The 55,777-nt window shown below is 49.4% G+C and carries 66 protein-coding genes, 2 tRNA genes and 2 pseudogenes; 45 read left to right on the top strand and 25 right to left on the bottom strand.

What is annotated here, in order from left to right:
* Positions 1 to 114: 114 nt before the first annotated feature.
* The 14 genes and pseudogenes from EL645_RS16035 (at position 115) to tatC (ending at position 9,381) form a co-directional block, all read left to right on the top strand.
* Positions 115 to 492 (top strand): hypothetical protein, encoded by a 378-nt coding sequence (locus EL645_RS16035; RefSeq protein WP_126551455.1) that lies wholly within the window; start codon positions 115 to 117, stop codon positions 490 to 492.
* A gap of 238 nt (positions 493 to 730) precedes the next feature.
* Positions 731 to 1,249, top strand: a complete 519-nt coding sequence (gene coaD, locus EL645_RS16030; RefSeq protein ID WP_126551454.1) for a pantetheine-phosphate adenylyltransferase — start codon at positions 731 to 733, stop codon at positions 1,247 to 1,249.
* Between the two features lie 192 nt (positions 1,250 to 1,441).
* Positions 1,442 to 2,083: an ATP synthase subunit B family protein gene (locus EL645_RS16025; protein WP_126551453.1), complete on the top strand. Its 642-nt coding sequence runs from the start codon at positions 1,442 to 1,444 to the stop codon at positions 2,081 to 2,083.
* 263 nt (positions 2,084 to 2,346) lie between these two features.
* On the top strand, positions 2,347 to 2,886 hold the full coding sequence (locus tag EL645_RS16020; protein WP_126551452.1) for a YceD family protein: 540 nt from the start codon (positions 2,347 to 2,349) through the stop codon (positions 2,884 to 2,886).
* A gap of 82 nt (positions 2,887 to 2,968) precedes the next feature.
* Entirely contained in the window at positions 2,969 to 3,157 is a 189-nt protein-coding gene (gene rpmF, locus EL645_RS16015; protein WP_126551451.1) for a 50S ribosomal protein L32, read from the top strand.
* A 273-nt stretch (positions 3,158 to 3,430) separates the two neighbouring features.
* Positions 3,431 to 4,459: an ACP S-malonyltransferase gene (fabD, locus tag EL645_RS16010; RefSeq protein WP_126551450.1), complete on the top strand. Its 1,029-nt coding sequence runs from the start codon at positions 3,431 to 3,433 to the stop codon at positions 4,457 to 4,459.
* Positions 4,460 to 4,582: 123 nt separating this feature from the next.
* Positions 4,583 to 5,320: pseudogene (fabG, locus tag EL645_RS16005) on the top strand (3-oxoacyl-[acyl-carrier-protein] reductase); the annotation flags it as partial.
* An 18-nt stretch (positions 5,321 to 5,338) separates the two neighbouring features.
* Complete coding sequence (locus EL645_RS16000; protein ID WP_126551448.1) at positions 5,339 to 5,677, top strand: Asp23/Gls24 family envelope stress response protein; 339 nt, start codon at positions 5,339 to 5,341, stop codon at positions 5,675 to 5,677.
* A gap of 102 nt (positions 5,678 to 5,779) precedes the next feature.
* Positions 5,780 to 6,223: a transcription antitermination factor NusB gene (gene nusB, locus EL645_RS15995; protein WP_126551447.1), complete on the top strand. Its 444-nt coding sequence runs from the start codon at positions 5,780 to 5,782 to the stop codon at positions 6,221 to 6,223.
* Positions 6,223 to 6,459 (top strand): acyl carrier protein, encoded by a 237-nt coding sequence (acpP, locus tag EL645_RS15990; RefSeq protein ID WP_126551446.1) that lies wholly within the window; start codon positions 6,223 to 6,225, stop codon positions 6,457 to 6,459. Before nusB ends, acpP begins: the two co-directional genes overlap by 1 nt.
* A 578-nt stretch (positions 6,460 to 7,037) precedes the next feature.
* Positions 7,038 to 7,790, top strand: coding sequence for an RNA polymerase sigma factor (locus tag EL645_RS15985; RefSeq protein ID WP_246035548.1), 753 nt, complete (start codon positions 7,038 to 7,040; stop codon positions 7,788 to 7,790).
* On the top strand, positions 7,783 to 8,070 hold the full coding sequence (locus tag EL645_RS15980; protein ID WP_126551444.1) for a hypothetical protein: 288 nt from the start codon (positions 7,783 to 7,785) through the stop codon (positions 8,068 to 8,070). The genes EL645_RS15985 and EL645_RS15980 overlap by 8 nt, the downstream gene beginning before the upstream one ends.
* A gap of 138 nt (positions 8,071 to 8,208) precedes the next feature.
* On the top strand, positions 8,209 to 8,517 hold the full coding sequence (locus EL645_RS44210) for a twin-arginine translocase TatA/TatE family subunit (protein ID WP_126551443.1): 309 nt from the start codon (positions 8,209 to 8,211) through the stop codon (positions 8,515 to 8,517).
* 33 nt (positions 8,518 to 8,550) lie between these two features.
* Positions 8,551 to 9,381, top strand: coding sequence for a twin-arginine translocase subunit TatC (tatC, locus tag EL645_RS15970; protein ID WP_126551442.1), 831 nt, complete (start codon positions 8,551 to 8,553; stop codon positions 9,379 to 9,381).
* A gap of 322 nt (positions 9,382 to 9,703) precedes the next feature.
* Here the strand turns inward: tatC and EL645_RS15965 are convergent, their stop codons facing one another.
* The 3 genes from EL645_RS15965 to EL645_RS15955 form a co-directional block, all read right to left on the bottom strand.
* The gene (locus EL645_RS15965; RefSeq protein WP_161977396.1) at positions 9,704 to 10,888 is read right to left on the bottom strand and encodes an MFS transporter; all 1,185 of its coding nucleotides are present in this window, start codon (positions 10,886 to 10,888) and stop codon (positions 9,704 to 9,706) included.
* A 195-nt stretch (positions 10,889 to 11,083) separates the two neighbouring features.
* Complete coding sequence (locus tag EL645_RS15960) at positions 11,084 to 11,653, bottom strand: hypothetical protein (protein ID WP_126551440.1); 570 nt, start codon at positions 11,651 to 11,653, stop codon at positions 11,084 to 11,086.
* On the bottom strand, positions 11,653 to 12,150 hold the full coding sequence (locus tag EL645_RS15955; protein WP_126551439.1) for a hypothetical protein: 498 nt from the start codon (positions 12,148 to 12,150) through the stop codon (positions 11,653 to 11,655). Before EL645_RS15955 ends, EL645_RS15960 begins: the two co-directional genes overlap by 1 nt.
* A 496-nt stretch (positions 12,151 to 12,646) precedes the next feature.
* Between EL645_RS15955 and EL645_RS15950 the strand changes: the two genes are divergently transcribed.
* The 5 genes from EL645_RS15950 to EL645_RS15930 all read left to right on the top strand — a co-directional run bounded on the left by EL645_RS15950 (position 12,647) and on the right by EL645_RS15930 (position 17,096).
* Positions 12,647 to 13,021, top strand: a complete 375-nt coding sequence (locus EL645_RS15950; RefSeq protein ID WP_126551438.1) for a hypothetical protein — start codon at positions 12,647 to 12,649, stop codon at positions 13,019 to 13,021.
* Between the two features lie 186 nt (positions 13,022 to 13,207).
* On the top strand, positions 13,208 to 13,855 hold the full coding sequence (locus EL645_RS15945) for a MarC family protein (protein WP_126551437.1): 648 nt from the start codon (positions 13,208 to 13,210) through the stop codon (positions 13,853 to 13,855).
* Positions 13,856 to 14,064: 209 nt separating this feature from the next.
* Positions 14,065 to 14,934 (top strand): rhomboid family intramembrane serine protease, encoded by an 870-nt coding sequence (locus EL645_RS15940; RefSeq protein ID WP_136625225.1) that lies wholly within the window; start codon positions 14,065 to 14,067, stop codon positions 14,932 to 14,934.
* A 55-nt stretch (positions 14,935 to 14,989) separates the two neighbouring features.
* The gene (locus EL645_RS15935) at positions 14,990 to 16,192 is read left to right on the top strand and encodes a rhomboid family protein (protein WP_126551435.1); all 1,203 of its coding nucleotides are present in this window, start codon (positions 14,990 to 14,992) and stop codon (positions 16,190 to 16,192) included.
* A gap of 325 nt (positions 16,193 to 16,517) precedes the next feature.
* The gene (locus tag EL645_RS15930) at positions 16,518 to 17,096 is read left to right on the top strand and encodes a P-loop nucleotide/nucleoside kinase family protein (protein ID WP_126551434.1); all 579 of its coding nucleotides are present in this window, start codon (positions 16,518 to 16,520) and stop codon (positions 17,094 to 17,096) included.
* Between the two features lie 74 nt (positions 17,097 to 17,170).
* Here EL645_RS15930 and EL645_RS15925 read toward each other — a convergent pair whose 3' ends face one another.
* Both EL645_RS15925 and EL645_RS15920 read right to left on the bottom strand, forming a co-directional pair.
* On the bottom strand, positions 17,171 to 17,614 hold the full coding sequence (locus tag EL645_RS15925) for a DUF4288 domain-containing protein (RefSeq protein ID WP_126551433.1): 444 nt from the start codon (positions 17,612 to 17,614) through the stop codon (positions 17,171 to 17,173).
* A 195-nt stretch (positions 17,615 to 17,809) separates the two neighbouring features.
* A complete protein-coding gene (locus EL645_RS15920) occupies positions 17,810 to 19,351 on the bottom strand; it encodes a phytoene desaturase family protein (RefSeq protein WP_218031867.1) in 1,542 nt (513 codons plus the stop codon).
* A 108-nt stretch (positions 19,352 to 19,459) separates the two neighbouring features.
* On the opposite strand from EL645_RS15920, the gene EL645_RS15915 reads away from it, so the two are divergent.
* From EL645_RS15915 to EL645_RS15900, 4 genes are all read left to right on the top strand, one after another.
* Entirely contained in the window at positions 19,460 to 19,873 is a 414-nt protein-coding gene (locus EL645_RS15915; protein ID WP_126551432.1) for a lysophospholipid acyltransferase family protein, read from the top strand.
* 113 nt (positions 19,874 to 19,986) lie between these two features.
* The gene (locus EL645_RS15910) at positions 19,987 to 20,211 is read left to right on the top strand and encodes a hypothetical protein (protein WP_126551431.1); all 225 of its coding nucleotides are present in this window, start codon (positions 19,987 to 19,989) and stop codon (positions 20,209 to 20,211) included.
* 8 nt (positions 20,212 to 20,219) lie between these two features.
* Positions 20,220 to 20,678 carry a glycosyltransferase family 2 protein gene (locus EL645_RS44205; protein ID WP_126551430.1) on the top strand — a complete coding sequence of 153 codons (459 nt, stop codon included), beginning with the start codon at positions 20,220 to 20,222 and terminating at the stop codon, positions 20,676 to 20,678.
* Entirely contained in the window at positions 20,581 to 21,432 is an 852-nt protein-coding gene (locus tag EL645_RS15900) for a glycosyltransferase family 2 protein (protein ID WP_126551429.1), read from the top strand. Before EL645_RS44205 ends, EL645_RS15900 begins: the two co-directional genes overlap by 98 nt.
* A 220-nt stretch (positions 21,433 to 21,652) precedes the next feature.
* Here EL645_RS15900 and EL645_RS15895 read toward each other — a convergent pair whose 3' ends face one another.
* From EL645_RS15895 to EL645_RS15885, 3 genes are read right to left on the bottom strand one after another with little or no spacing between them, the layout of a single operon-like run.
* Positions 21,653 to 22,411, bottom strand: coding sequence for a carotenoid biosynthesis protein (locus tag EL645_RS15895; protein ID WP_126551428.1), 759 nt, complete (start codon positions 22,409 to 22,411; stop codon positions 21,653 to 21,655).
* A gap of 9 nt (positions 22,412 to 22,420) precedes the next feature.
* Positions 22,421 to 23,848 carry a hypothetical protein gene (locus tag EL645_RS15890; RefSeq protein WP_126551427.1) on the bottom strand — a complete coding sequence of 476 codons (1,428 nt, stop codon included), beginning with the start codon at positions 23,846 to 23,848 and terminating at the stop codon, positions 22,421 to 22,423.
* Positions 23,799 to 24,554 carry an alpha/beta hydrolase gene (locus tag EL645_RS15885; protein ID WP_161977395.1) on the bottom strand — a complete coding sequence of 252 codons (756 nt, stop codon included), beginning with the start codon at positions 24,552 to 24,554 and terminating at the stop codon, positions 23,799 to 23,801. Before EL645_RS15885 ends, EL645_RS15890 begins: the two co-directional genes overlap by 50 nt.
* 397 nt (positions 24,555 to 24,951) lie before the next feature.
* On the opposite strand from EL645_RS15885, the gene EL645_RS15880 reads away from it, so the two are divergent.
* The 6 genes from EL645_RS15880 (at position 24,952) to EL645_RS38900 (ending at position 28,310) form a co-directional block, all read left to right on the top strand.
* Positions 24,952 to 26,088, top strand: a complete 1,137-nt coding sequence (locus tag EL645_RS15880) for a cystathionine gamma-synthase (RefSeq protein ID WP_126551425.1) — start codon at positions 24,952 to 24,954, stop codon at positions 26,086 to 26,088.
* 325 nt (positions 26,089 to 26,413) lie between these two features.
* Positions 26,414 to 26,683, top strand: a complete 270-nt coding sequence (gene rpsT / locus EL645_RS15875) for a 30S ribosomal protein S20 (RefSeq protein WP_126551424.1) — start codon at positions 26,414 to 26,416, stop codon at positions 26,681 to 26,683.
* 68 nt (positions 26,684 to 26,751) lie between these two features.
* Complete coding sequence (gene rplS, locus EL645_RS15870) at positions 26,752 to 27,186, top strand: 50S ribosomal protein L19 (protein ID WP_126551423.1); 435 nt, start codon at positions 26,752 to 26,754, stop codon at positions 27,184 to 27,186.
* The gene (gene rnhB, locus EL645_RS15865) at positions 27,173 to 27,832 is read left to right on the top strand and encodes a ribonuclease HII (protein WP_126551422.1); all 660 of its coding nucleotides are present in this window, start codon (positions 27,173 to 27,175) and stop codon (positions 27,830 to 27,832) included. Before rplS ends, rnhB begins: the two co-directional genes overlap by 14 nt.
* A 56-nt stretch (positions 27,833 to 27,888) precedes the next feature.
* A complete protein-coding gene (locus EL645_RS15860; protein WP_126551421.1) occupies positions 27,889 to 28,110 on the top strand; it encodes a hypothetical protein in 222 nt (73 codons plus the stop codon).
* 53 nt (positions 28,111 to 28,163) lie between these two features.
* Positions 28,164 to 28,310: a hydrogenase formation protein HypD gene (locus EL645_RS38900; RefSeq protein WP_136625224.1), complete on the top strand. Its 147-nt coding sequence runs from the start codon at positions 28,164 to 28,166 to the stop codon at positions 28,308 to 28,310.
* Positions 28,311 to 28,372: 62 nt separating this feature from the next.
* Here EL645_RS38900 and EL645_RS15855 read toward each other — a convergent pair whose 3' ends face one another.
* The 3 genes from EL645_RS15855 to EL645_RS15845 all read right to left on the bottom strand — a co-directional run bounded on the left by EL645_RS15855 (position 28,373) and on the right by EL645_RS15845 (position 30,056).
* Positions 28,373 to 29,092 carry a phytanoyl-CoA dioxygenase family protein gene (locus EL645_RS15855; protein ID WP_126551420.1) on the bottom strand — a complete coding sequence of 240 codons (720 nt, stop codon included), beginning with the start codon at positions 29,090 to 29,092 and terminating at the stop codon, positions 28,373 to 28,375.
* A 122-nt stretch (positions 29,093 to 29,214) separates the two neighbouring features.
* On the bottom strand, positions 29,215 to 29,799 hold the full coding sequence (locus tag EL645_RS15850) for a helix-turn-helix domain-containing protein (RefSeq protein WP_161977394.1): 585 nt from the start codon (positions 29,797 to 29,799) through the stop codon (positions 29,215 to 29,217).
* 8 nt (positions 29,800 to 29,807) lie between these two features.
* Complete coding sequence (locus EL645_RS15845; RefSeq protein ID WP_126551418.1) at positions 29,808 to 30,056, bottom strand: hypothetical protein; 249 nt, start codon at positions 30,054 to 30,056, stop codon at positions 29,808 to 29,810.
* Between the two features lie 170 nt (positions 30,057 to 30,226).
* Here EL645_RS15845 and EL645_RS15840 point away from each other — a divergent pair.
* Positions 30,227 to 30,312, top strand: a tRNA-Ser gene (locus EL645_RS15840).
* 8 nt (positions 30,313 to 30,320) lie between these two features.
* A tRNA-Ser gene (locus EL645_RS15835) sits at positions 30,321 to 30,405 on the top strand.
* 282 nt (positions 30,406 to 30,687) lie between these two features.
* On the opposite strand, the gene EL645_RS15830 is transcribed toward EL645_RS15835, so the two are convergent.
* The 9 genes from EL645_RS15830 to EL645_RS15790 all read right to left on the bottom strand — a co-directional run bounded on the left by EL645_RS15830 (position 30,688) and on the right by EL645_RS15790 (position 39,648).
* The gene (locus EL645_RS15830) at positions 30,688 to 31,221 is read right to left on the bottom strand and encodes a hypothetical protein (RefSeq protein WP_126551417.1); all 534 of its coding nucleotides are present in this window, start codon (positions 31,219 to 31,221) and stop codon (positions 30,688 to 30,690) included.
* A gap of 233 nt (positions 31,222 to 31,454) precedes the next feature.
* Entirely contained in the window at positions 31,455 to 31,772 is a 318-nt protein-coding gene (locus tag EL645_RS15825) for a hypothetical protein (protein ID WP_126551416.1), read from the bottom strand.
* Between the two features lie 2 nt (positions 31,773 to 31,774).
* Positions 31,775 to 32,134 (bottom strand): hypothetical protein, encoded by a 360-nt coding sequence (locus EL645_RS15820; protein ID WP_161977393.1) that lies wholly within the window; start codon positions 32,132 to 32,134, stop codon positions 31,775 to 31,777.
* A gap of 322 nt (positions 32,135 to 32,456) precedes the next feature.
* The gene (locus EL645_RS15815) at positions 32,457 to 33,494 is read right to left on the bottom strand and encodes a hypothetical protein (protein WP_136625223.1); all 1,038 of its coding nucleotides are present in this window, start codon (positions 33,492 to 33,494) and stop codon (positions 32,457 to 32,459) included.
* Positions 33,495 to 33,575: 81 nt separating this feature from the next.
* Positions 33,576 to 34,277: a hypothetical protein gene (locus tag EL645_RS15810; protein WP_136625222.1), complete on the bottom strand. Its 702-nt coding sequence runs from the start codon at positions 34,275 to 34,277 to the stop codon at positions 33,576 to 33,578.
* Between the two features lie 147 nt (positions 34,278 to 34,424).
* Positions 34,425 to 35,513, bottom strand: a complete 1,089-nt coding sequence (locus EL645_RS15805; RefSeq protein WP_126551412.1) for a hypothetical protein — start codon at positions 35,511 to 35,513, stop codon at positions 34,425 to 34,427.
* A 179-nt stretch (positions 35,514 to 35,692) separates the two neighbouring features.
* Positions 35,693 to 38,125 (bottom strand): DUF4129 domain-containing transglutaminase family protein, encoded by a 2,433-nt coding sequence (locus EL645_RS15800; RefSeq protein WP_126551411.1) that lies wholly within the window; start codon positions 38,123 to 38,125, stop codon positions 35,693 to 35,695.
* A gap of 192 nt (positions 38,126 to 38,317) precedes the next feature.
* Positions 38,318 to 38,971 carry a histidine phosphatase family protein gene (locus EL645_RS15795; protein WP_126551410.1) on the bottom strand — a complete coding sequence of 218 codons (654 nt, stop codon included), beginning with the start codon at positions 38,969 to 38,971 and terminating at the stop codon, positions 38,318 to 38,320.
* Between the two features lie 233 nt (positions 38,972 to 39,204).
* Complete coding sequence (locus EL645_RS15790; protein WP_126551409.1) at positions 39,205 to 39,648, bottom strand: MFS transporter; 444 nt, start codon at positions 39,646 to 39,648, stop codon at positions 39,205 to 39,207.
* Between the two features lie 366 nt (positions 39,649 to 40,014).
* On the opposite strand from EL645_RS15790, the gene EL645_RS15785 reads away from it, so the two are divergent.
* Entirely contained in the window at positions 40,015 to 40,626 is a 612-nt protein-coding gene (locus tag EL645_RS15785; protein WP_126551408.1) for a relaxase/mobilization nuclease domain-containing protein, read from the top strand.
* Positions 40,627 to 41,064: 438 nt separating this feature from the next.
* On the opposite strand, the gene istB is transcribed toward EL645_RS15785, so the two are convergent.
* Positions 41,065 to 41,859: an IS21-like element helper ATPase IstB gene (istB, locus tag EL645_RS15780; RefSeq protein WP_126548762.1), complete on the bottom strand. Its 795-nt coding sequence runs from the start codon at positions 41,857 to 41,859 to the stop codon at positions 41,065 to 41,067.
* Positions 41,856 to 43,106 (bottom strand): IS21 family transposase, encoded by a 1,251-nt coding sequence (gene istA / locus EL645_RS15775; protein WP_126548761.1) that lies wholly within the window; start codon positions 43,104 to 43,106, stop codon positions 41,856 to 41,858. The genes istB and istA overlap by 4 nt, the downstream gene beginning before the upstream one ends.
* 160 nt (positions 43,107 to 43,266) lie before the next feature.
* Between istA and EL645_RS44200 the strand changes: the two genes are divergently transcribed.
* The 6 genes from EL645_RS44200 to EL645_RS15750 all read left to right on the top strand — a co-directional run bounded on the left by EL645_RS44200 (position 43,267) and on the right by EL645_RS15750 (position 47,892).
* Positions 43,267 to 43,722, top strand: a complete 456-nt coding sequence (locus EL645_RS44200) for a type IV secretory system conjugative DNA transfer family protein (protein ID WP_126551407.1) — start codon at positions 43,267 to 43,269, stop codon at positions 43,720 to 43,722.
* A complete protein-coding gene (locus tag EL645_RS15765) occupies positions 43,719 to 44,717 on the top strand; it encodes a type IV secretory system conjugative DNA transfer family protein (RefSeq protein ID WP_126551406.1) in 999 nt (332 codons plus the stop codon). Before EL645_RS44200 ends, EL645_RS15765 begins: the two co-directional genes overlap by 4 nt.
* Positions 44,718 to 44,872: 155 nt before the next feature.
* Complete coding sequence (locus EL645_RS39315) at positions 44,873 to 45,037, top strand: hypothetical protein (protein WP_161977392.1); 165 nt, start codon at positions 44,873 to 44,875, stop codon at positions 45,035 to 45,037.
* A gap of 442 nt (positions 45,038 to 45,479) precedes the next feature.
* Complete coding sequence (locus EL645_RS15760) at positions 45,480 to 46,355, top strand: alpha/beta fold hydrolase (protein WP_126554218.1); 876 nt, start codon at positions 45,480 to 45,482, stop codon at positions 46,353 to 46,355.
* 177 nt (positions 46,356 to 46,532) lie between these two features.
* Positions 46,533 to 46,967, top strand: coding sequence for a PPC domain-containing DNA-binding protein (locus tag EL645_RS15755; RefSeq protein WP_126551405.1), 435 nt, complete (start codon positions 46,533 to 46,535; stop codon positions 46,965 to 46,967).
* A 169-nt stretch (positions 46,968 to 47,136) separates the two neighbouring features.
* Positions 47,137 to 47,892, top strand: coding sequence for a glucose 1-dehydrogenase (locus EL645_RS15750; RefSeq protein WP_126551404.1), 756 nt, complete (start codon positions 47,137 to 47,139; stop codon positions 47,890 to 47,892).
* Here the strand turns inward: EL645_RS15750 and EL645_RS15745 are convergent.
* Positions 47,889 to 48,335, bottom strand: coding sequence for a transposase (locus EL645_RS15745; protein WP_161977391.1), 447 nt, complete (start codon positions 48,333 to 48,335; stop codon positions 47,889 to 47,891). The two genes, EL645_RS15750 and EL645_RS15745, sit on opposite strands and share 4 nt — an antisense overlap.
* A gap of 621 nt (positions 48,336 to 48,956) precedes the next feature.
* Between EL645_RS15745 and EL645_RS15740 the strand changes: the two genes are divergently transcribed.
* Positions 48,957 to 49,430: a hypothetical protein gene (locus tag EL645_RS15740; protein ID WP_126551402.1), complete on the top strand. Its 474-nt coding sequence runs from the start codon at positions 48,957 to 48,959 to the stop codon at positions 49,428 to 49,430.
* Complete coding sequence (locus EL645_RS15735) at positions 49,423 to 49,722, top strand: hypothetical protein (protein ID WP_126551401.1); 300 nt, start codon at positions 49,423 to 49,425, stop codon at positions 49,720 to 49,722. Before EL645_RS15740 ends, EL645_RS15735 begins: the two co-directional genes overlap by 8 nt.
* A 258-nt stretch (positions 49,723 to 49,980) precedes the next feature.
* Here EL645_RS15735 and EL645_RS15730 read toward each other — a convergent pair whose 3' ends face one another.
* Positions 49,981 to 50,166, bottom strand: a complete 186-nt coding sequence (locus tag EL645_RS15730; protein ID WP_218031865.1) for a helix-turn-helix domain-containing protein — start codon at positions 50,164 to 50,166, stop codon at positions 49,981 to 49,983.
* Between the two features lie 314 nt (positions 50,167 to 50,480).
* Between EL645_RS15730 and EL645_RS15725 the strand changes: the two genes are divergently transcribed.
* The 5 genes and pseudogenes from EL645_RS15725 to EL645_RS45075 form a co-directional block, all read left to right on the top strand.
* On the top strand, positions 50,481 to 50,693 hold the full coding sequence (locus EL645_RS15725; protein WP_126551400.1) for a hypothetical protein: 213 nt from the start codon (positions 50,481 to 50,483) through the stop codon (positions 50,691 to 50,693).
* Between the two features lie 15 nt (positions 50,694 to 50,708).
* The gene (locus EL645_RS15720) at positions 50,709 to 51,443 is read left to right on the top strand and encodes a hypothetical protein (RefSeq protein ID WP_126551399.1); all 735 of its coding nucleotides are present in this window, start codon (positions 50,709 to 50,711) and stop codon (positions 51,441 to 51,443) included.
* Between the two features lie 14 nt (positions 51,444 to 51,457).
* Positions 51,458 to 51,712, top strand: a complete 255-nt coding sequence (locus tag EL645_RS15715) for a hypothetical protein (RefSeq protein ID WP_126551398.1) — start codon at positions 51,458 to 51,460, stop codon at positions 51,710 to 51,712.
* A gap of 69 nt (positions 51,713 to 51,781) precedes the next feature.
* Complete coding sequence (locus EL645_RS15710; protein ID WP_126551397.1) at positions 51,782 to 52,192, top strand: hypothetical protein; 411 nt, start codon at positions 51,782 to 51,784, stop codon at positions 52,190 to 52,192.
* A gap of 487 nt (positions 52,193 to 52,679) precedes the next feature.
* Positions 52,680 to 53,681 (top strand): annotated as a pseudogene (locus EL645_RS45075) (recombinase family protein); the annotation flags it as partial.
* An 877-nt stretch (positions 53,682 to 54,558) separates the two neighbouring features.
* Here the strand turns inward: EL645_RS45075 and EL645_RS42685 are convergent.
* Complete coding sequence (locus tag EL645_RS42685; protein ID WP_126551395.1) at positions 54,559 to 55,608, bottom strand: MFS transporter; 1,050 nt, start codon at positions 55,606 to 55,608, stop codon at positions 54,559 to 54,561.
* Positions 55,609 to 55,777: the final 169 nt, after the last annotated feature.

Here is a 55,777-nt window from a genome sequence, read left to right as displayed (position 1 = left end):
CTGGCTGAGGAGCTACCGCTCTGGTAGCCACTAGCTCCTCATATCTACCTGGAGAAGTTCTCCAGGCAACTGAAGCGCTCATTTTTAAGCGTATTTTTAAGGAGTTTTATTGTTATGGTACGCATCGGTATTATGGCACTACGTATCTGTGTCTTATTAGCACTTATTTTAGGCATCTTATTGTGGGCAGATCTTGTGCCTGGCGGCATTGTAATGGTCCATATGCTGCTGGGACTGCTGGCCATGATCTCGCTCTGGCTGCTAGCCTTTGGTATTGGTACCGCCCCTAAAGGTCGCAACCTGGGACTGGCTATTGGAGCTTTTGTGCTGGGTCTGCTTTTGCCAATCGTAGGACTGGGACAGCTTAACTGGCTCCAACTGGGTTCAGCCCATATCGTTATCCAGATCATTCACCTGCTCCTCGGCCTGGGTGCCATCGGCATCGGTGAGGCGATCGCAGCACGCTACAAACGCGCCAACAAACTGGCTTAACGCCAGCTTTTCTAAAAGCCCTGTATGGTCACTTCAAGTGGTCATACAGGGCCTGCTTTTTTATTCCAGGGTGCAAAATGTGGTGCTGGACCCTGGAATAAAAAAGCTCGGGCGCGCCAGCGCCCGTACACGCAGGATTCGACTATTGCCGAACAGCGTCGAATATGTTTTAATGTCTGTAATCTATTTGCAAAGCCTTCATTGATATTTGAACACAGACGTTAGCAAAGGAGCTTATGTGAGTCAGCAGGAATCGCGTCACCGCCTCGCTATTTATCCAGGCAGTTTTGATCCCGTAACTAATGGACATCTTGATATCGCGCGCCGAGCCGCACGACTATTTGATGAATTAATTGTTGCGGTCTACGCTTTCCCGGACAAAAATCTACTTTTCACGGTAGATGAGCGGGTGGTACTCTGGCAAGAAGTTCTGACCAAAGAGGGTCTGAACAACGTGCGTGTTGAAAAATATACAGGTCTGACAAGCGAGTATGCACGTACAGTAGGTGGGCAAGCCATCATCAAAGGTTTACGCTCGCCCAATGATTTTGATGCGGAATTCCGGCAGGGGCTGATGAATCGCAAGTTAGCTCCCGAAATCGAGACCGTGTGTTTACTGACCAACCTGGAACAACTCTTTGTAAGTTCCTCCTTATTAAAGGAGGTAGCCAGACTTGGCGGTGACGTCACTGATATGCTACCAGGCTCCGTGGCACAGGCACTGCAACATAAGCTGGGCCAGACCAATCCGGTATAAGCTGGTCTTGAGCAGCCAGTAGCAGCGGTACATATGACGGGCGAGCTCGAGTATTGGACATGCAACTCTGCAACAGACACGGCTATCTGATCGTAGAATACATGTACTTATAGCACATACTCTTCCAAAAAAGAGGTATCTCGCCACGTCCGGGGGGACACGACGGCATGGGAAGGAGGCAAGGCTTACTATATGGACATTCTCTATCTTGTAGATCGCTTGGAGAACCTTGTCGCCAATAGCAAACGGATGCCATTAGTCAACCAGATTATTCTTAAAGAGGCCGATCTTTTAACAATCATTGAACAAATGCGCACATCGGTGCCCGGCGAAATCAAACAAGCGCGACGGATTATGCAGGAAAAAGAGCGCATCTTAGCACAGGCCCAGGCCGATGCATCCAATATGCTGGCCCGGGCCAGGGAAGAAACCGAGCGCGCCATGACACGTGAGGGTCTCTTGCGCGTCGCCGAAGAGCGCTCTCAGGAGATCCTCCGAAGGGCAAATGATCAAGCACAATCTATTGTCCGGCGTGCAGAGACCCATACCGAACAAATGCAGGTCGAAGCCGACACCTATGCCTCTGAGACGCTACGCAATCTGCGGGAACATCTCCTCAACGTTGAAATGGAAATCGAACGTACAGTTATGAGTATTGAAAGAGGCCTGGATAGCCTGGAAGGACGCCCCGAGAATGAGGAAGATGCAGAAAATGCGCCACCACCTGACCCAATAGAGCCCGATGATGACGACGATGCGCTCCAACCGCGCTCTCTACCACGGCGCGCCTCACTGGCCGCTGACACCATGGGCGGCCCCAATTATCCAGTGTAATGTAAGCACAATAGTATAATCGTAAGGTAAGCAAGAGAGGCTCCTCTCTCATTTTTTCGGGGCCAGAAGCGCCACAGTAGCGGCGTTTCCGGTGGCTCGTGCCAGCAACAAAGAATCGCAAACGGGACTTGACACCCTCTCATGCCTTGTCTATAATGATCAGGCGCCAGAGAAGAGTAGGGGACAATTCGCCTTGCGCCAAAACGTATTTACTGGCAAGAGTTCTATACTTTTTTAGATCTTAATGGGAAGGATACAATTCCATGATCTTTAATGTGGCGCAACTGATGAAGTCTCCATTCGGCTCGGGGGCCGCATCTGAAGGAGATATTCACGAAGAGCAGGTTCAGCTCGACAAAGATTTTAAGGTTATTGGACCCATCGATGGACATGCACGCATGCGTCGTGTCAACCAGGGACTACTGGTTGACGGCTGGGTCGATCTCACCCTTGAACTCGAATGTGCTCGCTGCTTAAAACATTTTGAGCAGCCGATGCACGTAAAATTTGAAGAGCGCTTTTACCCAACGGTGGATGTGGTGACGGGTACACCACTCCCTCCAATCGATGAGGACGATGTCTTCCCCATCGATGAACACCATCAGGTTGATCTCACCGAAGCAATCCGTCAAGCCGTATTGCTGGCTATCCCGATGGTTCCTTTGTGCAAGGAAGATTGCGCAGGACTATGTGCACAGTGCGGTCATGATCTCAACCTTGGTCCCTGTGACTGCGACGAACCTGAGGTTGATACCCGTCTGAATGTGCTCAAACAATTATTGCAAAACGAAAAACAATCATAACACACTAGCATACACGAGTAGGTAGACCTGAGCACGATCACTCACTCAGGACACAATACTGGTGGAAGAGGAGAAGACAGTAATGGGAGCGTTACCTAAACAACGTATATCGCACGCTCGTCAGGGAGAGCGACGAGCACATCATCATCTGGATTTACCACAGTTAGTTGCCTGCCCACAGTGCAAGCGTCCACGCCTTTCGCATCACGCCTGCCCCAACTGTGGCACATATCGTGGTCGCCAGGTATTCCTGCCCAAGACCCAGAAGTAAGTAAGAAGTAGCAGCAGCTACCATAAACGCACGTCTAACCGCGTGGTGATATCATGGTCGGTCCTTATCCTCGCTTGAGTCCCATCATAAGATGTATGGTAAAAGACGTTGGGATGGTAGCGACCAATCATGATCAGACATTTTAGACCCGCCAGGGCATCCCTTTCGGTTAACGTGCGCTGCGACGGTATTAATAGGGATTCTTTAATCTACCTATCATTACCTGGTTAATTGGTAGCGCTGCGTATTCTTTCTGTAGACGAAGTGGACAAAATGACGACACAAGTTGCCTTTTTATTTCCAGGGCAGGGAAGTCAAAACGTTGGAATGGGAGCGGATGTCTTTGCAGCTTCAGCAGCCGCAAAACACGTTTTCGATACCTTCGATGAAACATTAGGCTTCTCGCTCAGTAATCTTTGCTTTCAGGGACCGGAAGATACCCTACGTTCAACTATTAATGCCCAACCAGCTATTGTCGCTGTAAGTCTGGCATATCTGGCAGCCTTCCAAGAAGCCCTCTCCCCTCAGAATTCATCCTGGACCACACCACTCACCCCTGGCTATACCGCCGGCCATAGTGTTGGCGAATGCACAGCTCTCGTACCCGCAGGGGCGCTTGACGTAAAAAACGTTGCCCGCCTGGTACGCGAACGGGGTCGCTTGATGCATGAAGAGGAAGAAATCTGTCCCGGGGGCATGGCAGCCATCATTGGTATGGATGTTGAGACTTTACAACAGATCTGCCAGGAAGCCACGCAACAGTGCCAGCAGCAATTAGAGCCGGGCGCCCAACAGCATCCCGGTATGGGTAAGGTAGTACTGGCAAACTACAATGCTCCAGGGCAAATAGTCATCTCGGGTGAGCGACAGGCTTTAGAAACCGCCTGTGCAATGGCCAGAGAACGAGGGGCCAAGCGCGCTATAATGCTCTCTGTCAGCGGAGCCTTCCATTCACCTGTTATGCAACCGGCCGCAAGCAGATTAGCTGAATCCGTAGTGGCCACCCAGATTCAAAACGCCTCTTATCCAATTATCAGCAACACCAGCGCCTTACCAATGACCAACGCCTCAGATATCCGCAGCGAACTGGCACAACAGATCGCTGAGTCCGTTCAATGGATCCGCACAATCGAATATTTAGCGGCCCAGGGCGTGACAACCTTCTTTGAGATTGGTCCGGGACAGGCGCTGGCTGGTATGATTAAGCGCATCATTAAAGGTGCGACCATTATCAATATCGGTAGTGTAGGCGAGATCGAAAAAGCCGTTGTCAAAGTACGAGAGCTTGGTTTGCTTTCATAAAACTTAACTTAAGGGACCATACAGAATATACCATTGTCTTCCTGGGAGGAAATAACGCAAACGATCCTGTGATGGAAAAAAGAAGAGTGACATGAGCCGTGAGGTTACCCACAGCAGCCACCACTTACAGGACAGACAGCGCTCGTTACAGGAGCATCTCGGGGTATTGGTAAAGCCATTGCATTGGAACTGGCCCGCCAGGGTGCCAATGTCTGTGTCAACTACCTGGGAAGCGAAGGACGGGCGCAGGCTGTCGTTGACGACATCATAGCGCATGGCGGACAAGCCATTGCCGTTGCGGCCGATATCAGTAAAGCGGAAGAGGTACAAAAACTCTTTGCCACTGTCGCAAGCTGTTTTGGACCCATCCAGATTCTCGTGAATAACGCGGGAATTACGCGCGACAATCTTTTGTTACGCTTAAGCGAAGACGATTGGGATATTGTACTTGACACAAACTTAAAAAGCGCCTATCTTTGCAGTAAAGCAGCAGCGCGCATAATGATACGTGCCCGTAAAGGCTCAATTATCAATATCGCCTCTGTTGTCGCATTGAGCGGTAATCCTGGACAAGCGAACTACGCGGCGGCCAAGAGTGGGCTGATCTCATTCAGCAAAACCCTGGCTCAAGAGCTAGGTTCGCGTAACATTCGTGTTAATGTTATAGCACCGGGATTTATCGAGACAGAAATGACCGCGGAACTCTCGCATGAGGTGCGCACTAATCTGGCCACCAAAATTGCATTGGGACGCCTGGGTACACCCGAAGATATTGCTACCACCGTCGCATTTCTGTGTACACCAGCCGCTCAATACATCACCGGCCAGGTGATTAGTATAGACGGTGGTTTATCACTGTAGTCAGAAGGAATCAAGCACATGGCTATGGAATCACAGCCGACTGGAGTGGTACGCGTAGCACGTCCGGTGCTGACAACCATCGTGTTGAGTACCGCCTTGCAAATTCGCGGTGTCGTCCGAATGGCCCATACCAGTGACCAATGGTCACGTTTATTGGGCCGAGATGTTCCTAACCAGGGCATTAATCTTATAGTTAAAGATAATACTGTTACTGCCGACCTGTATCTAATCGTTGAATCAGGTAGTAACATAGTAGAAGTGGGCACAGCCGTCCAGGAAGAAGTTGCTACCGCCATTGAAAATATGATCGGGATGCAAGTTCAGGGCGTCAATGTCTACATTCAGGATGTTGCATAAATAGCGCGTCTAATGAGTAGAACATCGTCTGCTAACCCTTCCTATGCCTTGACAGCATAGACAGAGCCAAACAGACACCAGCTAGTCACATTCGAGGATACTATGCCAGGGATACGCAGGCAAGCGCGAATGATCGCACTGCAAACACTCTACGAATACGATATCGCCAACCATGCCCCGGAAGAGGTCTTGCAGCGCCATGCCGAGGAGCGCAATCTGCACCCCAAGGTAGTTGAATACGCTAGCGAGCTCGTTCTGGGCGCATATAACCATCTTGCAGATATTGATGCGCACATCCAAAGCGCGGCCCGTGAGTGGCCGTTGCAGCAGATGGCTCGCATCGATAAAAACATTCTCAGACTTGCAATCTACGAAATTCTGTTTAATAATACTGTACCAGCCAAGGCGGCCATTAACGAAGCCGTGGAACTTGCCAAAACATATGGCAGTGAAACATCTAGTCGTTTCGTCAATGGAGTTCTTGGTACAATATTTAATAGGGCCCAACAACAGCCCATCTCAAAAGCGGAAAGCGAGGTGAATTAATGCCTACAATCCATGATCGCCTGAAGAAAATCATCGTCGACCAGCTTGGTGTTGATGAGAGCGAGGTCGTTCCTAGTGCTTCTTTCGTTGAGGATCTCAACGCGGATTCACTCGACCTGGTCGAACTCATCATGTCCCTCGAAGAGGAATTCAAACTGCAAATTTCTGACGAGGATGCTGAGAAGATCACGACGGTCCAGGAGGCCGAGGATTACATCGAAGAGCATCTGCGCTAATATTTCGCAATGCTAGGCGCTTGCTGGTATAATTTTATATATATCGCAAGCGCCCTTTTTTTTAGAATGTGTTTTACTTCCATCATGGGAAGAGTACCGCCCTTGTGCGGACGTGCGCTGACGCGCCCGCATATTTTGTATAGTGTGGTGTAGAAAATGCGCTGGGCGCATTTTCTACACCACACTATACAGAAATTTTGAGCGCCACAGGTGTTAAAGCACCTGAACAGAGCGTGCGAAGAACATGGGAAGCGCGCCCGAAGGTGCTCAAACACATTTTAATCAGGCAAATGACACGACGCGCCTTCAGTGCTCAAACACATTTTAATGAGGCACAGGTGCAAAAAGGCGCGCTCAGCGCGCCTTTTTGCACCTGTGCCTCATTAAAATGTGCGGCCGCGTATGCGGACGCCCGCAAAGGAAACAAAACGCTTCCCCAACAAAAAATAAAACATTTTAAAAAAGTCATTATTTTATTGTCACAAATCCCAATTGTCATGCATCTACATTAACGTAGACGGGTTTTTCTATTCGAGAAAACCCTCCTACGAATGCGAAAAGAGTTGTGTGTGGATACAATGTCTGCAGCGCAAGCTGTTGAAGTGCTAATTCATGAATACTATAAGCTGGTATTCCATACGATCTATGGCCTGACCAATAACTGGGAAGAGAGCCAGGATCTAACACAGGATACCTTCCATCAGGCGCTAAAAGGGATCGACGCCGCCCGGGCCAGCAGTGGAGGTAATTTCCATGCCAGGGCCTGGCTGTTGCGTATTGCCCTGAACAGCGTACGGATGCAGAGAAGAAGGCGAGCACTTTTTAGCTTTATCCCTTTCTCTAGCATGCACGACAAACGCCAGGCAGAAGGTAAAGAGCGCGTAAATACCAGCGATGAGATGGTTCAAGAACAGGCCGCCCCGGTACAACCAGGAGGCTATGGTACCGCAGGCAATGAAGATCCAGCCGAATTTGTAGCGGAACAAGATATGGTACAGCGTACAATGGCCCGGTTACCTGAGCCACTACGCATCTGCCTCTTATTCTCAATCGTCGGCGGGCTCTCAACGGCTGAGATTGCAGATATGCTGGACGTCAAGGAAGCAGCCGTAAGGCAACGCCTGGTCCGTGCGCGTAAGCAGTTCCAACAACTCTATGCACAGGAAAGTGGCGAAGAGTTAGTCGATACGGCGCCCCCGCTATCCACTGGCTTACCGGCCCAACAATCTGATGGTCAGGATCGCAAGCAGCGCAACATGTCAAAGAAAGATACACATCAGCGCCTATCCCTGGCGAGCCAGGCACCATCGATATGGAGTGGCTATGTATAACGACTCGATCGAGACCTTGCTGTTACGCCATTATGGTAGCAACGGGCCGGAGCCTGAGGCTCTAGAGCAGCGCTTATGTGCTTCTGTACACCAGGAAGCACAGGAAATACAGCAGCGACAGACCGCGGCCCGGCGCATCTGTGAACAGCGTATCAGCCGTCGGCGCGCCGTCCAGCTGGTCGCACTGAGTTCCGCTGGCCTTGGTCTCTTAAGTACCGGTGTCGCCAGCGTCCAAAGTATCTTGAGCAGTCAAGAAGGACCACGGCCGGCATATTCTTAAAACTTATGTTGTTTTATTTAGTACAAACAGCAATGTAAATAGTGCCTGATCACTATTTCGTCGTGGCAGGCTTCGTTACAGTCAACTTAATCGGGTGCTACACAGAGGTAAGCACCGTAGCAGGAAAGGAAATTTATCATGGGACTTTTAGGTGGACATGGCTTAGAGCTAATCGTTGTCCTCGTTGTTGCCCTTCTCGTCTTCGGACCAAAGAAGTTGCCTGAAATGGGTTCCGCCATCGGTAAAAGTATTAAAGAATTCAAAAATGGCGTCAACGAAATAACGAAACCTAAAGAAGAGGAAGAAGTACACACCACGCAATCCGCTACCGAGTCTGCTCGTCTGGAACTCGAAGCCATTGAGCGTGAACTGGCCGCTAAAAAAGCTGCCCTGGCTGCACAGGAAGCTGCACAGCCCGAGGTAAGAGCCACACCGACCGTTGACTAATGAAAACTGCTGACACTAGTATAGGGGGATTTCATGGCTACCAGTGATCTAGATCAGCAGGGCCTGTTAAAATCAGGGGGATTCGACAACTCCTCAGAGGACGATGACGAAAATGACCCCTCTGCGATGTCACTGATAGATCATCTTGAAGAACTTCGCCGGCGCATCTTTGTATGTTTGATCGCAGTGGCTGTCGGAGTGGTGATTGCATTCATCTTCCGCACCCAACTTATTCACATCTTGGACGCTCCTTTACCACTTACGGCCAATACTGTGGGAGGTAAAGAAGGTCAGAAGCTGGTGATGACAGGCTTAGGAGAGGCTTTTACAGTTTCTATCAAACTTTCGATAGTTTTCGGCCTGGTGTTTGCGCTTCCGGTCATTCTCTATGAGCTCTGGGCGTTTATTGCACCTGGACTTTATGACAAAGAGAAAAAACATGCGGTTCCATTTATTCTATTGGGACTGATACTGTTCCTCATGGGTGTTACGCTGGGATATTTTATCCTGCAATATCCAGTAGGTTTCTTGATCAACTTTGGCGCGGAGAACTTTACCGAGTTGATATCAGCGAATAGCTACTTCTCGTTTGTGTCGTTATTCTTGCTGATCTTTGGCGCGGTCTTTGAGTTGCCGCTGGTCCTGACCTTTCTGGCCATGATCGGCATCGTAACCGAGCATTTTCTGAAGAGTAAGCGCGCTGTTTCACATGTGGCCATGTGGGCTGCCGCTACCGTTGTTACACCTGGTGGAGATCTGTATAGTCCAGTTTTCATTGGCGTTGCCCTATCAATTCTGTTTGAGTTCAGTATCCTGCTTATTCACTTTGTCGTGAAAAAAGATCCTGCTGACGAGCTCGCCTGAACAGATTAAAAAATAGTGAGGCCATCCCATATATAAAGGGATGGCCTCGCTATTTTTGTTTTGGGCTTTTGCGGACGTGCGCATGCGCGCCCGAGCGGTTTTATTAGAAGGTGTAAAAATGGTGCCAGTCACCATTTTTACACCTTCTAATAAAACTTTTTTAAGTGCCACTTTAGCCTTTTTTAAGTGTCAATATACTCTTTTTAAGTACCACTTTAGCCTTTTTGAGCATCGCTGTATCCTTTTCTAAGCAACACCGTATTTTTTTTAAGTACTGCAGGCATGAAAAGGCATCGGTGGGAATTTGGAGTGGCCATATGCTCTACGAGCCAGAGGAGGATATTTCTAGCTGTTCAGGCAGGGGAGGTGTTGATGAGGTGGGTTCTTGCCAGCGGTCGTGGCCGAATCTGGTCCAGAGGAGGATGAGGGCAAGGGAGTAGAGAATGGTGGTACAGATAAAGACGGGCAGATAACCAACACGAGCAATCATAAGGCCACCAAGGGAGGCTCCTAGCGCCCACATAATCTGGTAGGCGGCCTGATAGCTGCTATTAGCCAGTCCACGGCGCTGCGCTGGTACCACTTCCATGGAAAAAACCTGCAAGATACCTTGAGACATGTCCATAAAGCCCTGCCTTAGAGGATAGAGGGTGGCGGCCAGAGGTAACGAACTGGTGATCCCGATTAAAAGCATGATGGGCAGACTGATAATGCGAGGGATCACCAGGGCAGCCACCTTACCAATGCGTAGGACGAGCCAGGGAGCGAGCAATGTCAGTAGTGCGTTCAATGTATTAGCCGCCGCGTCAATGGCCCCAAATAAGGCTGAGGAGGCTCCTAGATGCTGTACAAAATAGACATTGAAATAGGGGAGCAGTAAACCAGCGCCGGTACCAATCAAAATCTGGATGCCAATCATGACGAGCAGTGGATTGCTAAACAGGGTCTGTGGAGGGATTTTTCTCCATTCAGAGATCATAGAAAGACGTGCTTTGAGTGCCACTCTCATCTGAACAGATCTTTCGTTGCGCTGAGGACGCAGCGGTTGTTCTTCGCGCATCATAAAGAGCGGTATAAAGCTGGGCACAACGATAATACCAGCGACCAGAAGCGCCAGCTGGTAGGAACGAGCCAGCGGCTGCTGGGTCAGAGCCCAATGAATCTCCGCGGGAAGAGGAGCCATCAGCCAGCCTTTGGAGCGGAACCAGAGCGGCAGGATACCTCCAAGAGCTTCTCCGATGACGGTCATAATGAGGGTCAGGACAATATTGAGGCTGAAGAGATGCGACCGTTCAGCTGGCGTGCTATTGCGGGCCAGGAAAGGAGCATTGACAACCAGGATAAAAGCGCCACCGATACCTGCGATAAACGCGCTCAATAGCAGAAAGAATGGCGTACGCAATAAGATCTGGCCGGCTCCGGCGATCCCCACCAGGGCGCTGGCCCAGATCAGGATCGTTTTGCCTTTGAAACGATCAATACAGAGACCAGCCGGAAAGATAGCCACCCCTCCCCGATAGTTCCTGTGAATAATATTAATCCGATAAAGTCAGTATGGTAGCCTAACGCAATCAAATAGAGGTTATAGAGCACCTGGAGAATACCCAGCGTGACTCCACTCAATGCATTGCTGACAAGATATAAACGGGCGTTTCTTTGGAAACGCCCGAATTGATGTATATAATTTTGGGTGAGAGACATGTTACCTTTGTGGACGCATAACTTGTTGCTGAGGAGGTGCCTCATACCGAGGCGCCTGCCCAGGTATGACCTCGGGATGCTCATTCATTAATGCTCGATAGCCCGGGCTGGCAAACTCCTGTCCCGCAGCATCCACATGTGTTTCTGCGCTTTCCCTATGCATCAAGCCAGGCAGGAAAAAAGCCTTGGCAATTGTCCTGGCCTGCATAGTACGGGCACGGAATTCGATAACCACATTAGTTACGCGATCGGATACCTGCTCAACCTTTTTATCCGCAGCGTTGACACGTAGAGGCAATTGAGCAGCGATACGCGCCGCTGGCGAAGCATCTTCCGCAGGTGCGATCCCCTGTTCAACCCTCTTAGAAGTGGTATTAACGCTCTCAACATAAGGGCGCAATATCTTGATCAGCTCGGCTTTTTCGTTTAACCACGACATCGCAAAGCTCATCACCAGATTAAACACCACCGTTACCACAATGAATATTAAGGCAAAAAGGCAGATAACCAGCGCGGCAACCTGACCCATCGTGGCCAGAAGAGGGTTCACTGCTAATATAATAGCCGCCATTACTCGCCTCCTCTATCCACAGCAGCATTCGCGGCCGCCATTGCCTCCATCTGCTGTCTACGACGCTCTTCCGCACGGCTACGGGCATGACCTTTACCCAGGAACACACGTCCCATCTCCTGAGCCGCCACAACGGCAGCCACCGCGCGCACGCTGGGTCCCAGGGCCAGTTCAGAAGTGAATTTGGTCGCTGTGCCAATAGTTGTTACAGTATTACCAGCCGTCTTAGCGGTATCTTTCACAATACCGATTGTTTCATTGACCGAACCAATTAAAGGCTTCATTTCGTCGCGCACGGTATTGATGGCGCGCACAAGCTTAAACACCGAATATATTTGATATACAGTGCCGGCAATGAGCAAGAGTGCCAGAATGATCAAAACCACATAGAGCAGTTCTAATAATTTGCCAAAGATTATCGCCAGTGTAACACCACCAACCAGAATAATAGCCACAACCACACCGGCAATGATTGCGAACCGTTTTGCTTTTTGCATAACGTGCCTCCCAATACGATTGTAAATTAATGCAGTTCCATTATAGCGCACGGGCATGAATGCTTGCAGTTGTAGAAATTCTTAACTTATCGTACCATCCACAAACAGATACAATAAGATAGAAATATAAAACAAACATAGGAATCAGACGCTATCCACGCACCGGACGAGGCATTGATCGATATACCTTTATACCTTTACCATCTTAATACGCAAAAGCAGGATACTATGGCGACAATATATGCCACAATAAGAAGAATAAAACCTGAGAAAATACAGTTGCACATAAAAGAATGCTGAGAATTTTGATCGAGACTTGTTGATTTGGGATTTTACGCGTATCTTCCAGAATAGACCCAACAATAGCCTGGATGGTATAGACGATGTATATCTTCACCTATTCTACCAGCTATTACGTAACAGATACAGCAGAGTAATGGGGTAGGGACATTCTGGTATCTGCAATCAACTAAAAAAAGCGTCAAAGGAGAGCTCAATGAGCCCGATATTCGCCGATCTCGTCATTTTTAATTTTTCCCTGCATGGTATCCACTTTGCTTTGAGCGTTGGCCAGCTGCTTTGCTGGGGCCTGGCACTGGTGGTGGGGATACTTGCGCGCCTGGTCTTTGGTCGCCGGGTGCCATTTGGCATTTTCAGTACTTTTGTAGTCGCACTGATGGGCATCTGGTTTGCCACCGATGTAATTCTGATCGATATTCCTAAGGATATTCTCATCTACGATGTGCCGCTGCTTAAGGCCACTATCTCAGCCATCGTTTTTGAATTGCTCTGGTACCTGATTGCCTATCGCAGTTATCGTTCCTGGACACGCCGCCGCCGCTTATATGCATCCTCAATGCAAAAACAATAACTGAACAGAACCAGCCAGTAACGTAACATTGTGGTGATAGTACTGAGTCTGGAGAATATTATGCAACGACATAGCAGAATTCCACAGTAAAGGGGACGGAACAGATGACGTCCCTTTAACTCATGTGTGATATAATATCGACGGCTTGTTTACATGTACTTTCTTTACTTTATCGAGGCTTCATCTGTGGATATCTCTTTAACCTTTACCATTAGCGCATTTGTGACTTTTTTTACCGTAATTGACCCCGTTGGGCTGGCTCCGGTTGTTGTAGGGCTTACCTCCCATTTTAGCAACGCGCAACGCAATGTAATTGTTGCGCGCGCCACCTTGATCAGTGCGGGTATTATCCTTTTCTTTGCAGTTGTGGGCCGCTACCTGTTAGATCGGCTCGGTATTGAACTCTACGCATTTAATATCGCGGGCGGCGCCCTATTATTCCTGGTCGCCGTAGATATGCTCTTTGGCCGCCAGTCAGGGACGCGCGAAACGAAAGCGGAAGAAGAAGAGGCAATGACGCGTGAAGATATTAGCGTCTTTCCGCTGGCCATCCCTATGATTGCTGGTCCTGGCACGATTGCCACCACCATTCTCTACGTCGGGCAGGCCGCACCGCATCCAATGAGTTTATTATCGGTGGCAGCGGCGATTATCAGTGCTCTTTTCCTGGCCTGGCTGGCCATGAGAAGCTGTACCTGGATCATCAAGCATGTGGGAAAAACCGGCATCCTGGTGTTATCTCGTATCCTGGGTATTCTGCTGGCAGCCCTGGCCATTCAATTCATTCTCAATGGCATTGCCACATATATACATTCAAGTGGATTTATCAAATAACGTCCAGAAATTGTTTCAGGAGGCTGTGCTCATACGACCGAATGGAATGACATAAAGTCCATACCTGCCACCTTCTCTCCTGTAGTACGTAGTACATACAAAGAATGGCTGCATAGCTAGCAACATACCACCAATGGCATACAAATTATACTGGAAAGAAAACAGGTACAAGGTTTTATGAGAACAGCGTGCTTAAAAACGAGGTGTGCGTGAACGATCCTCATCTGCTTGATGGTGTTGCGACGCGCACAGTACGCGCCAAATCGAGTTATCGGGCGGCCCTTTCCCAGTACCGTACCCAACCTCAACTGGCGCGTATCTGCTGGGGAACCTGGATAATCACTATTGGCTCAATCCTGGTATGGTGTTTTACAGCCTCTCAAGTGGCTCAAACCATGGGAGCCCATAGTCTTTCTGCCATACTAACCCATATATTCAATAACGCGATAAACACGCAGCCCAATAGCGACGATGCCCTGACTACAATACTGATTCGTTATGGGGCAAAAGAAAATAACTTGATCCTGCAGGGACAATATTGGCGCTTTCTTACCCCCATCTTCTTGCATGTCAATCTATTGCATGTAGGACTGAATATGCTTAACCTGGTCATCCTGGGAACATTCTTAGAACGCCTGGTTGGTCACCTACGCTTCTTGCTGATTTATTTGATAACAGGTATTATCAGTATTATCGCCAGCTTCGTATTTGCGCCAGATGTTATCAGTGTAGGTGCATCGGGTGCAATCTTCGGCCTGGTCGGAGCTTACAGTATTTTTGTCCTTGTGCATAGACGTGCCTTCCCGCGCGGAGGATTACTAGCGCTCCTCTGGCTGGTCTTTATTGTTGGCATCAACCTGGCCTTTGGCTTTATGATCGCCAATGTTGATAACAATGCGCATATAGGCGGTTTGATCAGTGGTTGTATACTGGGCTGGTGGTTTACTCCTCTTTATCGACCCACGGCTAACCAGATACTGATCGATACACATCGCCTATCACGCAGTTGGCCCTTGGCACTTTTGACAATTTTAGGTACACTACTACTTGCTATTTTAGCTTTACATTTGGGACACTGATCGTTAGACGCCAGGATTGCTCGGCGCAAACGATGGCATATTGGGAGGAAATCTCGTGGAAGCTCAAACGGAACTCCAAAATTATCTAGAACAGGGGAAACAAGCCCTGGCCGAGGGCAAGGGCAGAGAGGCTGCCATTGCCTACGCGCATGGGGCCCAGTTGGAAACTGAAAATCCTCAGGTTCACCTGGGCCTGGCAGAGGCCAACCTGGCCCTTGGCAATTATGGCGTGGTGCAGATGGCCTGTCGCCGTGTGCAAGAATTGCAGCCGGAAGGCGGCACGGAAGGCTGGACCGCCCAGGCGCTACTAGAGTTGCTGGATCGTCGCTACGATCGAGCCCTGAAAAGTGTTGACAAGGCCATCGAGAGCGATCCAGGCGGCGGCTACCTGCATGCATTGCGCTCCTACCTGCTGCGCGCCAATGGACAGGACTATGATGCGAATCTGGCACGGGCCCGTGCTACACGTCTCTCCTACGGAGGTCGTTTTGAAAACTGCTTCCCACCTCTAGAACCTCAGCGTCCCAGCCCACAGGTCACTGCGAACAATCCAGCGTCGGAAGCCTCTACCATTGCCACGCCTGACAATAGCAAACAAGCTGGTGAGCGAACGGCAGCGCCATCGTGGTCACAGCCCAATCCCATGCGCAGACAGGCAGTGCGAACCCGCTTCGCATTAAATCAGTATCCTAGCCTGGTTACACTGATCCTGATCGCGGTCAATGTGCTGATCTATATCTGGTCGACACTTGATCCAAATATTGTTAATATTGGCGCTCAGATAAACCCTTATATCATCAATAATGGAGAATACTGGCGCATCTTTACCGGCATGTTCCTGCACAATGGCATTGCTCACATTGCCTTGAATATGCTTTCTCTCTACTTTGTAGGTCGAGGTGTCGAGATTATCTATGGCAAATGGCGTTACCTGGTCATCTATTTTGTATCAGGTATATTGGGAGGTGTAACGTACCTGGTCATGAGTCCAACGGGGGCCGCAGTTGGCGCTTCAGGCGCTATCTTTGGTATCTTTGGCGCGATCGGCATGTTCTACCTGCTCAATCGGCGCGCATTAGGTGCGGCAGGAACCGGGGCCATTGGGCAGTGGATGTTCTGGCTGGCCATCAACTTGATCTATGGCTTCGCCCCGGGCACCGGGATAGCTATCGCGGCCCATATTGGTGGCCTGGTTGCAGGTATGATCCTGGCCTACATATTAATGCCTCGTTCACGTCGTGGACGAATATTCTTTTAAGTCACTTTTTCCGCAAGAATACGCAAACAAGAAGTAATCACCAATAATGCTGCTTGCTTCTTGTTTTATCCATTACACTAAGAATAGGGAGTCGGGCTTGCAATCTCGCTGTGACCCGGCTGAGTCACATTGATCCTATCAATGTACCGTTACTATCACCACGGCACAAAGACAGGGTGATCCTATCCATGCCCTTTACCCCCCTGCTTGACTCCCTCACTCCTTGTACTCTGCAAAAAGGCGCTGCCTCGATTATGCTTTTTTTGACGGATAGATTATGATATATCCCTTGAAAGAGATCTTCAAAGAAAGGTGATGTATCAGCATGGGCAAACCAGTGTTGGTAATAGTAAATGGCCTGCCAGGCACAGGGAAAACCACGCTATCAAGACGGCTCGCCGCAGATGTACGGCTTCCCGTGTTCTCGCGCGATGGGATGTATGAGACACTTTTTGATGCCCTGGATGGTCAAAGCAATGCATCTTCGTTAGAGATAGCCCCGGCAACATTTAAGCTCCTCTATTATGTGGCAGGCTCAATATTAGCAGCAGGTCAAGCAGTGATCGTTGAGGGATTTTTTGGTCGTCCCGAATTAAGGAGTGCCGAGTTTCTTCAACTGCAACGTAGTTACGATTTTGCGCCGCTACAAATTCTCTGTAAGGCAGATGGAGGAGTACTCGTAGAGCGTTTTCTGGCACGTATGGGGGCAGTAGAGCGCCACGTTGGTCATCAGCATAGCGATCTGGAATGGATTGAGCGAAATAAAGAACGGCTCCTACAGGGGCGTCTCACACCGCTGGCGCTGGATGGTCAGATTATTGAGGTTGATACTACCACCCCTGACAGTTTTGATTATGAGCATGTGCTCCAACGAGTTCAAGCGGCTCTTTCGCAAGGTATTTGATTCCCATGATAATGGGAATAGTGTCGCTTCCAGGCGTACGGGCGCGGCCACGCCCGTACGCCTGGATTACCAGATTATTGATTGTGCTCTGAATTGCGAACGATACGCATAGCTTCTTCTAATATTGAAGGAGAAAGATCCTGGCTGGCAGAGTCAGCTTCATCGGGCTGGAAAACACCCAGTTGATCTTTCTCGGGCAGCAGTTCGGCGATTTCAGCTTCGGATAGGCCCGTCATCTCCTCATAGGCAAGTTCAGCCCCATCTTCGAGCTCATCCAGAATCGCGTTTAGATCGCTCAGGCCACGGAAAGTGACCTTAACTTTTTTCCCGTCTGGATTTTCATAGTTATCGTTTAGCTCCTGGCCTCTGGTCAGGGCTTTGCGATACGCCTCTTCAGGCGAATCAGCGCGGATCAACACCAGGTTATTGTGGACCAAATTCTCGCTTTCGCCTTCGATCTGGATCTCTTCAAGTAGCTCGGCCAGATACCATTTTACATTTTCGGGGATATTCGCCATGAGGAGGCTCCTCTCTGTCTAACTCCGTGTGCATCGTCAATGATCAACAAATCCATCTTATTAGTTAGTTAAGCAAGCATTTGTGCGAGCATTCTAACACGAACCCAAAGACAAGTATATACAACCGTAACAAACTGTAAAAACCAATCATATGTGCCAGCTATGGATATCACAATTAGCTAATATCCTCAGCAATCAGGCCCGCCACAATCTTGCCAGACAACATAACCAGGGCACGCCCCCACCAGGATGAGTACTGCCACCCACAAAATAGAGTCCCTGGACATCTGAAGCCCGATTGCCTGGCCGCGTAAAGGGAGCCATACGATCGTTCGAGGAAAGTCCATAAATGGAACCAGCATTGGCACCATAATTGCGCTGAAAATCCTGCGGGGTCAAAATTTGCTCATAGACCAGATTCTCTCTGATATCTGCCAGCTCGATCTGCGGATAACGGGCCAGCGCATCCAGTACCAGGTTTCGGTAGGCAGGAGCGTCTCGCTGCCAGTTAGAACGAGCGGTCAGATAAGGGGCGTTGACCAGCACAAACAGATTTTCATGTCCCGCAGGCGCCTGGCTGGCATCCGTGCGTGTGGTGGCACAGATATAGATCGTGGGATTGCGCTGGGGAATCTTATACTCAAATAGATCTACAAACTCCGCCCGATAGTCATCTGAGAAGAAGATATTATGATGGGCAAGCTCAGGATACTGTTTGCGGGTTCCCAACAACAGGACGAAGCCTGAGCTAGATGGTTCAAGCTGCTCTAAACGCCGCGCACGCTGCTGCTTGCGTACAGCGGGCGAGAGCAATTCCCGGTAGGTTGTCACGACATCGCTATTGGCCACCACCAGCTCGCTACGCAACACGCGTCCATCATCCAGCACAACACCAGTGGCGCGGCCGCGTTCGACCAGGATACGACTAACTTCACAACTGGTCTCAATCGTTACTCCTAGCTCCTTAGCCAGCTTCTCCAGGGCCCGGGCCAGGGCATAGATGCCACCACAGGGATACCAACCGCCGTCAGCCAGTTCAACATAGGGAATGATGCTATAGACAGAGGCAACCTGGTAGGGCGATGAACCATTATAGGTGGCGTAACGATCAAAGAGCTGGCGAATATGCGCATCCTCAAAAAAAGAGCCGACATGCTGATCTAATGTGGATGGAGAGAGCGCGGTAAGCACCGCCCTGAGCCGCTCTCCTGGCTCATCCTGTTCTCCCTCCGGAGTAGTGTAATGTCCGCGCCAGACGAAGCGCAGGAAGGTCTGGAACACATCTAATGGACTACCCAGGCTGTTGTAGAGAAAAGGATCAGCCGAGGCGGCAAAAATTGTGCGTGCCTGGTTGAAAAAGCGCCAGAAAGCCTCAGCATCATGCTGACTGAAGCGCGCTATCTCTTGCGCAAACCGCTGCCGGTCACGCCAGGCATGCAGGATAGCGCCATCGCGATAAAAATAGCGACAGGTCTCATCCAGGGGCTGCAAATCAAGATAATCCTCAAGGCGACGACCAGCCGCTTGAAATAGCTCACGCAGCACATAGGGCATCGTAATCAGCGAGGGACCAGTATCAAAGCTGAAGCCATCCTGCTCAATCTGGTTGAGCTTGCCGCCTACCCGAGGCTGACGTTCTAGTAGCGTAACGGCATGTCCTTGAGCCGCCAGGTGAATGGCGGCCGACATGCCCCCGATTCCCGCACCGACAATTATGATCTTTTTATGTACAGACATACTCATACCTCTGTATAATATTCATTATATTTATAGTATTCAGAACCTTCAGATATCCTATTGTAGGATGTGGATACCAATCCAGGATGGGTAAGGAGACAGCCATAAATGATACCTGCACGTAAGTTTCCGCTGGGCGAGAAACTGGTCTGGTTGTTAATACATACATCATTGCGAGGTCATTTTGATCGCGTATTTTTCCGCATGCATGAAACGCTGACAGAAGAACAACGCCGCCTCCCCATTATTATATGCGCAAACCATTCCAGCTGGTGGGATGGCTATGTGGGTGCACTGGTGGAGCGCCACTTGAAGTTGGATGGCTACCTGATGATGGAAGAGCCACAACTCAAGCGCTATTTCTTCTTTCGCTGGATCGGCTGCTTCTCAGTTGACCGCCACAATCCACGTTCAGCCATGCAAACCATTCACTATGCCAGCAAACTACTCAAAAAACGGCCTGGACACATGGTCTGGCTCTTTCCCCAGGGCGAAATTTTTCCAAATGATTACCGTCACTGACTTTCTTTAGTGGAGCGGCCCAGATCGCCAGGTTAGCTGCTCCCGCGCTGGTATATCCCCTGGCTATTCGGATTGAATACCGGGCAGAGCAGAGGCCGGACCTTTATATCAGCATGGGTAAACCGCTGCTAATCGGAGAAACAGAGCTACAGACGCGGGGCTTCTTAAAACACTACACCGCATGTCTACAAGAAAAAGTTACCGAGGAGCTGGACCAGCTACGTACTGATGTCATTAACAGCAATTATGCCAGCTTTACCCAGATCTTGCGCGGTCGAGCATCAACCAATAGAATGTTTGATGCGGCACTCTTACGCAAACAAATTCAGCATCAATAGAGGTAAACATGCTCTCTCTTGAACCAGCAAGCCTGATCACTTCTGCCATCATACCAGCTATTTTAAGCATTGTCTTATTTATCTTACTTATCAACTTTACTATTTTACTGATCAATCTCTGCACTTTTACCCGTTTGCGGGCCACGCAAGAGGGCGCAACGGAGACAGTAGAACCGTTGGTCTCGGTCCTGATCCCGGCTCGCAATGAAGCAGCAAACATCGAGGCCTGTGTGCGCTCATTGCTCGCCCAGCAGTATAGTCAGATCGAGATCATAGTGCTGAACGACCAGAGCAGTGATCAAACCGCCACAATCGTAGGGCGCCTGATCACTGAGCTCCCTGCGCAGCCGACTACCAGCTTACGTCTGATTGAGGGCAAGCCACTACCACCGGGATGGATCGGAAAAAAACTTTGCCTGCTATCAACTGGCCCAACAGGCAAAGGGAGCATACATCCTCTTTACTGACGCGGACACCATTCATCATGCAACGATGGTCAAAGCTGTCATGCGGCAGATGCAACAACGTAAAGTACAACTGCTCTCGGCCCAGCCAGAACAGATACTGGGTAGCCTGGGTGAGCATTTAATCGTTCCGTTGCTCAACTTTACCATTCTGACCCTGCTGCCTGTGGCCCTGATACCGCTACGACCAGAGCCCAGCCTGGCAACCGGAAATGGACAAATGCTCTGCTTTCAGCGCGACGCTTATCAGGCAATTGGTGGGCACGCCGCGGTTAAAGGTAGAATTTTGGAGGATGTGCTACTGGCGCGCGCCATCAAGGAAGCGGGCTATCGCATGGCTTATGCTGATGCGCTGGAGCTCATTCAGTGTCGTATGTATCATTCATTTGACGAGGTCTGGTCAGGCTTCTCAAAAAATCTATTTGCCTTTTATAATTACTCACTCCCATTTGCCCTGGGCGCACTGCTACTCAACCTGCTCCTCTTCGTCGTCCCGCAATGCATCCTCTGCGCAAACCTGCTCATGGCGAGCAATACGTTGCTTAGCATATTGGCCCTGCTAGCTACTCTGTTGCCAATCATCATGCGCATCTTGCTGGCCCTGCGCTTCAATCAAAACAGAATCGGTTGGGCCCTGGGGTGCAGCCTGCTCCATCCGCTCTCAATTGCACTAGAATGCCTGATCTTACTTAATTCGATCCGCTGGCACTATCGAAAGACCGGAACCGCCTGGAAAGGCAGATATTATCCCGCCTAGCTGTATGACAAAACGGTGCCCATCCAATCAATGCAGGACCGCATTGGTTGGATGGGCGGGATCAATCAGCCTATCAGGCCATTATGCCCATACAGCTATGAATGTAGAGTTTCATTAGTAGGCATAAAAAGAAAAAACTTGTGGGAACGCCGCACAAAGGCGATGATGAGTACTGCGCCGAGCGCGCTCAAACGCGCCCCAATAGTAGCCATGGGTAAGATCAACCAGCCCGAACATAAAACAGGCTGCAAAGGAACAACACAAGAGGGGCCAGCATTGCTAGCCGTTCAACTTTTCCCATCTTCTGCACATGCGCCCAGACCCCCTGTTCGTGTAAAGAAAAACGCTCAGCGTTTATCCCGCCCAATACCACATACAACACAACCACAAGCACGAACGCGACCACAAACCATGCCACAAAATTCATCAACGGCACCCCGTAGTAGTCCATGGGACCCTGAGCCAACCATCGCCAATAAAACACAACATGAGCCGCTACAGGTTCAATCGCCAGATCCAAAAGCGTCGCTAGCATCGCGCCAAGCAATGCTCCCCCTATATCTATGCCACGTCCAACAGGCAGGCGACGTTTCACGATGCCATAGCCACCAAAGACGATCAATATCCAGGCAAACATCACAGCCAGTGGGACACCACCCGGGAGGCGAGAAGCAAAACAGGGGTATAGCGATAACTCCCAAAGGGGGAAACCGGTGTTAACGCCCAGAGTTTCAACCAGGTAGGAAAAGATAATTACACATGCGCCCGCTATTAATGCCGGGAGAGGTCCATAGCATAACATAGCCGCCAGCAGTAAAATGCATCCTTCTAAAAATAGCAGGAAGCTACCGGCCCAATCTAAAGAAAAGGGCGGCTTGACATCGAAAGCCACCCCGATTACCGCAAAGGGATAACAAAAACAAAATATGATGACCAGCGCGACAAACAAGGCGCGCTGACTTGTCGAGATACGCTTCACAATCGCCTCTTATTCTATAACCGCAATAACGTGGGCATACGCGCCGGTCGCTGTTACCAGAGCCACACTGTTACTCTGGGTGTCCAGGGCGTAAAGCGCATTATCGGCATAGAAGGTGACGGTATGATTATCCAGCCAGCTCCCCATTTCCATATAATGGGCCGTAGAGGTAACCAGGAGCTGTGGTTTCGCCTGGGTCGCTCCCTGCAAATCAACGGTATAGAGGGCGTACTGGCGTGGAAAATGCTTCTCGCTACTGACAGAAAATTCAGCATAAGCCAATTTCTGTGCATCGGGACTGAACTGAGGGGTTGCCACCCAATGGTAAGCAGCGGTATTTTCCTGGTCATCTTGTGCTGGCAAGATCGTTCGTGTCTCGTCAGGCCGTATTTGCGCTCCATCAGTAGACGCGGCAGAGAGGCTATTTGCGTAACTCAATGATGAAATATCGGCGGGTGCGTTTTCCTCTTGCAGCGGAACGTAGCCCAGGAAGGTTGAATAGAGTAAAGTATTGCCCCGTGGAGCCAGGGCCAGCGGACCCTGCTGATCGGCATCACTTAAGAAGGGCTGAGGCTGAGCCGTCCCTCCCTGATTGAGGGTGAGCTTCCAGAGACCATAATATGCACTGCGATGATCGCCACGATCATTGGTAAGTAAAAGCGTATCGGTATCATTATTCAGGAAAGCAAATGCTCGATAGCAAGGACATTGATTGGCTGGCTGTTGATAGACCCGGCTGGTTTGATCCAATTTACCAGCATAGAGCGAGGTAGTGCCGCTCCCATTTTTAGGAGCGCTACTCCAGGCCAATGTACTACCATCCGAGCTGACCACCATCGATGTAATCACCTGATCAGGCGGCAAAGATGCAAGCTGTTTGGCAGAGCCACCAGATAGGCTCATGCCCCAGATGCCATCGCCGCTATAAATCAATTCTTTATCAGGGGTAACTACAGCCGGTACGGCCCGGTTGTAGAGATAGCCAGGAGTTTGAAGAACATGCGGCGCATTATCACCAGTAGTCAGGGAATAAATATGATCGGACTCTTCATAAATAAAGGTACGACCAGCAGGTAACTGAAAGCTAGCCAGGCCATTTCCATTGGGAGCCTGCACAGGTGCCGAAGGAGGAGCCTTAGAGACCGCCGACAGCTGAGGACCATTCGTAGACGGCCAGTCACGCCAGATCTGTCGACCACTAATAGCGAGTATCAAACAAAGGAGGAGAAGAAAAAGAACAACACCGCCTCTTGAGAGAGACGCCGACCGCCACATCTGCTTCTGTTTAGTCTCTGGCTCTTGCGTTGGTGGATTAGTAACATGTGGTTTCAAGATAGTCTCTAGCTCCAAAATACTATACAGGTATACCAGCAAATTGTAAGGGGAATCACTGTCCAGCAGGTAGATGCCGCTGAATAAAGGCCAGCGTGCGTGCAAACACCTCGTCGCGATCGTGATCCTTCATGATAACATGGTATGACCGGTGAAACGTTACCAGATGCTTTTCCTGTGAGCCAATCAGTCGGTAAATTGTCCGCCCATCACGCGCTGGCACAACATGATCATGAATGGCCGTCATAATGAGAATTGGCGCTGTCACATTGGGCAACTCAGCCCGTAACAACGGTAAGTATTGTAACATACTTTCAACTGGTGCCATAGGTGTATGGCGATAAACTCCCCTGGTATACTTACGCCTGGCCTGGCGATCGCGTACATCCTCGCGTATAGTGGGAAGCCAGGGCGTAAAACGCTTAACCAGGCGTACCGCTGCCAGCATACCCGGATACATCGAGATCGGCGCACACATAGTCACCACCCCGGCTATCCGCTCGGAAGCGGCCATATGCAAGCAAAGCGCTCCACCCAGAGAATGTCCAATCAAAAAAACGTGCTCACAACGCTCTTGCAAGGCATGCAAAGAGTCGCGCACCGCCTGCGCCCATTCAGGCCAACCAATCGGCAACATATCTCTCACATCGGTACCATGGCCAGGCAACAAAATCGTCTCAGTGCAAAAACCATGTGCCCCTAGCATCGCCTCTAACTCCTCCATATCACTCTTCCCGCCATTGAGTCCATGTACCAGCAACACACCAACCAGGCCCGAGCACGGAGCCACATCAGTCATATCATCTATCAAGGCAAGCTCTTTCAACAAGGGTGCTGTGCAGAAAATGCTATGCTCGCATAGCATTTTCTGCACAGCACCCTGAAAATATTTCGGGCGCGTCAGCGCACGCATACAAATAAGAATCTTCTACAACTAGGACGAATCTCCCGTAGAGCAGGTTGCAGGAATATTTTTGTGCACACCAATGTAATCAAATATAGATAACTGGCATAATATAACTTGTCAAGAATCTTCTTTTCTAGACTTTAGACCCATCCATATAAGAACAACGGTATGATCTTATGTTCTGTGAATTTTTACCTATGTCAATTGTGCTTTCAGGGTTATGATGATATAGTTGATCAAGATTATTGCGGCGGTCCCACATATCGATGTATGAGGGGAGGCTGTTCGGGGAGAGAAACCTATGAAGTTTTCAACTAAAGCTATTCACGCGGGGCAAGAGCCGGATCCATCCACAGGCGCTATTATGACCCCGATCTTTCAGACGTCAACTTATGCCCAGCATGGTCTGGGTGGACATAAAGGCTATGAGTATTCACGCTCGGGGAATCCTACGCGCACTGCCCTAGAGGACTGTATCGCTGCCCTGGAAAATAGCCAGTATGGCCTGGCATTTGCCTCTGGCCTGGCTGCCGAGCAAGCCATATTAAGCCTGCTCAAAACAGGTGATCATATGGTCTCCTGCGATGACCTGTATGGCGGTACCTACCGTATCTTTGAGCGCATCTTATCGCGCTACCAGATCGAGACCAGTTATGTGACGGCAGCCTCAACTGCAGATTATGAAAAAGCCATTCGTCCCAATACAAAATTGATCTGGTTGGAAACTCCTACCAATCCACTGTTACGCCTGGTAGACATTCGAGCGATCGCTGAGATTGCCCATCGCCATCATATTCTGCTGGTGGTTGACAATACCTTCTCCAGCCCATACTTCCAGCAACCATTGGAACTGGGGGCCGATATCGTGTTACATAGCACAACAAAATATATTAACGGCCATAGCGATGTCGTTGGCGGAGCCGCAGTTTTCAAAGATAAAGAGGTCTATGAGGCCGTCAAATTCTATCAGAATGCGGCCGGTGGTGTACCAGGACCCTTCGATTCCTGGCTGACCTTGCGGGGCATCAAAACATTGGCTGTACGTATGCGCCAGCATGAAGAGAACGCTTTTACGGTAGCCCGCTTCCTCTCTGAGCATCCACGCGTCGAGAAAGTGTACTATCCTGGTCTGGCTTCCCATCCCGACCACGAACTGGCTAAAAGCCAGATGAAGGGCTTCGGCGGTATGGTCTCCTTCCAATTTAAAGGCACACTTGAGGATGTCGACCAGATCGTACGCCGCTTCGAGGTAATTACCTTTGCCGAAAGCCTGGGCGGCATCGAGTCGCTGATCTGCCATCCAGCCAGCATGACTCACGGCTCTATTCCACGGGAAATCCGTGAGGCACGCGGGCTAACCGACACCTTGCTGCGCCTCTCAGTGGGTATCGAGGACGCGGAAGACATCTTACGCGATCTAGAGCAGGCACTACGCTAGAGCACGCGAAGCGATGTTCTTCAACCGATAAAAAATTTGAATGAAAGCATCATGGTGGAATATATTCCGATATGATGCTTTCTTACTGGCCCTAACGGAGTTTAATATAGTCTTATTTATCTACTCTCCTATCTAGCCAACCGAGCTATGGTAGCTTCTGAAGCCGATCAGCATGTGGTTAGGAGAGACGTACCTCTATCGTTTGACATAGTAAAGAGACTTCTGCTATAATCTACGGGCACTCAAGTCCGACAGATATGTCGGCATTTTTATAGTGAGAAAGCCCGCGCGAAGGGGCAGATGTTTCGGGGAGGATTGATTCTACATGCCCAATAATGCAGCTGCAGAAAAGCGTATGCGTCAGGAACAGAGACGCCGCGCATTCAATCGCAGCACCAAATCGATTGTAAAAACACAGGTAACCAAAGCTCGTCAGGCTATCAGCACAACAGACGAAAATTCAGTGGAAGCCGTACGCCTGGCCGTCAGCGAGTTGGATAAAGCCGCCAAAAAAGGTGTCATCCACAAGAACAATGCGGCACGCCGCAAATCGCGCTTGATGAAACAGCTCAATGCCATTAACGCAGAAAAGTAAATGAAAGTGCCCAATGCTCTGCCACCCATCTATACATGTCGAGCACTGGCGCATAGGAGGTTTTAGGGATGGCTGACAAACAAGTCGTAACAAAGCCAGCAGGGCGGGCGTTACTTACCGCTATCGAAAGTGCTCAGTTACGTAAAGATGTACCTGAACTGAAGTCGGGCGATACCGTCCGCCTACAGGTTAAAGTGGTTGAAGGAAACCGCGAACGCTTACAGCCGTTTGAAGGCGTGGTCATGCGCCTGCGCGGTAGCAGCGTTAATCGCAATTTTACTGTACGTCGTATTACCAACGGTGTTGGTGTCGAGCGTACATTCCTGGTCAACTCTCCTCGTATTGAGAAGATTGAAGTACTTCGTCACGCGCGCGTACGCCGTAAACAACTCTACTATCTACGCGGCCTGACCGGCAAAGCTGCTCGCTTGAAAGAGATTCGCCCAATGAGTGCCAAGCAGATTGCAGCCAAAGAAGCCGCCAAGAAAAATGCAGACGCGTAAGAAACCAACCCCTACGCTTGCGGAAGAAATGGCCCTGTATGAACAGGGCTATTCCTTTATCGCCGGACTCGACGAGGCTGGCCGAGGCTGCCTGGCGGGTCCGGTTGTCGCAGGGGCCGTTATCCTACCTCGTTCAGAGAATACGCTGGAACTCTTCGCAGGTGTCAATGATTCCAAACAGCTTTCACCCGCAGCTCGTGAGCGCTTCTATGAGCATATCATGCAACACGCGCTGGCCGTTGGCGTTGGGATCGGTTCAGTGGCAGTAATTGATGAGCGCAATATCCTGCAAGCCACCAAGCACGCCATGGGACTGGCCCTGAAGCAGCTCACTCCAGCCCCGGATGCACTGTTACTGGATGCCATTTATTTACCCAAAGTCGCGCTTCCCCAACGCTCGATTATCAAAGGGGATGCACGCAGTCTCTCCATTGCAGCCGCCTCAATTATCGCCAAAGTCACCCGTGATCGCCTGATGGTCGAACTGCACAAAGAATATCCCCACTATGGCTTTGACCAGCATAAAGGTTATGGTACAGTCGCCCATGTGACCGCGTTACACACCCATGGGGTAACACCACATCATCGCCGCAGCTTCTCACCCGTCAGTGAGATGTTCGGACTCTTCGCCTCCACAAACGATTAAGATCTTCCCTGTGATAGAATTGAATAATAATGATTTCAGGAGAGGATACTACGGCGATGTCGAGACGCGCTTCACACCTCTGTACTCCCGCCCAGCGGGCACTCTACGATGCCGAATACATAAACCTGATTACCTATCGCAAAAACGGTAATCCTGTCGCAACCCCGTCTGGAGCGGCCATCACCTGGGAATACTTTATGTTGAGACCGGGGCTGATTATGGGAAGGTCAAACGTATACGCCACACACCACATGTCACCATCGCTCCCTGTAGCCTGACTGGCACCATCACCGGAGATGCAGTTGAAGGCCAGGCGCGCATCATAACGGATGTGGCAGAGACCTTCGTGGCTAAAGGTGCGCTTCATCGTAAATATAGCTGGAAACGTCAGATCTATTATGGATTGCTGGAGGTCATTCGCCTGCTACGCCGCCAACCCGAAGAGAAAGTGGTCTTTCTAGCCATTGAACCGCACTAAGTCGGTCAGCCAGAGGAGGGGTTCGATAAGTACTCCTCTGGCTGCATGCATGTAAGCCGCTATCAGGCAAAGGTAGTCTGGCCACCACGCGCGATCACGACACGATTAAAGGGCTCGCCAGTTACTCCGTGGCGAGCATGAGCCACTGAATACTGGATAACATAGCCTTTGCGCACCGTAGAACTGGTATTAGGGCCGCTGCGATGAAAGAGCAGAGAATTAAAAACGACCATGCCACCTTTTTGCAATGGCACCGGGACACCAGGATCTGATCCAAAGTAGCATTGTTTGCCAATCTCGGTATCTGTATGCTCGATTACTCCCTGCTTATGACTAGCAGGAATAACCCAGATGCAACCATTCTCCAGCGTTACATCATCCAATGCCAGCCAGCAAGTGATATATTCAGCAGGATCGGTCAGCGTGTAACCAGTATCCTGGTGCCAGGGAAAATCCCGTTTAGCCTCTGGCTTTTTATAGACTGACTGATCCCAGTACAATGAGACATCATCGCGTAACAGGTCAGAAGTGAGCTGGGCAAATCTCTCCTGGGCCACAAACTTCATAATCTCTGGATCTTTAGCCGCCAGGTGGGCCGTAAAAGAAATCTCCTTAGGCCGACTGATACCTTCTTTACCATGCTCCAACAATTGTTGCTCATGGGCTGCCGCGAAATGATCGATACGCGCCCGAAGTGCATCAATCTCGGTAGCAGGAAAAGCGTCAGGCAAAAGAAAGAAACCCTGTTCATCAAATTGTCGTTGCTGCTCTACAGTAATCATAACCACTGCCTCCTTACAAAAATAGCCTGGTTATATAAACCTGATTCATTACAGCCGCGCATGAGCGGCGTTTCCGATTGCTTTTAACAGCATGCTGAAAGTGTACGTAACATCCGGGCTGCCTACAATGGACGCAGATAACTTTCCTTTGCACTTTTTGCACTTTCACGATATTGACCAGGGGGCTGACCATAGCGCTGGCGAAATACACGGCTGAAGTAACCGGCCTCACTCAGACCACATTGCAGAGCAATCGTATTCAAAGATAAAGCCGTTGTTTCCAACAGGCGTTGTGCCTGCTGTAAACGGAGATCACGTAACATCTGCATTGGAGATACGCCATAGATACCTCTAAAAGCGCGATCAAAATAACCAGGATGTAAGTAGACCAGGGCAGCCAGATCATCGCGCGTCAGCTTTTGCTCTAGATGCTGTGACATGTAACGAATTACATCAGTAAAGCGATCGCGCGGTGTGCGCAAGGCAGCAGGGCGTGGCTGGCTGCCCTGCTGCCGCCAACCTTCTAAAACCATGCTACACAGTTGCAAAGCATAGGCAGAAACCTGAATCTGGCGAAAAGGAAGGTTCATGTCGGCCCAGATAGCACGCAGGCATTCAAAGGTAGCGGAAAAAGCAGAGGCCGGGCTGAGTGAGACCACTGGCGACACAGGATAGAGGTAAAAGAGATCGATATGTTGAGCATTCATAGCATCAATTAAGAGCCATTGATGCGTCCCAGGACCAGAAGCCTGTTCAGAAAACGGGAGCTGAGGGGGATGTAGCATGACATCCCGGCCCGAGCCCGCCAGGACTCACCACAGGAGCTGGTCACCACATCTCCATCCATCACATAGCTGATTACCCAGTGCGGATACACAGTATCAACGATATCCAATGAATCATAAGACGCCTTCTCAGTCATATATAATGACAACTGTAGTTGCTCATGGATAGTCTCAGACATCGAGGCTTCCCTCCCCCATACTCATGTATATCCCTATAATGAAAATCCAGCTTATTATACATGGATCCTGGTGGTAGCGGGGATCAATTTTTTTGAGCAGGGGCCAGAAAGCAAAAAAAAGCGAAAAATAATGCTTGCCACATCCACAGAGATGTGTTATAGTAGTCCACGGAGAGATGTCAGAGTGGTCGAATGTGCCGCTCTCGAAAAGCGGTAGGGTTAATAGCCCTCGAGGGTTCGAATCCCTCTCTCTCCGCTGTATACGGAGGAGTCTCATAGTGGTCTAGTGAGCACGACTGGAAATCGTGTAAGGTGCAAGCCTTCGTGGGTTCAAATCCCACCTCCTCCGCCCACATAATCTTAACCTACTTCTATCCCCAATCACTCACAAATACACCTGCATCTGACAACTACACATCACAATTTAACAGCCCTGCATTGAGTTTGCGCATTGCATCCTTCTACATAACTATCAGGTCAGGTAGCTGACGTTTCCTCGCCATAATTGCAAATGAGATCGGAAAACATCATAATCGCTATTGATGGAACTGGTGCGTCACAAGATCAAAGGTCAGTTGGCTGCCACCTCGACTGCGCAACCGTAAGAGATTGCCGTTTACTGCAGTGATAGTCAGAGATGAAGTTCCGCCCGGGGCCAGAAAAAGCCCTGTGGGTGCAAGTCAAAGCCGCCCTGCGCATTAACGGTCTCGGTATAGAGCACAATTCCACCTGAACCGGGTGTGCCATCAGGATTCGTTTGCGCCCCCGTATAGGACAATGTCCAGGCGCTCCCTACTAATCCTTGCCACATGTTACGCACGGTGAAAACGCTCGAAGAGAAAGGTCCCTGACGCATGCTGATAATGCCCGATTGACGATGTGGAGCCGGCTGAACGGCTGGCACCTGGTTCGGGCTACCAACCTTCGAAAGCATATGCGCGCGTCCAGCATCAATTAACTTCTGCATAACCTGCTCTTTGTTTGCCGCCGCCCCCGGCCCACTGTCCATCTGAGCGGCACTTACTATCCCAATAAAACAGATAAATGCAGTGGCACAGATAGCGGCAATGAGCACCCATTGGATACCGCCAGCCAAACGCCTCTGCTGTTCACGGTGTCCACCTGGACCGTACTCTATAGAGGGAACACGTGTGCCTTTTTTCATAATAATGTCTCCTGAACGCTAAACCAACAAAATAAGCGCGCACCACAGCCTATTCCTGGTGAATTTCCAGCGAAAAGGGCATATTCTGTGCAGTAGAAGATTTATAGTTGAGATTGGTCCAGAGATCAGACCAGGCCTGTCGCGGGTCAAGCTTGAGGTGTCCAGATCATATTCATCCATCGGCCCTTGCATTTGAACTGCACCACCCTGAGATTGAGCTGCATAGAGGCTGATCATGGCCCACTGGCGTGCCATGGAGGAATAGTAGATTTCTGGCGCCACAATGGCAGCCGGTGACCCCAGCTAAGATACCATTCATGGTACTGATTCCAGCCATTGTTACAGGAACCATTACCTGTACTATACTGAGGACAACCATCGGCCGAACCATAGTCAAGATAGAGGTAACCGCTGACACTGGCAAAGCCCTGGGCCCAGGCTATAGTCGAGGAAGCACTGCCGAAGCCCGGCTCCATATCGTTGGCGCCCATCATGACCACCTGGGAATCGTATCCCTTCGAATGGTTATAGGATTGCACCGCTGCCACCATATTTACCCAGGTCTTTCCCCCGGCAGAACTGACATCGTAGTATGAATTATTCGTCCGATACCAAGTTTGAGAACAGAGCTTGTATCGCCTGACCCGGTACAATGCCAGTAGCCGTGGGCAAACTCTTCGGCCACCGCCTCAATCTGTGCATTGCTAATAGTGACGCCATTAATCATTAGCGCACCGCTGCCATTACTCAATTGGCCGCCAAAATCTAACACCACTTCGCTGTTAATGACAGGGGAATGGCTGGCGTCAGCGCGCCCCATGTTGCAGCCCCAATTGTAAGACATAGCGGTGCTGGTTGAGTTCATGTAGAAACTCCAGTCGGTTGGCGGCTGTGCCTGCATAGCAAATGTCATTGGCGTCCCAGAGGCCACAGTCACCGTAGCGCATACGCAACACAGTAGTGCCAGGCCTCTCATGCAAGGAACAAAGCACTCTTACTAAGAGTATTTACCCAGGCTGCAACATGCCTATAACACTTACTATTCCCAATAAAAACAGATAAATGCAAGTGGCACAGATAGCGGCAATGAGCACCCATTGGATACCGCCAGCCAAAACGCCTCTGCTGTTCACGGTGTCCACCTGGACCGTACTCTATAGAGGGAACACGTGTGCCTTTTTTTCATAATAATGTCTCCTGAACGCTAAACCAACAAAATAAGCGCGCACCACAGCCTATTCCTGGTGAATTTCCAGCGAAAAGGGCATATTCTGTGCAGTAGAAGATTTATAGTTGAGATTGGTCCAGAGATCAGACCAGGCCTGTCGCGGGGTCAAGCTTGAGGTGTCCAGATCATATTCATCCATCGGCCCTTGCATTTGAACTGCACCACCCTGAGATTGAGCTGCATAGAGGCTGATCATGGCCCACTGGCGTGCCATGGAGGAATAGTAGATTTCTGGCGCCACAATGGCAGCCGGTGACCCCCAGCTAAGATACCATTCATGGTACTGATTCCAGCCATTGTTACAGGAACCATTACCTGTACTATACTGAGGACAACCATCGGCCGAACCATAGTCAAGATAGAGGTAACCGCTGACACTGGCAAAGCCCTGGGCCCAGGCTATAGTCGAGGAAGCACTGCCGAAGCCCGGCTCCATATCGTTGGCGCCCATCATGACCACCTGGGAATCGTATCCCTTCGAATGGTTATAGGATTGCACCGCTGCCACCATATTTACCCAGGTCTTTCCCCCGGCAGAACTGACATCGTAGTATGAATTATTCGTCCCGATACCAAGTTTGAGAACAGAGCTTGTATCGCCTGACCCGGTACAATGCCAGTAGCCGTGGGCAAACTCTTCGGCCACCGCCTCAATCTGTGCATTGCTAATAGTGACGCCATTAATCATTAGCGCACCGCTGCCATTACTCAATTGGCCGCCAAAATCTAACACCACTTCGCTGTTAATGACAGGGGAATGGCTGGCGTCAGCGCGCCCCATGTTGCAGCCCCAATTGTAAGACATAGCGGTGCTGGTTGAGTTCATGTAGAAACTCCAGTCGGTTGGCGGCTGTGCCTGCATAGCAAATGTCATTGGCGTCCCAGAGGCCACAGTCACCGTAGCGCATACGCAACACAGTAGTGCCAGGCCTCTCATGCAAGGAACAAAGGCACTCTTACTAAAGAGTATGTACCCAGGCTGCAACATGCCTATAACCCATGTACCAGGTGCTTGCCAAACAAAACGCAATGGACGTTGCGACATACATGCTCCTTTTCTGTAAGCATGAGCGACGAGGATGGCAAGACATCCCTGCTCAGAGCGCAAAAAAACTTACTCGATTGCTTATCCTTGCCGCCAGGATACAAAAATAGCACTACTCGGGGTAGGAGTAGTAGTGATAGTTGGCGTTGGAAGCGGTGAGAGCGGAATACTGGTAGCGGTTGCCAGCGGCGAGGGCAACGGGATCGTTGGCGCTGCGGTTGGCGCGGGTACCACCGGAGCGATCGTCGGCGTAGCTTCAAGCGTTGGCAGGGGCACAACCGTAGGAACAACAACTGGCGCAGTAGGTATAGTAGGAACAAGGGTTGGCACCGGCGTAGGATGGGTTTGTACCGGTTTAGGTTTAATGGTAATGTGAATATGGTGGATGCCGGGATAAAAATGAATGAAAGGAGGTGGTGGAGCCGGCAGCGGTGGTGGCAACAACCGTGGCGGGGCAGGAATAAATTGGTCTGGAGCCTGGATGATTACCGTAGGCGTGGGCTGTATTGGCAACGCGGTTGGCGTCAAGGGGGGCACTTCTGGAGGTGTCACATCCGACCAGGGATGTGGCTGCGTCAAATTGACATCGCTCTTGCTTTGATCTACCCCAGAAGGTATCGTCATACCTGGAATGATCTCTGTTGAACGTGAAAACGCTGGCAAACCGATAAAACCCAACAAACAAAGGATACCAATACTTATTCCCACCGCTGTCGCGGTCATCTTCCTGATGCGGCCTCGAGATATTATATTCCATAAAGCCATTAGAGTATCTATAAACATAAAAGCTTCCTCCTCTTTTTTACACTTCCACTACATATTCAGGGCTTTTTCATGTCTCCCTTTGGCGCCTGCGGCGCCGGGTTGGGAGTGTATGGTGGGCGGCCGCGGCCACCCACCATACACTCCACACTTGAAATACTGTACATCTTACAGCATGACAGGCAACTCCCTGGTCACTTTGCTTCCAGTCGGGGGTGGTACGAACAACGATTGGGTCTGGGCACGTTTCTGATACTGATGAGTGGCCGGCAAGATCTTATCCTGGAAATGCTTCCAGATATGCTCCAGGTACATCGCACACTCGAGTGGACGAGGCATAACAAAAAATTGCTGCCGATGCCAATATGCCGTCGAGATCATAACCGCGCCTGGCACAGGAGAATACTGGAGCATATGCTCATAGCTCAGTGTAATATGGCGTTGACGGCCTAAGTAGATCAGGCGAAGATTGGTCAAAACAAGCCTGCCCTGGTCTTTAACCTTTAATTTAGCGCGCTTACCCTCTCCAGGTGCCTCATCGCATAGCCTGGCCTCAATACTATAGTGGGCACATTCTCCATCCAGAAGTACAGCAGGCACAGAGATCTGTGGCAACGGTCCAGCACGTAGACGTTCAGCCAGGTCCTCAATATCGAAACCATACAGCCGCGCCTCACGCTCCCGTTGCAGGCGCTGTAAGCGCTGCTTATGCTGTAGGTGTCGCTCATCAGTCCACGGCCATGACGTGACTGCATCCAGAGTCACTGCAAGCTCGGGAGAGGTACTGTCAGCGGGTGAAACTGTCTCGTCTTCTCCATCGACAATGGCATCAAAAGGGCCGACCGCTATCGTGGGCTGATCATGGGAGTCATACTCCCAGAAACGCTCCCGACCGGCCTCTGACAACACCAACGGACGAGGTGTACGCTCAACGAGCATAGCAGGAGCAGGTAACTCAGGAATAGATTGAATCTCTTCAACGGAGTAACGTAGATGTACCGCGCTCCACGTATGCAGGTAAGCAATAACTTTTAAGGCCAGCGATATGTCGGCAATGCCACGGATTACCACCCGGCCCGAGGTAAACTGCAATTCCAGGCGCATCGAAGGGACTCCCAGAATGCGTCGATAGACAGGCTTAAAATTAATCAAGTCGTGTAATGTGTACGAAGTCCCTTCTATATCCACATGATCGGGATAGAGCTGTAGTGTCTGTCCCCACCCATAGACACATTCCACAATCGGCTCAGTAAACATCGCTCATCTCTTCTCCCCAACAACCCAACAACTATCCATATCCGTTCATATCTAGAAAACGATATGCCAACAAGAGAGTAACGAACATTGATGCATCCGTGGGTTCCCATACATCTTTATAATTTATTTTTCATTATGAAAGAAGAAAAAGCGCGCGAACCTCGAATGCAATGTATAGCTTATTTTCCTTTACGGAAAAAGAATAAACGCAGAAGTCTGGAGCGCAAAGAAGGCCACGAACGCGCCAATGAAATGGCTTCGTGCTCGCCTGGCGCATGATATGGCGCCCCCCAACGTTCACGAACAAAAAGCTCGGTCAACTCCCAGAGCGATGCCTCTTTTTGTGGTAGATGGCGGCTCAACATCTCAGTATATTCGTATGGGGTCTGCCATGACTTTGGTCCCAGACCAACCCAGCTAGCCAGCCAGCAAGCACGCCAGAACAAACCAGAGACAGCAGGGCGGGTAGCATCCAATAAGCGCCTCCGCCTGACAATCACAGCGGCAATAAAGAAGATAAAGGCACAGAACAGTAAACCTAATGCCAACCATAACATCCATGGTGAGCCAGCATCATTATTGCGCACAGCTTGACCATGAGCCTGCTTGGGCTGCTGCTTAGAATGTACAGGCGTTGGTACCACTTTAAGGGTTGGCGTGGGCTTGAGCGCCGGCTGAGTCGCCACCGGGGTAGGTGCATGTGTGGTCGCAACCTGGGATTGCGGCGAGAAACCTGGTGTCGGATCAAAGTCTAACCAGCCGTAGCCAGGAAAATAAGCCTGCACCCAGCTATGGGCATCACTACCAGCTACCGACCAGACCTGGCGTGTAACATCATACTTACCGGAACTGAATCCTGTCACCAGGCGCGTCGGAATATGCAACAGGCGACCCATGACTGCCATGGCACTGGCATAATAAGTACAATAGCCTGTATGCGTTTCCAGCAGCCAATCTACCACATCTTTATTGGGTGGGATAGGTGCATTATCAATTGAATATTTAAATTTACGGGAATCGTTAAGGTGAGCTTCAATCTGCTTCAATGCCTCATAGGCATTGGTCGCGCCAGCGGTCCATTGGGCCGCCGTCTGATGAACCTGTGGAGAGAGATCCTGTGGCGTTCCCAGATAGGAAACGCTCAGCCAGTAATAATAGGGATCTGAACGCCAGTACTCAGTGTTATCATCGGGCAGAGGAACATCAGTCAGAGTCCCTTGATGAGTCAGAGAAGAAACAACACTATAGCTCGCATTCTGCGTTAACGGCTGTAATTGTGTCCAGGCACTGGTCGTGCTCCCACCTCTTCCACCGCTGGTATAAATCTGGGTAGGGACACTGAAAAAGATAGGCTGAGCAGGTGCAAACAGATAATTCTTAGAGCCACCAATAGCCTGCGTCATATTAACAGTAGTTGTTATAATATTATTAGAGGCATACCCATTATCCAATGGTAACCTTGCGTTGGCCGTGAATTCCTCTTGTCCAACGCCTCCAGGAGAAGTTGTCCAGGTATTATTGCTGAACTGATTAAAGGTAGAGCTTTCCAAATAATGCGATTTTTTATCAGAGGCAGTATAAGAGAGAACCTCGCCATCGGGTAGATGGATACTATTAGAGATCGTCAATTGACTACCGAAATAGTTCGTAGTATCAGGTGTGCCAGAGGTCAACGAACGCATAGTATCCCAGGAAAAATTGCCATTCAAAGCCGCATTCCAGGCCACATTGATCCGATCCCAGAGCTGCTTACCATTCGCAGGTTGCGCCTCTACAGGCAACAACCAACCCAGAGGTAAGGTCAACAATAAGATGACACAGGCGGCTTGCATACAACGCCAGGTCATTTTCCGCAACCACACACGATCGGTATATAAGCCTTCACTGGTCCATTGCATCAACCGAGCCGCCAATTGGACACGCGCAATCAGCAGAATCAACGGGGCTAACATCACTATCAACAAATAGTTGTAGTCGCTCTTAACATAATTTAAATTAACCAGCATAATAGAGCAGTAGACTAACGCCACCAGCCAGGGCAAGCGAGCACGATAGATCAGCCAGCTCCCAAAATAGCCCAAGAAAAAGCAGAGGAAGGCCAGATAAAAGAAGAAGACGATCTCACTGACCATGATCGATTCAGAGGACATATGGCCGCTAAAAGCTGCCTGTAAGCCCTCAAGGACCACGCTGACAGGTACATGAAAAGCATAGGCGCTGGTAACCCACACGGCCAGCACATGCCCTAGCAGACAGGCCAGCACATGCAACAAGGCCTGTGGTACATATGGAAGTTTAGCAACCACTAAACCAACGAATAGACCAATGACAGGGCAGATATAGAGAAAGTAGCTAAAAGGTACCCATTCGGCGTTGACAATTACCACCACTACACTATAGAGGGCGATAGCGAGCAGGAGAAAGGCCAGCCAGCCTTCCTGAGGAATAAAAAAGCGTGCCATAGATTGCCAGGGAGAGGTAGCTGCGTTCGCCCTAAGAGGCGGGGTCGAAGGTGGTGTTGGTGGACGAGATGGATATTGCTTATGGAACTCTCGTTGTCTGGACTCATCTTCAGTTGGGATTCGCTGGCTATCAATAAGGCTCGAACGCATCAAATACTCCTCTATACGACAACAACCCTCACGCACACTGCTACCACTAAATTATGAGTATACATTGAACAGCCAATAAAAGCAGTAACTTCCTTACTATCTAGGACCAAATATTCATATCAATCCACAAATGTAACTCTTTGGTCACCAGGACCAACACATATCACGTAATATCAATACGTATCAAGAAGGTTAAATGGTAGCAAATTGTAACCAGCGTGCCTGTTCCCAACCTGGATGAGTATGACTATTGACCAGGCGCACAAGAGGAGAATTCTTCCAATCAACCACGCTAATAGTCGCCGGGTCCAAGAAAAAGCGGGATAGAGAGGTTAAGGGAGCATCTAAGGCATGGCACAGGAATACCTTGATCGGACCCACATGTGAAACTAATACCAGCGTCTGACCCGGATGGCGCTGTACTAATTGCATGATGGCAGAGCAAACCCGTTGCTGCACCAGCCCGAAACTCTCACCCTGGGGAGGAGACTGCGTTGGATCTTGCTCCCATGCCAATAATTGCTGCTCATCTTGTGGACTGCGCGCCATTACTTCTGCCCGGCTCAGTCCTTCCCAGGTCCCAAAATTCCCCTCACGCAGATCATCTATGGTCTGTACTGAAAGTTGATGTTGTTCAGCAATCGGAAGTGCTGTTTGACGTGCACGTTGTAAAGGACTGCTATAGACGGCTGCCACTGGTAATATAGCCAATGTTTGTGCTAATTGACGGGCTTGCAATAAACCGTGTTCAGAGAGAGCATCATCACGTGTGCCAATATAGCGAAAATCCCGATTAGCCAGGGTTTCGCCGTGACGCACAAACAATAGACGCGTGGTAGCTGCCATATATTACGTGCAATCCCTTCTTAAAACAAGGAACAGGGACAGCCAAATGATCAAATGATCAGAGGTTATCTCTTCCCCTCACTTAATATTATCGCATAACTCAGGCAAATTATACAGCTTAGCCCGATAACTATACATAGGTCATATCCCTGGAACGCTTTTTACCAGGAAATAGTTCCCTAAAGCTTACGAGCCTCTACACAATAGATATACGCGCTGGCAGGCAGTTATTATCAAGCCTCTTTCATAGCATACTTTTTGCGGCCAAAGAACAGGAGTAAAAGTGTCGGTGCAAGCAAGAGACAGAAGGCCCCATAGACAAAAGAGGCGGACAGGCTGATGCTGGTTTGCAGCCAGCCAGCCACAGCCGGACCAACACTAAAGCCAATACTCCAGGTAACAGAATAGAGGCCAGCCAGGGTGGCACGCTGTCGATTTGAGACCTGTTCCATGGCAAAAGCGGCATAGACTGGCTCGATCAAGGTGCGCATAAAAGAACGCGCATATTCGCCCATAATGGCCAGAGGTAAGGTAGGAGCGAAACCAATCAAGACCATCAAGGGAGCGCTGAGATATTGAACTGTAGTGACAAGGCGCAATTTACTCCAGCGTCTGACAAACAGAGGTGCGGTAAGCGAGAAGATACCACCAGCCAATCCGGAGATGGTGAAAACCAACGCCTAATTTTACTACCAGACGGGATTATAAAGAAACGCTCCTCATCCTCCGCTCTATTCTAGAAAGCTTTTCAGCTGCTTAGTTTACTATGCCCCAGCCATCCAATTAAGAGTCAATCTTGTTCTTGGGAATAAGCCCTAGAACGATCAGAGAGCCCAACAATCTAGTCAATTGTTGGGCAAACAAGAAAATTTGTGCTGAATCTGGAAACCAACGAGCAGATCAGACGTATTTAGTTATAGGCACTCTTCTCATTTGTCTATGCATTCCAAAGATGTAAACCGTATAAAGGGTCTTCAAAGGATAACCACCAAAGAATCTATATTATCCCGCATTGATAGAAGAAAGGAAGGCTTCCATACGCTATGATCGCCAAAGGAAGTGGCTATGTGCGTGGCAATCGGGAGGCCGCTAGAACGCGACTTACCGCTCATTTTAAATACATTGAGCATCGGAGTCGTGAAGGATCTCTTGAGAGTCGCGATGATCGCCGCATCTTTAATAAAGACCTAAATGTGGTTAACCGCCGCGACGCCGTTGATGACGTGATGCAGCACACCAGCACCAGTGTTAATTACCATAAGGTGGTCCTTTCCCCAGGCGAAAACGAACACGTGAACGACTGGCGCGAATGGACACGAGATATCATGCACGATTTAGAAGGGGCTCAGGGCCGGGAACTTTACTGGTATGCTGTCTACCATAGCAATACCGAACATCCACACGTCCATGTCGTTATTGCCGGAGCCGGACAGAACCAAGAGACAAGCCGTGAAGAACCAGTAAAACTCTATACCAAAGATTATGATGTTCTGCGCGAAGCAGGCCGTGAGCATAGTGATTACCACTTTTATGAATTGCTAAAAGAACAATTTCAAATGTTAGAGGATATAGAACGTGATGTAGATCGTCTTGTCGAAACGCCACAACCGGAGCGTGACCCATTTCATCCTTCCTTGGAGGATATTGACCGATGAATAATCGAATACGCAAACGATTGGCCTGGCTTGTCCTTCTTCTTCTGATCATATGGCTCATTGTGGAAATCAAAATAGCCATTCTTCCGATGCTCTCTCACCCATTCAGCCCTTCCCAATCGACCCAGTTTATCTATATCTCATTTGGTGTCATGCTTGCATTAGGAGGCTGCCTCCTTGTTCTGATGTATCGAAGAAACATCCCCACCACGGTCCACGGTTCTGCTCATTTTGCCACACGAGAGGAACTCAGAAGTTACGGGACCTTGGCGACCAACCCACGAAAATGTCAAGGCCGGTGTAATCACGAGCCGATTGAGAATTGGCCGCCCTAGTGAAACGAACTCCAAAGAACAACATTCCATGAGCGCCGGCGAACAAATGCCGACCAAACTGCGCCAGAATCAAGTGATCCCAACGCCGGCGCACAAACGCCGCTTACCGAACGCCGGTAGATTTGCCGCCGGTGGCGCTGAGAGCCACTTCCGGTGAGGCTGAGAGGCTCGTACGCTCGGTCTGACGCTCCTTCATGCGATAACTGCGCCCATTAATGGGGATAACCTCAGCATGGTGAAGCAGCCTGTCGAGCAGTGCTGTGGCAAGCACTTCATCCCCCAGGAGAGCGCCCCATTGAGCAAAGCTCGTGTTGGAGGTCAGGATGATCGAGCCATGCTCATAGCGTGCCGTCACCAACTCAAAGAAGTGGTGCGCCTGCTCCTGTGACAGCTTGGTGTAGCCGACTTCGTCGATGACCAGCAGACTGGGCGCGATATAGCGCCGCAGACGCTGCCGCATGAGGCCAGGATGCGATGCACTTTCCAGGGCCTGTGCGAGCTCAGCCAGGGTCGTAAACAACACGGAATGCCCTGCTGCGAGCGCTCGATCCGCCAACGCCAAGCTCAAGTGTGTTTTGCCTGTCCCCGGAGGGCCGAGGAAGACTACATTGGTACAGGTTCGCACAAACGAGAGATCCGCCAGTTCCCGCAGTCGCCGTTCGGAAAGGGTCGGCTGAAAGGAGAAATCGAACCCATCCAAGGTCTTTTTTCCAGGAATGCGCGCCGCTTTGAGCCGCCGAGCGATGGCCTTCTGCTCACGTCCATCTAACTCCGCAGCCAGAGCTCGTTCCAGCAACATCTCATAGGTCCACTGCTCGTGCCGGGCCGCATTTAGGACGTGTGGCAGTGCTGCTTCCAAGTGCGTTAAGTTCAGTTGTTTGTATACTCCTTTCTTCATGCGACCACCTCCTGCATGGTCACGACTCCACAATACTGATCATACTCCTGGAGGGGACGGCTTTCGACGTCCGGGGCAGGCTGCAAATGGCCTAAGGGCGTGGGCGCACGGCGGGTAGCTGAGACGGAGGCGACGGTCTTCCACTGGTCCGCGTGCGGCACGCTCTCTTGCGAGCGCGGTCGCTTCTCGATAGCAAACACCTGAGTGCCAGCCGACCAGACGGTGAGCAAGCCCTTGCGCTCACGTACCTGGACCTGTTTGCCTGCCAGTTGCAGCGTCCCTGGCAGCCCATACAGCACGCCATCGTAGGAGACGTAGCCATCCCAGGTGACTTTGCGCTCTTCGGTGGCGAAGCGTTCCCAAGCAAAGTCTTGGGGCAAGGGCAGCAGCTTCTCTTCGGCAAGGCGATCCACGGGCCGTGCATGGGTCGTGCGATGCACACGGGAGTTGATACGCTCGCACCACGCATGCGCCTGGCGATTGAGATCATCCAGATCGGTAAAGGTGACCCCACCCCATAAACTCTTCTTGACATGGCTGACTGTACGCTCGACTTTGCCCTTCGTTTGTGGTGTGTACGGCTTGCAGACGCGTGCGCCAACTCCAATGGAAACCATGAAATCGGCAAAGCGGGGATTCCACCGCGGCTTGTTCTCCTCCATTTCTAAGAGGACGCTCTTCATGCGATCCGTCAGCGCAACCTTCGTTAAGCCACCAAAGTACTCAAATGCCTCCATTAAGCAGCGGATGAGCGTGGGTGTGTCGCAACGCTTCACAAAGGTCACAAAGCGCATGCGTGAATAGCCAAGGATAGCCGTAAATCCATAAAATTTACGCATCTGACCCTCATGCTCGTATACAAACTCGCCCCAATCGAATTGAACCTGCTCTCCTGGATTGGTTTCGTATCGTTGTACGGGCGCGTGGCCAGCCACTGCAGCCCGCAGCGGCTGCACGTATTCCTTGAGGATACTGATCCTGCCGGTGTAGCCCATCTTCTGTAACCGCTCGAAGATCACCTCGCAATTGGTGCAATGGTCTTCCATGACCCACTTCTTGATCTGTTCTTTAAATGGATCAAGCTTGGAGGGACGCACCGGACGCGGTTTCGGGATCACCGCCTCGGGATGTTTCAAGTATTTGCGTACCGTTGTGCGTGAGATCTCCAACTCCTGAGCAATTTCCTGTACATTCTTCCCCTGTGTGTAAAGATCGTGTATTGTTAGCACTGTCTGACTCCTAAGCATGGTCGGTCTCCTGAGAATATTGTTGTGTTTATATCCTCAGTCTACCGCCTTCTTGGGGGTCGGTCAATTCTTCACCGGCTCGAGTATACACCGTCCTTAATAAAAAGAGCTTCGGCACGTCAGCACGGCTCTTACAACTGGTCATCTCCCCCCATCGAAAATGCATCTTGGCTTCTACCAGAAGAAGCTGATCGCCCTGGATGAGCAGTTTCAAGAATCGCATGTCCTTGTCCTGGCACCCACAGGAAAAGGCAAAACCTCCCGCATCATCATTCCAGCATTGCTGCGAGAGTTTGGCAGCCGCAGCCTGTTTATCAATGATACGAAAGGTGAACTTGTTGAGCTTACAGCTGGACATCTCTCGCTCTATCATCACTGCATGGTGTTTGCACCAACAGAGCCAACTAGGAGCCATCGCTACAATCCATTGGCTCATGTGTCTACTATGGATGATGCTGAAGCACTTGCACATTGCTTGATTGACAACACCGGCACCAGTCGAGAGGAATTTTGGAACTCTGCACCAAAGCTGTTGGTTGCATCAGCTGTCTTACATCTCCGCGTCGCAGAACCCAAGGCCCCTTTAGCCGCCTGTTTGACATTCTTTGCAGTATGAAGTTTGATGAGATTCAAACGCTGTTTCAGCGCAGCCCATCCACTATTGCCAAAGATGTGGCAAAGGCTTTTTTCGAAAATCTGCAAAAAAATGAACGGTTGGCAGGCAGTATTATGGTCGAGATGTCGACCCGCTTTTTTCGCTTCAAAAACCCTACGATACAGGAGATTACCAGATCCGATGATTTCGATTTTACATGTATGGTAGACGAACCAACTGCCCTGTTTTTGTCTATTCCAGAGGATGAAGCACAACGACTCGAACCGCTCTCTGCATGCTTTATCATGCAGATGATGAGCGCTATGGTTCGGCGGGCGACGCACAGCAAGAACCGAAAACTTCCACGCGACTTTGTCTTTTACCTGGACGAGTTTTGCAACGCCGGGATCATTCCAAGGTTTACCAAGTACATTAGCACAGTGCGCAGCCGTGGCATTGCTTTTATCCTCGCCGTACAGGACTTTGGGCAATTGCGCCAAATCTACGGAGATAACGGGCGCGACACTATCCTGGCGAACTGCATGACCCACATCGTTTTTCCTGGATGTGGGTTACAGGAGACGCGCTATTACAGCGAGAAATTAGGGAAAACAACGGTCCAGACGATCAGCCACAGTAACAGAGGAGACTCCAGATGGCTGTCTTCTTCGGCACAAACCTTCACTCAGGGAGAAACACACCGCGACCTCATGACCGCTGATGAGCTTATGACGATGCAGGACGGAACGCTCCTCGTGTGTGTCAATGGATACCATCCGCTGCTGGTACAGAACAAACCGTACTACCAAGATAAACATTTGCTTACAGCAATCCATGCAGGTTTTACACCACCTGCTGCGCGTGTGACCGTGACACCAGAACCACGAATGCCACCACCTGCTATGGGATTACCAGCACCACAAAGGACACCAAGACAACCATCTCATACACCACCTAAACCGAAGACTCCTCCATCCACTAAACAGGATTACGAACAATTCTTTTCACCAGACTAAGGAGGATCACCGTATGGCGTATCATTACCACCCTGAATGAACCCTTTATCTCAACGGTATTGCCATTATAGCGAACCAGATAGGAGGGTTCGTGTAGATCGCCGGGCCGAAACAATCTTTCTCAATGGATCCCGGTAGAGTAGCACGTTTGCATAATGAAACTTTCGTTCGACTCCTCTGAAACCGAAGCATTTCTCAAAGATGGACCTCAGGCGAAAATACAGATAGTTGATGGTGGTCACTTCGCGCTAGATGCAGCAACTGGTAAAATCGCTAATCTCGTTGACTGCTTTCTAACCATTCCAGAGAATCCTGCATAGTAAAAGCTTTTTTTTACCACTGAGCAGAACATCAATAGTAGAACTATATTAGTTCTACTTGTTGAGAACACATTTAAAGCAAGGGCATAAGGCCCAATCGGAATGATTCGATCCTCAAGCCGCGACTACGTTTATAGATAACGTACTACAAACAGATCATCCGTTTGTTATAAATGTATCTGGCTGCATGCACAACTGAAACAGACGATGGTTAGCACCTTGTCGAGCAGATTGGTTAGTCATCGGTTTGTTGACGTTCATGGGAAGGGCTTGCATTGCTATCATAAAATACAAATCGCGGGGAGAAGACAACAGCGTAAAGCTGAATAATAGAGTGACTTTATCCACTCGTTGCAACAGAAAACCTTTTGTATCCACAGATGTCAGTGATAAAACTATTACTTTAATGCCCGTCCAACAAAAGAGAGAACAGGTGCAGAATATGTTGGAAACATTTACTGTTCGGCAGATCAAGACGAATGGAGCAAGTATTCATGTGGCGAAAGGAGGATCAGGTGAACCTCTTTTATTGTTGCATGGGTATCCTCAGACGCATGTCATGTGGCATAGAATCGCGCCTCGTTTCGCCGAATCATTTACAGTTATCCTTGCTGATCTGCGTGGATATGGTGATAGCTCCAAACCCAAAGAGAAACCAGATCACTCGAATTACTCAAAACGCGTGATGGCTCAGGATATGATAGAAGTGATGAGCCAACTTGGCTACGAATCGTTCTACGCGATTGGACATGATCGAGGAGCACGTGTACTTCATCGTATGCTCCTCGATCATGGGAAGCGCATCAAAAAAGCCGCCATTCTAGATATGGTACCCACATACGAAACATATGCAACCACTGATAAAGAATTTGCAACTGCCCTTTATCATTGGTTCTTCCTCATCCAGCCCGCTGACCTTCCTGAGCGTTTGATTGCGGGGCAGGCGGAATATTTTCTCCACAGCACAATGAAGGGTTTGTCCAGGGACATCTCCGTATTTACACCTGAAGCTATGGCCGAGTATGTGCGCTGCTTCAGCGATCCGGCAACTATCCACGGCATATGTGAGGACTATCGTGCCTCCGTCAGCATTGATTTACTGCATGATGAAGCGGATTTGCAGCAAAAAGTTCATTGCCCGTTGCTCGTCTTGTGGGGAGCAAACGGCTTTATTGGACGCCACTATGATATCCTGGCAATCTGGCGCAAACGTGCAGAAATAGTCCAGGGATATGGTATCCCATCAGGACATTTTCTTGCAGAAGAAGCTCCTGAAGAAACCTACAATGCACTTCGGCTCTTCTTCTCTCAGGGTTGATTGAGGAAACGTCAGGAGCCTTGCGAAAATGACGACGAATAGGCAAAGGGCTTTCATCATACTTTCTGCTGGTCGTCTCAGAGAAGGTGGGACAGTTCAGATGGGAAGGGAGATGCGAAAGCAGATCTTACGTTATGAAAAGCACTTTTATGTAGCTACGTCATTGAGGAGAAACCTATGAAAACCAAATTACTGAATGATCAGGGAGGGAAGGCCTATGTTCTTGTCTTCGACCAGGGTGATGAGTTCATAGCAACCTTACTCCAATTTGCTACGCAAAATGGCCTGGCTGCTGCTCACTTTACCGCCATCGGTGGTTTCAGCGATGCGATACTGGGTTATTTCGAGCCTGAAAAGAAGTCATATAAGAAGATCTCCCTCCAAGAGCAGGTCGAGGTGCTTGCCCTCACAGGTGACATTGCCTTGAAGGAAGATGGTACGCCTCAGATCCATGCCCACGTTGTTGTTGGCGACTCTAATGGCCTGGCACATGGTGGTCATATCATGGAGGCTCATGTAAGGCCAACTTTGGAGTTTATCCTCGAAGAGTCGCCGGCACATTGGTATCGCCGTCACGATCCAGAATCCGGATTAGCCCTTATCGCACTCTAGTGCTCAGTTCCAAAAACGCGGTATGGTGCACAGAGATGGCTCATTTGCAGGTAACTTGCATCATGAAACGAGATTTGATGATCAGTGTTATATTACAGCTTTTACATCGATTTCGGGCTAGATGAACCGGAACACGATCAGAATGAATCCTTCCAGAGGAGAGAACAACATGAATCGTTTAGAAGGGAAAGTTGCCCTGATTACTGGTGGTAATAGCGGTATTGGCCTGGCTACGGCAAAAGAGTTTCATGCCCAGGGGGCAATGGTTGCTATTACCGGTCGTGACAAAGAAGCCCTTGAGCGGGTGAGGGCAGAACTGGGGGAGCGTACCCTAGCTATCTCTGCAGATGTTACCAGGATCAGTGATATTGAGCATGCCATCACGACCACACAGGCGACCTTTGGCAAGTTGGATGTCCTTTTCGCGAATGCAGGTATCGCTCGGATGGAGCCAATCGAACAGGTGACGGAAGAGTCTTTTGATAGGAGTATGGATGTCAATGTGAAGGGTGTTTTCTTCACTATTCAGAAAGCACTGCCCTTTCTGAATGAGGGAGCCTCGATCATTCTTAATGGTTCGGTAAATGGACACGTTGGTTACCCAGGTGTTTCCGTGTATTCGGCCACTAAAGCCGCAATCCATTCATTGGCCAGAACTCTATCTTCCGAGTTGAGCGATCGCAAGATTCGCGTCAATGCCATCACAATTGGACCGATAACCACACCGTTTTTTGACAAACTGGGGGCATCTTCGCAAGAAATTCAAGGATTTACGCAGCAATTGGAGCAGCGTTTACTGCTCAAGCGCTTTGGCAATCCTGAAGAAATAGCGAAGGTTGCGCTGTTTCTGGCCACGATGGATTCATCGTTTGTCGTAGGAACGGAGTTGGTTGCGGACGGAGGGTTACTGGTGAATACAATCTAATCCCACATAGTGCTCCATAAGAGAAAATGTGTCAGACCCCAAGGAATTTGAATGATTACCCCTTTATGAGTGGTCTGGTCATTGGGGTCTGACTCACTTTTGAGGGCATTTCTTTCAATACATGATAGATGATCGTCGGAATGATGTTGGCGACGGCCATCACGGCTCGTCGTTTTTTTCTGTCGGGCAAACAGATGATATTGTGCCGCCAGATAGACCTTGGCGCGAGTAAGACTCCAGACCACCTCGGCCAACCCCGCGTGGAGATAGAGATTCCCTTTGGTGATCTTGTTCCCCAAACGTTTCCCTGCACTCTGTTTGTTGCCGGGGGCAACGCCTGCCCAGGAGGCGAGATGCTTGGCAGAAGGGAAGCGCAACATGTTGATTCCGATCTCGGCAATAATGGTGGCGGCAGTCGCTTTGATCGAAGGGATACTTTGCAACAGTATACTTCCTCTGCGTACGTTCCTAAGGGAAGTCACGGAAATAACTGGACAAATTATCAGAGGAGAGCGTATACTCTGGGCATGATGCAAGTTGATCGAAGAGAAAAATATAGGTAGATGCGCACGCTGTTAAGCGATAAGCAATGGAGACACTATCTGCCCCTGGAAGCCAAAGAGTGATAAGGTATTAGACTTCACAAATGAGGCTGAACATGTTCAGAAGGCATTCCAGCCTTACTACGAAAAGACACTGCTGAGCCGCGAGACCGACCCGAATTCCCTGTATCCTGCATAATGTACAGGTTCAGCTGCTCGGCTTCGGCTTCTACACTTACAGCGGTTTGCGGGATAGCCACACAACTGGAGAAGATTAGCGAAGCCGATTCGCCACAACTGCTCACTAAAGATCAAGTTGGGATATCACTGCCGCGTTGGGGCACCGCGCATGCGTGCGGGTAGCGCAAGATAAAGGAGCCCCCAACATACATAATTGACTTGTACGTTACCTGTCATGCTGCTTGATAAGCGGCATGACAATCTATAATTTATATGTAAAGAATCGGAGTATACATATCAAATATAGATGTGCTTTCATAAGGCATTGGGAAGGGGTAAAGAGTGCCTGAAGAACAATCAGTACAGCTAAATGTCTGGATACCCAAGGATCTCAAAGAATATTTGGCTGAAAAAGCCAAGCAGAATAACAAATCGGGAATGAATAGTGTTGTTGCTGAATTGATACGCCAGGAACGAGCCAGAGAACAAGGCGAAATCATTGAACAACAATCGTTACCAGTCCTGCAAGAAATCGTGCGTAAAGAAGTTCGCCAGGCCCTAGCCGAACAGAGAAAAGATCTACGCGATGATAGAGAAGAGGCCATGGAGGCGCTGCGCAAGCATCTGAATAAAGGGTTTAACCGTATAGCGGCGCTCTCTGTTCATATTATCAGAAATGCAGGCATTGGGCGAAGACTCACCTATACACTTCTTGCAAAAGCATACGACGCAGAATTCGCCACATCTGCCTTTGAAGACGCAAAGGCAAAAGTTCACAGGGAACTAATGTCAAAGATGAAGGAAGACGATGAATAATGACTCCTCCATTGAGATCACCAACCTTGAAGAGCTCGCCAACATGCCCTTGTCAGAAATCGTTGAGCCTCAAGATCTCAATCTACCATCAATTCATTCGCAAGATTTAGCATTACCCTATGATTATATAGATGAGCTTATACAGAGAGGGCTGATTGGGGAAGGTCAATGGCCGCTTGATATTGACATCGATAGCAAGTTACTGGAAGGCCCAACGATCTCACCGTTTGAGCAAGGCAAAAGTGAACCAGAAACGCCAGCGAGAGAGCAAGACTCTGATTTTGGACGGTAATTGAAAAAATGGCCTGTCTGCCATTTTTTCAAGTCTAGCAGGCTCAAAAAAAAGATCCCGTGAGCGCAGTAGGGTGTCTAAGTGGGAATCAAAGCGAAGCGGAGATACAACCTGGACACCTACCAGCACACGGCGAATTTTTATAGGATCGCATGGATCATTATAGTTAAGGGAAAAAAATATATATACATATCGCAATTAATTTAATAAGTCAACTTCAAATACATAATAGACGCCAAGCATCTCTATATAGTACCTCTAATTCTCAGGAGGCTGCTTTCTTTTCTCAATAAAAGCATTTAAATCCTGCCTGCTAATGCGATATTCCCTTTTACCTATCCAGATAGCTTTCAAATCGCCGCTAGCGACCCATTCTCTAACGGTTTTAATGTTGACTTTCATTATTTGGCTGACTTCTTTTGCGGTGAGCATCTCATCTTGCATTAGCCACTCTCCTTGCTTCCATTAGTATCGCTTCATTATAAGCTCGTTCTCTTCTTGCGTCAACAAATCCTCCCTACGGGCTTCTAGTAGTTTTTAGGCTTGAAATTCTCCTCTAGTATCGTATATACTTCTCTATAGGTTACAGAGGATTTGAAGTCATCAAGAATGGAGGAAAAAGATTGCCCCCTGTATTCGCAGTACAGAGGGCTGAAATCAGAAACCACAAAAACCTAACGTGCATGTTAATGTCCAAGGGTTCCCTATGCTTATTTTGGCATGAGGGGAACCTACGAGTCAAGGAAGGCTATGTCCTTATGCCAAATTACACACATACCTATGGCGATAATTTTATTCCAGTTATTCCGGTAGATAACAAGGAACATACCCAGGAACACCCTTTCTGTTATGACAACACCTGTGCCTGTCATGAAAACCCTGAGGCTATCAGCCATATACAGCAGGCATACAACGATGGTGAAGTCACAGCACAAGAAGCGACCAATATTGTTCGTGGCAAAACTGTGTAACAAGGAGGTGATAACATGAGCACTCAATATACCAAAAGACAGACTCCCCCGACAAGTGTTATCCCAGCGCGTGCTAGCAGGATCGCAACCCAGGAGCATAAACTGCTCCCAACAGCAGGCTATTCTGTTGGTATCCATCCTGAAGATACACTTGCTCTGACCGAGAATCGGCGCATTGTTGCCGCATCTCCTACCAACGATAAAACACAATACGGAACGCGGACACCAAACACCACCCGGCGTTATGATAGCACAAAGACGAAGGTGATTGTACATGATCTCCGCAAGTCTGAGAAATCAGCAGCCACACAAAAGAAGCCATTGCTTGCCCACGTTCATTGGTCTGTTGTGGCGGGTGGAGCGGCGCTGGTAACCATTGCCCTTGTCTATGCTGGAAGCGCCGTCCATACCGCCTATGAAAACTATCAGGATGACCTTCATTATGGCACCCCTCGTACCTATCAGGTGGATGAAGTGGTAGGACATCATGATAGTTCTATCCTTCCCTCCCATTTCATCGCCATGAACCTGCATAGCCATATCAGAGTCATTGAACTTCCGGGGCAAGACTCCAGCAAGGCAAAGATCTACGATGGACCGACGTTATCAGGTACCAATACTGATCGCATTCCCGTGACTCTGGAGTTCAAGGATATCAACCACGACGGTAAGCTCGACATGATTGTGGCGACCTCCACTCAGGATTTCACCTATCTCAACGATGGCGAGCAGTTCCTACCAGTGAAATAGGAAGAGAGAGAACCATGCAAGATCTATTCATTCTCTGCCCCTGGCGGGATACCATGCACCTCGTACGGGCAATACAGGAGCAATTACAGGGCAAGGAAGACATAGCAGAGGTGTTGGCCCACGGTATGAGCAGCAAGCTCGGCCAGGGCTTCATTCTGCTCGCCTGGCGGGGGATTGTTCCGGAAACGGTTATAACCCAGTTGCTTCACAATGGCAGTATCACAGACTTTATGGTGTGTGAGGTGGCAGATTCTCCAGCAGAGGAGTAAGGCCAATGAGGGAGATGGTAGCGTGGACGTCTGCCATCTCCCTCCCTTCACGAGGAAAGGAAACAGAACATGGATGATCATTTAAGGAAACAGATAGAGGAAGTCTTAAGGCACGTTGATGAGCGGCCACCACACACTACAGAAGAGGATCAAGGACGTATTGTCCACGTGTACATACTAGGCGAAGGAGGGTATCATGGAGGAGGTGACCCAGGAAGGCCATGCGCCACCGCCCTCTTCCCGCTTCCGAGAAAAGTTGTTACGCTGCTTGGCTGGTGTCTCTTCTTGACCTGTATTGCCTTGCTGCTCTCTCTCTTCCCCATTATCACGATAACTACAACCACTGTGACGTTGGCGTCAACCACCATAATCACACAACAAACCACGCTGAATCCTTCAGGAGTAACCCTGTTGATTGGAGGGCTGGCGTTATTGGTCAAGCTCTTCAATTTTGAAAGAAAAGAAACAGCTCATGCATAAATTTTCTTTTTTGCCTTCGCTAATTTCGGTTGCAAGCAGTGTATCATATGCGGCACCCACTACAAGGCACCCCAAAGGGGACCCCACCTTTCCGTAGGACCTGCCGCATATGATGTACGACGCTTGCCCGAAATCCTCTGAAGGCAAAAAATGGTGGGAGCCGCCGTACAACCTCGCCAGGACGGAAACTACGAGCCAGCAAACGAATTTCGGAGAGGAGAATGAAGCACGACAGCAGAAACGAGAAATACATAATCCCTATGCATTAAGGTCATCACCCCGCCTCAGAAGCGAAAATAAGATGAAAAACGATTATGTATTAAGATTAAAACTTATATGTATATTGAACATGCACTTATTCTATAATTTCGACGTTGAGATTGGTCAGCTTCACTATAGCAAGGAGTGCGCCGGATGTCACAGGAAGAAAAACTCATATTATATAAGGTCCTACAAGACATCGCAGACGAACTAAGGAGGCTAGAGCATGCAGCAAAAAAAGAGCAGCGCAAAAAAGATCAGAAGCATACAGAAAAAGAAAAGTCAGAGACCAGCTTATAACATGGAGTTTCCCAAAGATGAGAATGGGGCAATCTATGTACGGCAATCGACTATAGCGCAAATACAAAATAATATTCATAGCTTCGAAATGCAAACCGAAAAATTTATAGAATACTTTAGAAATAGAGGTTGTACTGGCCATATCGAAATTGTGGCTGATGATGAAGGCATGAGTGGCACAATGGATATCCATAAGATGCCTGGTTTGTCTCGCGTGATGAGGTTGATCGAAGGGAAGGAATTACTGCATGGCGATCACATCGGCTGGGTAGCGGCAGTTCACGTCAATCGCTTCACCAGGGATAAGTGGTTAGTCAAACCCGGCACAATTATGAAAGCTTGCCATGATAACGATGTTTGGCTCGCAACCCTCCGTATGGATTTCAATTTTCAGGACGATTATTGCCAACGGGTATTTATGATTGAGGCAGAAGAGTCAGCCCGCCACCTTGAATGGATGAAGCTAGTCATGGGTGGGGGCAAGGCTGCTGCTAGCGAGAATGGGTTCTACGATGGCAGATGGTTGGTTCCTGGTTATATTGTTGATAGATCAGATGAAAAAAGAAAGAAATATATTATTTATGAGCCACACGCAGAAGTCGTCAGATGGTTATACGACCGCTTTCTCAAATTGGACGGCAATATCTGGGCTCTAGGCAGGGAAGCCGAGAAAATGCCTTTTCTCTTCCCCAAATTTGAAGACTGGGTAAACCCGAAAAATATAAGCAAATTCGCGGCAGGCAGAAGTAAAAGAACATCTCTCATACAAGAAGGCCCTTACGCAGGCAATTACAGATTCAGCGTAGATGGGATTAAAGGCATCCTCTGCAACCCCGTCTATATTGGCTGGTGGCTGCCATTTAGCGGTGGCGTGATAGTAAACAACCATGAACCGATTGTAGATGAGGTACTGTTCACCTATGCACACAAGCAGTTAAGCTCATACGATTTAAACGGAGAAAGACAAAAACCAGCAAGAGTGATACGCTCAGGTGAAGCTCAAGGCATTCTAAAAAAGGTATTATTTGATGACCAGGAAAAGCCGATGTATGCCTCTAGTGGCTGGCATCATGGCAAAAGATGCACCTACTACGAAAGCAACGAGAAAACAGGCTTATCTTCAACCTATAGATATGGTATAAACACAGAACAACTTGATACCGTCTTCCTTGAAAAGTTCTTCGAACGCCTTGAGGCATTAGAAAAACTAGATGACTGGGAAGACAAGATAGAAGAAATCCTAGAAGATAGACAGCTATCACAAGAACACCACAAAAACCTCATACAAAAACAGATCAATGATGCAAAAGCACGCTGGCAGAGTCTTTTTGAAACGCTCAATGATCCCGATATACCGAAAACGAAACAAATGAAAATCGAGTACGCCACGCAGATGCAAGGCTTAGAGGAAAAAATAGCGCAGTGGAAAAGCGAACTAGAGGCCCCCGAAGAAGAGGAAGAAGACAAAGAGGTCATACTATACCGGATACACTCACTACTTCCAGGCATAGCATCACAATGGCATAAACTACCTTTTAATCTCCGATTGCGTTTCGTCGGTGCACTGGTACAGAAAGTAGTGCTCAGTCAAGTTGCTCCAAGCTGGCTAAAGGTAGAGGTATACTGGAAGGAGGTAGTAGGGAATATCGTGGATACCGGCCATATTAAACGGCTGGCATCAAACAGGACGCCGTGGTCAGAAGAAGAAAAGGCCATCTTGTTCAAAATGTATCCCCGAGCAGAAGCAAAGGATATCTGTAAAGCACTGCCTGATAGATCATGGGACGGTATCCAGCATCAAGCCATCAGATTGCATATAGATCGGGATAAGGGAAAAAAAGGCGTGCATTCCTCGTTCCCCGTGAAGGAGAGATACGGAACTGAGGAAGACAAAAAGTACGAACAGGAGAATGGATTGTCGCCGACAAGTAAAAATACGCAGTGGTCAAGATAATACCAAGTGGTCCTGGCAGCAAGTTAAAACGCAGCACAAAGTAGACCTGAATAAGGGCGACAACAGCCCCCTCACCCATGGTAAACACAAGATCAGGAATTAGTAATTTGAGGAACAAACCTAGCGGGCGCTCTTTGGGAACAGCCGCCTGCGCTACCACTTCAACGGGAGCAGAGGCCTGTGCTAGCGCTTCAACTGAAGCAACTTTAGCGGCTGGCTCTGCCTTATGCGCATGCCTGGGCTCATGTAAGAACCAGAGTGGTAGACCAAAGATAAAGGTAAAGGAGGCGGCAGCAAAGACGCCCCAGCGCAATGGTACCGTACTGGCAGCAGAAACATGTAGCAAGCCACTAACAAATTCTGGAATATAACCACCCAGTAGATTTCCTAACGATCCCACACCTAGTAATAAGAAGCTATTTAAGGCCAGCACACCAACGCGCTGCTTCTCAGTGGTACTCTCAGTCAATAAGGGCAGATTGGTCACCCAATAGGCCGTCGACACCAGGCCTTGCAGTAAATTGATGGCGATCAGCCACGGTGCCGAGGTTGCCAGGGCCAGTAAGGCCAGCGTCAACGGCGATAAAAACGCGGTTAACAATAGGACTGGTTTGCGTCCCCAACGATCGGCCAGCATGCCCACGGGCACAGCCCCAATCATCGCGCCAATCGCCGACATAGCACTGAATAAACCAATAAAAACAGGCTCGTAACCCAGGCTATGGACATAATAGTTAACAGTTAAGGCAGCAATACTCAGCTGAAATCCTTTACCAGTGGTAAAAAGAAGTAAAAGATAGATGTTTCCAGGCAGGTGCCAAAATTCTCGCAGGCCCTTGAGCGCCGGTTTTGTTTGCTCATCAGCAACAGATGAAGTCGAGGGATCAGAAACCGAGGACATTATAACTCCTAATTAGCAATCACAGTTCTACAGACTTAGCCTATCACACTGCCTTCTTATCGACAATGCACAAAAGTACAGTCAGTCTTCATACATTTTTTACAATTTGAGTCCTCTTTTCTTTACAAAATTTAAGCTTTTTCTTGAATTATACATGCTAATATATTGC

This window comes from Dictyobacter kobayashii, assembly GCF_003967555.1.
GTDB classification, from domain to species: domain Bacteria; phylum Chloroflexota; class Ktedonobacteria; order Ktedonobacterales; family Ktedonobacteraceae; genus Dictyobacter; species Dictyobacter kobayashii.
The sequence above is the reverse complement of the archived record's forward strand: the minus strand, read 5'-3'. Positions and strand labels throughout refer to the sequence as shown.

Bases quoted from the DNA above. Each gene is read 5' to 3' on its own strand.
- EL645_RS16035 (WP_126551455.1), top strand. From the start codon at position 115: ATGGTACGCATCGGTATTATGGCACTACGTATCTGTGTCTTATTAGCA.
- EL645_RS16025 (WP_126551453.1), top strand. From the start codon at position 1,442: ATGGACATTCTCTATCTTGTAGATCGCTTGGAGAACCTTGTCGCCAAT.
- EL645_RS16020 (WP_126551452.1), top strand. From the start codon at position 2,347: ATGATCTTTAATGTGGCGCAACTGATGAAGTCTCCATTCGGCTCGGGG.
- rpmF (WP_126551451.1), top strand. From the start codon at position 2,969: ATGGGAGCGTTACCTAAACAACGTATATCGCACGCTCGTCAGGGAGAG.
- fabD (WP_126551450.1), top strand. From the start codon at position 3,431: ATGACGACACAAGTTGCCTTTTTATTTCCAGGGCAGGGAAGTCAAAAC.
- EL645_RS16000 (WP_126551448.1), top strand. From the start codon at position 5,339: ATGGCTATGGAATCACAGCCGACTGGAGTGGTACGCGTAGCACGTCCG.
- nusB (WP_126551447.1), top strand. From the start codon at position 5,780: ATGCCAGGGATACGCAGGCAAGCGCGAATGATCGCACTGCAAACACTC.
- acpP (WP_126551446.1), top strand. From the start codon at position 6,223: ATGCCTACAATCCATGATCGCCTGAAGAAAATCATCGTCGACCAGCTT.
- EL645_RS15985 (WP_246035548.1), top strand. From the start codon at position 7,038: ATGTCTGCAGCGCAAGCTGTTGAAGTGCTAATTCATGAATACTATAAG.
- EL645_RS15980 (WP_126551444.1), top strand. From the start codon at position 7,783: ATGTATAACGACTCGATCGAGACCTTGCTGTTACGCCATTATGGTAGC.
- EL645_RS44210 (WP_126551443.1), top strand. From the start codon at position 8,209: ATGGGACTTTTAGGTGGACATGGCTTAGAGCTAATCGTTGTCCTCGTT.
- tatC (WP_126551442.1), top strand. From the start codon at position 8,551: ATGGCTACCAGTGATCTAGATCAGCAGGGCCTGTTAAAATCAGGGGGA.
- EL645_RS15960 (WP_126551440.1), bottom strand. From the start codon at position 11,653: ATGGCGGCTATTATATTAGCAGTGAACCCTCTTCTGGCCACGATGGGT.
- EL645_RS15955 (WP_126551439.1), bottom strand. From the start codon at position 12,150: ATGCAAAAAGCAAAACGGTTCGCAATCATTGCCGGTGTGGTTGTGGCT.
- EL645_RS15950 (WP_126551438.1), top strand. From the start codon at position 12,647: ATGAGCCCGATATTCGCCGATCTCGTCATTTTTAATTTTTCCCTGCAT.
- EL645_RS15930 (WP_126551434.1), top strand. From the start codon at position 16,518: ATGGGCAAACCAGTGTTGGTAATAGTAAATGGCCTGCCAGGCACAGGG.
- EL645_RS15925 (WP_126551433.1), bottom strand. From the start codon at position 17,614: ATGGCGAATATCCCCGAAAATGTAAAATGGTATCTGGCCGAGCTACTT.
- EL645_RS15920 (WP_218031867.1), bottom strand. From the start codon at position 19,351: ATGTCTGTACATAAAAAGATCATAATTGTCGGTGCGGGAATCGGGGGC.
- EL645_RS15915 (WP_126551432.1), top strand. From the start codon at position 19,460: ATGATACCTGCACGTAAGTTTCCGCTGGGCGAGAAACTGGTCTGGTTG.
- EL645_RS15910 (WP_126551431.1), top strand. From the start codon at position 19,987: ATGGGTAAACCGCTGCTAATCGGAGAAACAGAGCTACAGACGCGGGGC.
- EL645_RS44205 (WP_126551430.1), top strand. From the start codon at position 20,220: ATGCTCTCTCTTGAACCAGCAAGCCTGATCACTTCTGCCATCATACCA.
- EL645_RS15880 (WP_126551425.1), top strand. From the start codon at position 24,952: ATGAAGTTTTCAACTAAAGCTATTCACGCGGGGCAAGAGCCGGATCCA.
- rpsT (WP_126551424.1), top strand. From the start codon at position 26,414: ATGCCCAATAATGCAGCTGCAGAAAAGCGTATGCGTCAGGAACAGAGA.
- rplS (WP_126551423.1), top strand. From the start codon at position 26,752: ATGGCTGACAAACAAGTCGTAACAAAGCCAGCAGGGCGGGCGTTACTT.
- rnhB (WP_126551422.1), top strand. From the start codon at position 27,173: ATGCAGACGCGTAAGAAACCAACCCCTACGCTTGCGGAAGAAATGGCC.
- EL645_RS15860 (WP_126551421.1), top strand. From the start codon at position 27,889: ATGTCGAGACGCGCTTCACACCTCTGTACTCCCGCCCAGCGGGCACTC.
- EL645_RS15855 (WP_126551420.1), bottom strand. From the start codon at position 29,092: ATGATTACTGTAGAGCAGCAACGACAATTTGATGAACAGGGTTTCTTT.
- EL645_RS15850 (WP_161977394.1), bottom strand. From the start codon at position 29,799: ATGAATGCTCAACATATCGATCTCTTTTACCTCTATCCTGTGTCGCCA.
- EL645_RS15845 (WP_126551418.1), bottom strand. From the start codon at position 30,056: ATGTCTGAGACTATCCATGAGCAACTACAGTTGTCATTATATATGACT.
- EL645_RS15830 (WP_126551417.1), bottom strand. From the start codon at position 31,221: ATGAAAAAAGGCACACGTGTTCCCTCTATAGAGTACGGTCCAGGTGGA.
- EL645_RS15825 (WP_126551416.1), bottom strand. From the start codon at position 31,772: ATGGTGGCAGCGGTGCAATCCTATAACCATTCGAAGGGATACGATTCC.
- EL645_RS15820 (WP_161977393.1), bottom strand. From the start codon at position 32,134: ATGACATTTGCTATGCAGGCACAGCCGCCAACCGACTGGAGTTTCTAC.
- EL645_RS15815 (WP_136625223.1), bottom strand. From the start codon at position 33,494: ATGTCGCAACGTCCATTGCGTTTTGTTTGGCAAGCACCTGGTACATGG.
- EL645_RS15810 (WP_136625222.1), bottom strand. From the start codon at position 34,277: ATGTTTATAGATACTCTAATGGCTTTATGGAATATAATATCTCGAGGC.
- EL645_RS15805 (WP_126551412.1), bottom strand. From the start codon at position 35,513: ATGTTTACTGAGCCGATTGTGGAATGTGTCTATGGGTGGGGACAGACA.
- EL645_RS15800 (WP_126551411.1), bottom strand. From the start codon at position 38,125: ATGCGTTCGAGCCTTATTGATAGCCAGCGAATCCCAACTGAAGATGAG.
- EL645_RS15795 (WP_126551410.1), bottom strand. From the start codon at position 38,971: ATGGCAGCTACCACGCGTCTATTGTTTGTGCGTCACGGCGAAACCCTG.
- EL645_RS15785 (WP_126551408.1), top strand. From the start codon at position 40,015: ATGATCGCCAAAGGAAGTGGCTATGTGCGTGGCAATCGGGAGGCCGCT.
- istB (WP_126548762.1), bottom strand. From the start codon at position 41,859: ATGAAGAAAGGAGTATACAAACAACTGAACTTAACGCACTTGGAAGCA.
- istA (WP_126548761.1), bottom strand. From the start codon at position 43,106: ATGCTTAGGAGTCAGACAGTGCTAACAATACACGATCTTTACACACAG.
- EL645_RS44200 (WP_126551407.1), top strand. From the start codon at position 43,267: ATGCATCTTGGCTTCTACCAGAAGAAGCTGATCGCCCTGGATGAGCAG.
- EL645_RS15765 (WP_126551406.1), top strand. From the start codon at position 43,719: ATGAAGTTTGATGAGATTCAAACGCTGTTTCAGCGCAGCCCATCCACT.
- EL645_RS39315 (WP_161977392.1), top strand. From the start codon at position 44,873: ATGAAACTTTCGTTCGACTCCTCTGAAACCGAAGCATTTCTCAAAGAT.
- EL645_RS15760 (WP_126554218.1), top strand. From the start codon at position 45,480: ATGTTGGAAACATTTACTGTTCGGCAGATCAAGACGAATGGAGCAAGT.
- EL645_RS15755 (WP_126551405.1), top strand. From the start codon at position 46,533: ATGAAAACCAAATTACTGAATGATCAGGGAGGGAAGGCCTATGTTCTT.
- EL645_RS15750 (WP_126551404.1), top strand. From the start codon at position 47,137: ATGAATCGTTTAGAAGGGAAAGTTGCCCTGATTACTGGTGGTAATAGC.
- EL645_RS15735 (WP_126551401.1), top strand. From the start codon at position 49,423: ATGAATAATGACTCCTCCATTGAGATCACCAACCTTGAAGAGCTCGCC.
- EL645_RS15730 (WP_218031865.1), bottom strand. From the start codon at position 50,166: ATGCAAGATGAGATGCTCACCGCAAAAGAAGTCAGCCAAATAATGAAA.
- EL645_RS15725 (WP_126551400.1), top strand. From the start codon at position 50,481: ATGCCAAATTACACACATACCTATGGCGATAATTTTATTCCAGTTATT.
- EL645_RS15720 (WP_126551399.1), top strand. From the start codon at position 50,709: ATGAGCACTCAATATACCAAAAGACAGACTCCCCCGACAAGTGTTATC.
- EL645_RS15715 (WP_126551398.1), top strand. From the start codon at position 51,458: ATGCAAGATCTATTCATTCTCTGCCCCTGGCGGGATACCATGCACCTC.
- EL645_RS15710 (WP_126551397.1), top strand. From the start codon at position 51,782: ATGGATGATCATTTAAGGAAACAGATAGAGGAAGTCTTAAGGCACGTT.
- EL645_RS42685 (WP_126551395.1), bottom strand. From the start codon at position 55,608: ATGTCCTCGGTTTCTGATCCCTCGACTTCATCTGTTGCTGATGAGCAA.